This is a genomic window from Marinobacter sp. 3-2 (genome assembly GCF_003751355.1).
Classification (GTDB): Bacteria; Pseudomonadota; Gammaproteobacteria; order Pseudomonadales; family Oleiphilaceae; genus Marinobacter; species Marinobacter adhaerens.
The window spans coordinates 1-57,517 of record NZ_RJUQ01000001.1 but is presented as its reverse complement, the minus strand read 5'-3'; the positions used below and the strand labels follow the sequence as shown (position 1 = coordinate 57,517).

Annotated in this window: 51 protein-coding genes and 1 tRNA gene (1 of these 52 cut by a window edge); 21 read left to right on the top strand and 31 right to left on the bottom strand. The window is 58.0% G+C overall.

Annotated features, from left to right (window positions below; all coding sequences use genetic code 11):
• Positions 1-2,118 carry the 3' portion of an EAL domain-containing protein gene (locus EDB94_RS00260; protein WP_108019519.1) on the top strand. Its footprint begins 327 nt before the window's first position, so the window shows 2,118 of its 2,445 coding nt (coding positions 328-2,445); the start codon falls outside the window, past its left edge; it ends in the stop codon at positions 2,116-2,118.
• 27 nt (positions 2,119-2,145) lie between these two features.
• Here the strand turns inward: EDB94_RS00260 and argH are convergent, their stop codons facing one another.
• The gene (gene argH / locus EDB94_RS00255) at positions 2,146-3,555 is read right to left on the bottom strand and encodes an argininosuccinate lyase (RefSeq protein ID WP_108019517.1); all 1,410 of its coding nucleotides are present in this window, start codon (positions 3,553-3,555) and stop codon (positions 2,146-2,148) included.
• A 119-nt stretch (positions 3,556-3,674) separates the two neighbouring features.
• Here argH and EDB94_RS00250 point away from each other — a divergent pair, with 119 nt between their 5' ends.
• From EDB94_RS00250 to EDB94_RS00225, 6 genes are all read left to right on the top strand, one after another.
• Positions 3,675-4,715: a sensor histidine kinase gene (locus EDB94_RS00250; RefSeq protein ID WP_108019515.1), complete on the top strand. Its 1,041-nt coding sequence runs from the start codon at positions 3,675-3,677 to the stop codon at positions 4,713-4,715.
• Between the two features lie 29 nt (positions 4,716-4,744).
• Entirely contained in the window at positions 4,745-5,494 is a 750-nt protein-coding gene (locus EDB94_RS00245) for a LytTR family DNA-binding domain-containing protein (protein WP_014575852.1), read from the top strand.
• A gap of 92 nt (positions 5,495-5,586) precedes the next feature.
• Positions 5,587-6,528 (top strand): hydroxymethylbilane synthase, encoded by a 942-nt coding sequence (gene hemC, locus EDB94_RS00240; RefSeq protein ID WP_108019513.1) that lies wholly within the window; start codon positions 5,587-5,589, stop codon positions 6,526-6,528.
• Positions 6,509-7,318: a uroporphyrinogen-III synthase gene (locus EDB94_RS00235; RefSeq protein WP_062782875.1), complete on the top strand. Its 810-nt coding sequence runs from the start codon at positions 6,509-6,511 to the stop codon at positions 7,316-7,318. The genes hemC and EDB94_RS00235 overlap by 20 nt, the downstream gene beginning before the upstream one ends.
• 8 nt (positions 7,319-7,326) lie before the next feature.
• Entirely contained in the window at positions 7,327-8,451 is a 1,125-nt protein-coding gene (locus tag EDB94_RS00230; protein ID WP_108019511.1) for a uroporphyrinogen-III C-methyltransferase, read from the top strand.
• A complete protein-coding gene (locus EDB94_RS00225) occupies positions 8,448-9,689 on the top strand; it encodes a heme biosynthesis HemY N-terminal domain-containing protein (RefSeq protein ID WP_014575848.1) in 1,242 nt (413 codons plus the stop codon). Before EDB94_RS00230 ends, EDB94_RS00225 begins: the two co-directional genes overlap by 4 nt.
• A 73-nt stretch (positions 9,690-9,762) precedes the next feature.
• On the opposite strand, the gene EDB94_RS00220 is transcribed toward EDB94_RS00225, so the two are convergent.
• The 3 genes from EDB94_RS00220 to rho all read right to left on the bottom strand — a co-directional run bounded on the left by EDB94_RS00220 (position 9,763) and on the right by rho (position 13,743).
• The gene (locus tag EDB94_RS00220) at positions 9,763-10,767 is read right to left on the bottom strand and encodes a 2Fe-2S iron-sulfur cluster-binding protein (protein ID WP_108019509.1); all 1,005 of its coding nucleotides are present in this window, start codon (positions 10,765-10,767) and stop codon (positions 9,763-9,765) included.
• A gap of 1 nt (position 10,768) precedes the next feature.
• Positions 10,769-12,256, bottom strand: coding sequence for a 4-hydroxy-3-polyprenylbenzoate decarboxylase (gene ubiD / locus EDB94_RS00215; RefSeq protein ID WP_008169889.1), 1,488 nt, complete (start codon positions 12,254-12,256; stop codon positions 10,769-10,771).
• Positions 12,257-12,480: 224 nt separating this feature from the next.
• Positions 12,481-13,743 (bottom strand): transcription termination factor Rho, encoded by a 1,263-nt coding sequence (gene rho / locus EDB94_RS00210; RefSeq protein WP_008169890.1) that lies wholly within the window; start codon positions 13,741-13,743, stop codon positions 12,481-12,483.
• A gap of 364 nt (positions 13,744-14,107) precedes the next feature.
• Between rho and moaB the strand changes: the two genes are divergently transcribed.
• The 4 genes from moaB to EDB94_RS00190 are packed head-to-tail and all read left to right on the top strand — an operon-like array spanning position 14,108 to position 16,639.
• Positions 14,108-14,680 carry a molybdenum cofactor biosynthesis protein B gene (moaB, locus tag EDB94_RS00205; RefSeq protein WP_053114150.1) on the top strand — a complete coding sequence of 191 codons (573 nt, stop codon included), beginning with the start codon at positions 14,108-14,110 and terminating at the stop codon, positions 14,678-14,680.
• A 33-nt stretch (positions 14,681-14,713) separates the two neighbouring features.
• A complete protein-coding gene (gene glp / locus EDB94_RS00200; protein WP_108019507.1) occupies positions 14,714-15,928 on the top strand; it encodes a gephyrin-like molybdotransferase Glp in 1,215 nt (404 codons plus the stop codon).
• A 2-nt stretch (positions 15,929-15,930) separates the two neighbouring features.
• Positions 15,931-16,191 (top strand): MoaD/ThiS family protein, encoded by a 261-nt coding sequence (locus tag EDB94_RS00195; RefSeq protein ID WP_041644897.1) that lies wholly within the window; start codon positions 15,931-15,933, stop codon positions 16,189-16,191.
• Position 16,192: 1 nt separating this feature from the next.
• The gene (locus tag EDB94_RS00190; protein WP_014575841.1) at positions 16,193-16,639 is read left to right on the top strand and encodes a molybdenum cofactor biosynthesis protein MoaE; all 447 of its coding nucleotides are present in this window, start codon (positions 16,193-16,195) and stop codon (positions 16,637-16,639) included.
• Between the two features lie 64 nt (positions 16,640-16,703).
• Here the strand turns inward: EDB94_RS00190 and trxA are convergent, their stop codons facing one another.
• Positions 16,704-17,030, bottom strand: coding sequence for a thioredoxin TrxA (trxA, locus tag EDB94_RS00185; RefSeq protein ID WP_008169901.1), 327 nt, complete (start codon positions 17,028-17,030; stop codon positions 16,704-16,706).
• A 293-nt stretch (positions 17,031-17,323) separates the two neighbouring features.
• Here trxA and ppx point away from each other — a divergent pair, with 293 nt between their 5' ends.
• The gene (gene ppx, locus EDB94_RS00180; RefSeq protein WP_053114142.1) at positions 17,324-18,850 is read left to right on the top strand and encodes an exopolyphosphatase; all 1,527 of its coding nucleotides are present in this window, start codon (positions 17,324-17,326) and stop codon (positions 18,848-18,850) included.
• A 6-nt stretch (positions 18,851-18,856) separates the two neighbouring features.
• On the opposite strand, the gene EDB94_RS00175 is transcribed toward ppx, so the two are convergent.
• Entirely contained in the window at positions 18,857-20,800 is a 1,944-nt protein-coding gene (locus EDB94_RS00175; protein WP_108019504.1) for an ATP-binding cassette domain-containing protein, read from the bottom strand.
• A gap of 46 nt (positions 20,801-20,846) precedes the next feature.
• On the opposite strand from EDB94_RS00175, the gene EDB94_RS00170 reads away from it, so the two are divergent.
• The 3 genes from EDB94_RS00170 to EDB94_RS00160 all read left to right on the top strand — a co-directional run bounded on the left by EDB94_RS00170 (position 20,847) and on the right by EDB94_RS00160 (position 22,628).
• The gene (locus EDB94_RS00170; RefSeq protein ID WP_108019502.1) at positions 20,847-21,404 is read left to right on the top strand and encodes a TIGR02444 family protein; all 558 of its coding nucleotides are present in this window, start codon (positions 20,847-20,849) and stop codon (positions 21,402-21,404) included.
• A complete protein-coding gene (locus tag EDB94_RS00165) occupies positions 21,401-21,787 on the top strand; it encodes a DUF4124 domain-containing protein (RefSeq protein ID WP_014575835.1) in 387 nt (128 codons plus the stop codon). Before EDB94_RS00170 ends, EDB94_RS00165 begins: the two co-directional genes overlap by 4 nt.
• A 124-nt stretch (positions 21,788-21,911) precedes the next feature.
• A complete protein-coding gene (locus tag EDB94_RS00160; RefSeq protein WP_008169914.1) occupies positions 21,912-22,628 on the top strand; it encodes an FKBP-type peptidyl-prolyl cis-trans isomerase in 717 nt (238 codons plus the stop codon).
• A gap of 95 nt (positions 22,629-22,723) precedes the next feature.
• Here EDB94_RS00160 and EDB94_RS00155 read toward each other — a convergent pair whose 3' ends face one another.
• Positions 22,724-23,203 carry an Rsd/AlgQ family anti-sigma factor gene (locus EDB94_RS00155; RefSeq protein WP_008169916.1) on the bottom strand — a complete coding sequence of 160 codons (480 nt, stop codon included), beginning with the start codon at positions 23,201-23,203 and terminating at the stop codon, positions 22,724-22,726.
• A 100-nt stretch (positions 23,204-23,303) separates the two neighbouring features.
• Positions 23,304-23,810, bottom strand: coding sequence for a disulfide bond formation protein B (locus EDB94_RS00150; protein ID WP_175497417.1), 507 nt, complete (start codon positions 23,808-23,810; stop codon positions 23,304-23,306).
• A gap of 93 nt (positions 23,811-23,903) precedes the next feature.
• Here EDB94_RS00150 and EDB94_RS00145 point away from each other — a divergent pair, with 93 nt between their 5' ends.
• Complete coding sequence (locus EDB94_RS00145; protein WP_062782906.1) at positions 23,904-24,353, top strand: flagellar basal body-associated FliL family protein; 450 nt, start codon at positions 23,904-23,906, stop codon at positions 24,351-24,353.
• Positions 24,354-24,373: 20 nt separating this feature from the next.
• On the opposite strand, the gene rmf is transcribed toward EDB94_RS00145, so the two are convergent.
• The 4 genes from rmf to EDB94_RS00125 all read right to left on the bottom strand — a co-directional run bounded on the left by rmf (position 24,374) and on the right by EDB94_RS00125 (position 30,456).
• Complete coding sequence (gene rmf / locus EDB94_RS00140; RefSeq protein WP_108019500.1) at positions 24,374-24,589, bottom strand: ribosome modulation factor; 216 nt, start codon at positions 24,587-24,589, stop codon at positions 24,374-24,376.
• 121 nt (positions 24,590-24,710) lie between these two features.
• Positions 24,711-26,264 (bottom strand): glutamate--cysteine ligase, encoded by a 1,554-nt coding sequence (gshA, locus tag EDB94_RS00135; protein ID WP_108019498.1) that lies wholly within the window; start codon positions 26,262-26,264, stop codon positions 24,711-24,713.
• Positions 26,265-26,330: 66 nt separating this feature from the next.
• Entirely contained in the window at positions 26,331-28,670 is a 2,340-nt protein-coding gene (locus tag EDB94_RS00130) for a Tex family protein (protein WP_108019496.1), read from the bottom strand.
• Positions 28,671-28,719: 49 nt separating this feature from the next.
• The gene (locus tag EDB94_RS00125) at positions 28,720-30,456 is read right to left on the bottom strand and encodes a bifunctional diguanylate cyclase/phosphodiesterase (RefSeq protein ID WP_014575830.1); all 1,737 of its coding nucleotides are present in this window, start codon (positions 30,454-30,456) and stop codon (positions 28,720-28,722) included.
• Positions 30,457-30,599: 143 nt separating this feature from the next.
• On the opposite strand from EDB94_RS00125, the gene rep reads away from it, so the two are divergent.
• Positions 30,600-32,618, top strand: coding sequence for a DNA helicase Rep (rep, locus tag EDB94_RS00120; protein WP_014575829.1), 2,019 nt, complete (start codon positions 30,600-30,602; stop codon positions 32,616-32,618).
• Between the two features lie 64 nt (positions 32,619-32,682).
• Here the strand turns inward: rep and EDB94_RS00115 are convergent, their stop codons facing one another.
• Positions 32,683-33,096, bottom strand: a complete 414-nt coding sequence (locus EDB94_RS00115; RefSeq protein ID WP_041644893.1) for a cytochrome c5 family protein — start codon at positions 33,094-33,096, stop codon at positions 32,683-32,685.
• A 202-nt stretch (positions 33,097-33,298) separates the two neighbouring features.
• Between EDB94_RS00115 and EDB94_RS00110 the strand changes: the two genes are divergently transcribed.
• Both EDB94_RS00110 and EDB94_RS00105 read left to right on the top strand, forming a co-directional pair.
• On the top strand, positions 33,299-33,637 hold the full coding sequence (locus tag EDB94_RS00110; RefSeq protein ID WP_014575826.1) for a hypothetical protein: 339 nt from the start codon (positions 33,299-33,301) through the stop codon (positions 33,635-33,637).
• Positions 33,638-33,648: 11 nt separating this feature from the next.
• Positions 33,649-34,776, top strand: a complete 1,128-nt coding sequence (locus tag EDB94_RS00105; protein WP_108019494.1) for a phospholipase A — start codon at positions 33,649-33,651, stop codon at positions 34,774-34,776.
• Between the two features lie 157 nt (positions 34,777-34,933).
• Here EDB94_RS00105 and EDB94_RS00100 read toward each other — a convergent pair whose 3' ends face one another.
• The 12 genes from EDB94_RS00100 to EDB94_RS00045 all read right to left on the bottom strand — a co-directional run bounded on the left by EDB94_RS00100 (position 34,934) and on the right by EDB94_RS00045 (position 46,307).
• Positions 34,934-36,292, bottom strand: a complete 1,359-nt coding sequence (locus EDB94_RS00100) for a phosphomannomutase (RefSeq protein ID WP_108019492.1) — start codon at positions 36,290-36,292, stop codon at positions 34,934-34,936.
• 9 nt (positions 36,293-36,301) lie between these two features.
• Positions 36,302-36,778: a bacterioferritin gene (gene bfr, locus EDB94_RS00095; RefSeq protein ID WP_108019490.1), complete on the bottom strand. Its 477-nt coding sequence runs from the start codon at positions 36,776-36,778 to the stop codon at positions 36,302-36,304.
• 89 nt (positions 36,779-36,867) lie between these two features.
• Entirely contained in the window at positions 36,868-37,074 is a 207-nt protein-coding gene (locus EDB94_RS00090; RefSeq protein ID WP_012139146.1) for a bacterioferritin-associated ferredoxin, read from the bottom strand.
• Positions 37,075-37,181: 107 nt separating this feature from the next.
• Positions 37,182-38,468, bottom strand: a complete 1,287-nt coding sequence (gene pepQ, locus EDB94_RS00085) for a Xaa-Pro dipeptidase (RefSeq protein WP_108019614.1) — start codon at positions 38,466-38,468, stop codon at positions 37,182-37,184.
• Entirely contained in the window at positions 38,461-39,375 is a 915-nt protein-coding gene (locus EDB94_RS00080) for a LysR family transcriptional regulator (protein WP_108019488.1), read from the bottom strand. The genes pepQ and EDB94_RS00080 overlap by 8 nt, the downstream gene beginning before the upstream one ends.
• 75 nt (positions 39,376-39,450) lie before the next feature.
• Positions 39,451-40,461, bottom strand: coding sequence for an ABC transporter ATP-binding protein (locus EDB94_RS00075; RefSeq protein ID WP_062782921.1), 1,011 nt, complete (start codon positions 40,459-40,461; stop codon positions 39,451-39,453).
• Entirely contained in the window at positions 40,458-41,456 is a 999-nt protein-coding gene (locus EDB94_RS00070) for an ABC transporter ATP-binding protein (protein WP_014575819.1), read from the bottom strand. The genes EDB94_RS00075 and EDB94_RS00070 overlap by 4 nt, the downstream gene beginning before the upstream one ends.
• 4 nt (positions 41,457-41,460) lie before the next feature.
• Positions 41,461-42,393 carry an ABC transporter permease gene (locus EDB94_RS00065; RefSeq protein ID WP_014575818.1) on the bottom strand — a complete coding sequence of 311 codons (933 nt, stop codon included), beginning with the start codon at positions 42,391-42,393 and terminating at the stop codon, positions 41,461-41,463.
• Positions 42,390-43,439 carry an ABC transporter permease gene (locus EDB94_RS00060; protein WP_041644890.1) on the bottom strand — a complete coding sequence of 350 codons (1,050 nt, stop codon included), beginning with the start codon at positions 43,437-43,439 and terminating at the stop codon, positions 42,390-42,392. The genes EDB94_RS00065 and EDB94_RS00060 overlap by 4 nt, the downstream gene beginning before the upstream one ends.
• Before the next feature lie 77 nt (positions 43,440-43,516).
• Positions 43,517-45,079, bottom strand: coding sequence for an ABC transporter substrate-binding protein (locus EDB94_RS00055; RefSeq protein ID WP_108019486.1), 1,563 nt, complete (start codon positions 45,077-45,079; stop codon positions 43,517-43,519).
• A 156-nt stretch (positions 45,080-45,235) separates the two neighbouring features.
• Positions 45,236-45,958, bottom strand: coding sequence for an LrgB family protein (locus EDB94_RS00050; RefSeq protein ID WP_014575815.1), 723 nt, complete (start codon positions 45,956-45,958; stop codon positions 45,236-45,238).
• Positions 45,948-46,307: a CidA/LrgA family protein gene (locus EDB94_RS00045; protein WP_108019483.1), complete on the bottom strand. Its 360-nt coding sequence runs from the start codon at positions 46,305-46,307 to the stop codon at positions 45,948-45,950. Before EDB94_RS00045 ends, EDB94_RS00050 begins: the two co-directional genes overlap by 11 nt.
• Before the next feature lie 75 nt (positions 46,308-46,382).
• On the opposite strand from EDB94_RS00045, the gene EDB94_RS00040 reads away from it, so the two are divergent.
• Together EDB94_RS00040 and EDB94_RS00035 are read left to right on the top strand one after the other, a co-directional pair.
• Positions 46,383-46,928 carry a YaeQ family protein gene (locus EDB94_RS00040; RefSeq protein WP_108019481.1) on the top strand — a complete coding sequence of 182 codons (546 nt, stop codon included), beginning with the start codon at positions 46,383-46,385 and terminating at the stop codon, positions 46,926-46,928.
• Between the two features lie 194 nt (positions 46,929-47,122).
• Positions 47,123-47,199 (top strand) — tRNA-Arg (locus tag EDB94_RS00035).
• Between the two features lie 352 nt (positions 47,200-47,551).
• On the opposite strand, the gene EDB94_RS00030 is transcribed toward EDB94_RS00035, so the two are convergent.
• From EDB94_RS00030 to EDB94_RS00005, 6 genes are all read right to left on the bottom strand, one after another.
• Entirely contained in the window at positions 47,552-49,039 is a 1,488-nt protein-coding gene (locus EDB94_RS00030) for a class I SAM-dependent DNA methyltransferase (RefSeq protein WP_108019479.1), read from the bottom strand.
• A gap of 217 nt (positions 49,040-49,256) precedes the next feature.
• A complete protein-coding gene (locus EDB94_RS00025) occupies positions 49,257-51,755 on the bottom strand; it encodes a S8 family peptidase (RefSeq protein WP_108019477.1) in 2,499 nt (832 codons plus the stop codon).
• Between the two features lie 15 nt (positions 51,756-51,770).
• Positions 51,771-52,769 (bottom strand): AAA family ATPase, encoded by a 999-nt coding sequence (locus tag EDB94_RS00020; protein WP_108019475.1) that lies wholly within the window; start codon positions 52,767-52,769, stop codon positions 51,771-51,773.
• Positions 52,770-52,833: 64 nt separating this feature from the next.
• Positions 52,834-54,192, bottom strand: a complete 1,359-nt coding sequence (locus EDB94_RS00015; protein WP_108019474.1) for a restriction endonuclease subunit S — start codon at positions 54,190-54,192, stop codon at positions 52,834-52,836.
• Complete coding sequence (locus EDB94_RS00010; protein WP_108019472.1) at positions 54,189-56,996, bottom strand: DEAD/DEAH box helicase family protein; 2,808 nt, start codon at positions 56,994-56,996, stop codon at positions 54,189-54,191. The genes EDB94_RS00015 and EDB94_RS00010 overlap by 4 nt, the downstream gene beginning before the upstream one ends.
• Positions 56,997-57,139: 143 nt before the next feature.
• The gene (locus tag EDB94_RS00005; RefSeq protein WP_219908289.1) at positions 57,140-57,421 is read right to left on the bottom strand and encodes a restriction endonuclease; all 282 of its coding nucleotides are present in this window, start codon (positions 57,419-57,421) and stop codon (positions 57,140-57,142) included.
• Positions 57,422-57,517 lie beyond the last annotated feature (96 nt).

Genomic DNA, 57,517 nt, shown 5'->3' with positions numbered 1-57,517 from the left:
AGTGCCACGATTGCCCTGTGCGATAGGTCAAGCAGGGATTCCCGTCTGTTGCGAGCAGCGGAGAGCAGTGCCGGTTTCGGGATCTGGGAACTGGACACCCGCACGAATGAAATGACCTGGACCGAGGGAATGTTCCAGCTTCTCGAGCTGAGACCGGGCGCCGAAATCACGCCCGAACAGGCGCTTTTCTACTGCCAGACCGGCCAGACCAGGGTCCGGGCCATGTTCCGCCGCTGCCTCCGAACCGGAGACGCATTTTCCCTCAATCTCGATATCGTTACCTCGCAACAGAACCATCGGCGGGTGACGCTCAGTTGTCGGGCCCTGAAACAGGGCGGCCGGATTACCGGGCTCGGCGGCACCCTGGTAGACCGGACCGCCGATATGAAACTCGACAGGGCTCGCCAGCACGCAAACGCCATGCTTGCAGCGATCACCAGCGCCAGCTCCGATCTGGTTGTGGCGGTCGATCTCTCGTTCAACCTGCTCCACTTCAATGACGCCTGGGCAAGACAGTTTACCGAAACCTTTGGCGGGCGCCCGGAGGCAGGCGACAACCTGAGCGACCTGCTTCAGGAGTTCCCGAACGAACGCAGGCTGATGGAACGGCTCTGGCACCGGGCCTTCGAACGTGACAACTTCGTGGTCGAGATGCCCATGGCCCAGCAGTCGCGCCAGCTACCAGTGCATGAGTTCCATTACCAGCGCCTGACCAACGACCAGGGCGAAATCACCGGCGCGGTGCACGTGGCCCGTCGCATTGAGCCCAGGCTGAATCACGCCTCCAGTGAGGAATACCGGATACGTCACGATCCGGTTACCGGCCTGATGAACCGAAAGGCATTCATCGCTCGGGTATTAAGAACCCTGGAGCAGAAAACCCATCGGGAATCCTGCGACAGCCTGCTCTACCTGGATCTGGATGAATTCGAACGCTTTAACGATCTTGCTGGCAGCGGCACCTGTGACCGCTATCTCAGGGAGCTGGCCGGCAACCTCGGCGTGCGCGTCCGGCAGCGTGACGCCCTCGCCCGCCTCGCTGGCGACACCTTCGCCCTTCTGATCGAGAACTGCCCGGAAGCGCGGGCCCGCAAGATTGCCCAGGAAACCCTTGATTTGATCGGCGACTTTGTCTTCGACTGGCAGGGTCACAGCCTCCAGACCACCGCATCGGGCGGCCTGTTAATCCTGGACAACGACGTCCCCGCGGATCCGGAGCAGCTTCTGGGCCAGGCTGCGGATCTTTGCCACACCGCCAAAACCTCCGGACGCAACCGGATTCACGCGGCCAGGGCCATTGCCAACCAGACGGACGATTCAGTGGCCAGCAAACGGGTCGAGCAGATCCGCGAAGCGCTGGACAAACAGTCGCTGATTCTGGAATACCAGGCCATGAGGCCGGTGGCCAGCCCCACCTGGGGCGATCACATCGAAATCCTCTGCCGGATTCCAACAACGTCGGATGATGAGGCGACACTCCTGCCCGACGATTTCCTCCCCATTGCGGAACGGTTTGACCTGGCAAAGCGCCTGGATCGCCAGGTGATCCGGCAAACCCTGGAATGGCTCGGTAACCAGCCCTTGCTGGAACCCCGATTGAAGTACTGTGGATTTAACCTGTCACTGGCAACTGTGCTGGATGACACCTTCGCCGACTTCATGGCCGATGCCCTGAACCAATCCCCGTTTGCCCCGGACTGTTTCTGCCTGGAAATCCGTGAGGCCCACGCCACCCAGTATCCCGACGACGTGGCCGTGCTGTGCGATGCCCTGCATCGGGCAGGCTTCCGCGTCGCCCTGGACGGTGCCGGCGCATCGGTGGAAAGCTACAGCCTGGCGGCGAGATTACCCGTGGATATCATCAAACTGGACCGGAGAATGGTTCAGCAGCTGGAGGAGGACCCGGTGCAGCAGGTGATGCTGGAAGCACTGCACCGGATTGCCGAGGCCGCCGGCAAAGTGACGGTGGCCACGTTTATCGAAAGCGACGATGCCCTTCGCAAGGTACGGACTCTGGGCATTCACTACGGACAGGGCTACCGGCTATGCCGACCTGAGCCACTGGACGAACTCACGCCGGCGGCGGTAGACCTCGCTACGGGGCGAATCGGCGGTTAACCGTTTCGCCCCGCTGAGTGCGCCGGCTCAACCCAGCTGGTTGCGGGCCCGACCGACCGCCGCACGCACCTGATCCGGCGCTGTGCCACCGAGATGATCACGGGCCTGGACCGATCCTTCCAGGGTCAGCACATCGAAAACATCGGCGCCGATATGATCGGAGAACTGCTGCAGCTCTTCGAGGGTCATATCAGACAGGTCACGACCTTCAGCCACACCGAACGCCACGGACTTGCCCACGATCTCGTGGGCGTCCCGGAAAGGCACGCCTTTCTTGACCAGGTAATCCGCCAGATCGGTAGCGGTTGAGAAACCACGCTTGGCTGCCACTCTCATGTTGTCCGCTTTGGAGCGAATGGCCGGAATCATGTCGGCGTAGGCTTTCAGGCAGCCCTTGATGGTGTCGACCGTGTCGAACAGTGGTTCCTTGTCTTCCTGGTTGTCCTTGTTGTAGGCCAGCGGCTGGCTTTTCATCAGGGTTAGCAGGCTGATCAGGTGGCCATTGACACGACCGGTCTTGCCCCGGACCAGTTCCGGCACGTCGGGGTTCTTTTTCTGGGGCATGATGGACGAGCCGGTGCAGAATCGGTCCGGCAGATCAATGAAGTCGAACTGGGCGGAGGTCCAGAGCACAAGCTCCTCGCTGAACCGTGACAGATGCGTCATCAGCAGTGCCGCAAAGCTGCAGAACTCGATGGCAAAGTCTCGGTCGCTGACAGAGTCCAGGCTGTTCTCGGTGGGCCGGTCAAAACCCAGCAGTCGGGCGGTCATTGCCCGATCAATGGGATAGGTAGTGCCGGCCAGCGCAGCCGCGCCCAGAGGCATCACGTTCACCCGCTTGCGGCAATCCTGCAGGCGTTCGGCATCGCGGACCAGCATTTCGTACCAGGCCAACAAGTGGTGCCCGAAGGTGACCGGCTGGGCGGTCTGCAGATGGGTGAAACCGGGCATGATGGTATCCGCCTCACGCTCGGCCAGGTCCAGCAGACCCGTTTGCAGGCGTTTCAGTTCTTCGGCAATCACGTCGATTTCGTCCCGCAGGTACAGACGGATATCCGTTGCCACCTGATCGTTGCGGCTTCGGCCGGTGTGCAGCTTCTTGCCCGTGATACCGATACGGTCGGTGAGGCGTGCTTCAATGTTCATGTGCACGTCTTCAAGGCTGACCGACCACTGGAAGTTGCCGGTCTCGATGTCTGCCTTGACACCTTTCAGGCCCTCAATGATCTGGTCCCGTTCTTCGCTGGTAAGCACGCCAACCTCGGCCAGCATGGTGGCATGGGCAACGGAACCGGTAATGTCATGGTGGTAAAGGCGCTGGTCAAATCCCACCGATGCAGTAAATTTTTCAACAAAGGCATCGGTGGGTTCACTGAAGCGCCCGCCCCAGGGTTTTTCAGAGCTTGTGGTCTGGTCAGACTTTTTCTGATCCGTCATGGTCTATCTTTCCTGCTGACAGCCCGGCATCATCTGGCGGGAACTGGGTACATTGAACTTGGCGGGAGTATACCATTCTGACCCGGGTAAAGGAGACACCCCGTAACGGGGACAAAGGTGTGACAGAGAGCGAGTTCTTCGTTCCGGACCTGTGCCGGGTACGGGCCGTGTTCCTGTTGCTGGTCACCAGTGAACTGCTGGTTCTGGTGCTCGCCATCGTGCAGGCGGAGCGGGGCTGGATCGACTGGAATTACTTTGGGCTGTTGTCGCTGTTCGTGCAGTGGACCACCCTCACCAGTGCCGCCCTGATCTGCCTTTTACGCATCCGGCTTGCACGGATGTCCGTCTCCGGTGCGACAACCACCATCGTCGCCATTGTGCTGTTGGATGTGCTCGCCTTCAGCCTCTTTGCAGACAGCGTCCTGCACCCCCAGGACGGCGTTGCTGTCTGGCAGGGCGTGGCCAAGAAAATGTTGCTGGCGTTGCTGATCGTGCTCATGGTGCTGCGTTATTTTTACCTGCAGCACCAGTGGCAACAGCAGCGGGAAGCGGAGATGCAGGCGCATCTGGCATCACTCCAGGCCCGCATTCAGCCGCACTTCCTGTTCAACAGCATGAACACCATTGCCAGCCTGATTGCCATCAATCCGGAACGGGCCGAAGAAGCCGTTCTGGATCTTTCGGAACTGTTTCGCGCCAGCCTTCGCACCGGCGACCAACTGATCCCGCTATCGAGGGAACTGGCGTTGTGCCAGCGCTACCTCGCCATCGAGGCACTGCGCCTGGGCGACCGCCTGAAACTCGAATGGCAGATTGAAGAGGGTCTGGAGCACCAGGCCATTCCCCCGCTCACACTGCAGCCCTTGGTGGAAAATGCCATCTACCATGGTATCCAGCCGCGCCCGGACGGTGGCACCGTCAGGATTGAAGCCCAGGCCAAAGGCGAATTTGTCTACCTGCTGGTACAGAATCCAAAGCCGGACCAGAATAACCAGCAACATGACGGCAACCGAATGGCGCTGGCCAACATTCAGTCACGGCTACGGGCGCTTTTCGGTGAGCCGGCGGTGCTCAAACACAGCCACCAGCACGATGTGTACACGGTTACCCTGCGACTGCCGCGACGGAAGGCCGGCGAGCAGAGCGCCCGAAAACAATAAACCCCTGACCAACGGAAACGAGACAAGACATGACTGATACCCGCAGCGTCCTGATCGCCGATGACGAACCCCTGGCACGGGAACGCATCCGCCGGTTGGTGGAGGCGGTTCCGGGGTATCGGGTCTGTGGCGAAGCTGCAGACGGCGACAGTTGCTTGAAACAGGTGGCGGAACTGGAGCCAGACATACTGTTGCTGGATATCCGGATGCCGGGCATGGACGGCATGGAGGCCGCCAGCAGACTTAGCCAGCTGGCCAATCCACCGGCGCTGATCTTCTGCACGGCCTACGACCACTACGCTATCCAGGCATTCGACGTGCAGGCCATCGCCTACCTGCTCAAACCGGTTCGCAAAGAGGCCTTGGCGGAGGCCTTGGCCCGGGCCGGCAGGGTCAACCGGGTACAGTTGCAGGCACTCAACGGCCAGGCTGCCCACAGCCAGGAACAGTTGGCGGTGCGCACTCACCGCGGCACCGAGCTGATCGATCTGTCGGAAATCCTCTACTGCGAGGCAGATCAAAAATACGTCACCATCCATCACGCCCGGGGCGAAACCGTGTGTGACTACACGCTGAAGGAACTGGAAAACAGCTACCCGAGCACCCTGCTCAGGATCCACCGGAACACCCTGGTGGGGGTTCGCTTTATCCAGGCACTGAGACGGACGCCGGATGGCCACAACCTGGTCGCCCTGAGGGAAGGCCGGGGCGAACTGCCGGTCAGTCGCCGCCATGCCAGCAACGTCCGCCAGTGGCTTCAGGAACATCAGCCGGGCTGAATCAGCAGCGCGCCTGAGGCGGGAGCTGCGGGACTTTTCTGCCGCTACAAGGTAACCTTGGCGGACATTTTTCCGAACCGACAGTGAGTGTCATGTCCAAACGTACCCTTCGCATTGCAACCCGCAGCAGCGCCCTTGCGCTGTGGCAGGCGGAATTCATCAAGGCCGAGCTGGAAAGGCTGCAAGACAACATCACCGTGGAACTGGTCAAGATAAAGACCCAGGGCGACAAGATCCTGGACGTGCCTCTGGCCAAAATCGGCGGCAAGGGCCTGTTCGTCAAGGAACTGGAAGAAGCTATGCTGGACGGCCGCGCAGACCTGGCCGTCCACTCCATGAAAGACGTGCCCATGGAATTCCCGGAAGGACTGGGGCTGGTGGCGATCTGCGAACGGGAAGACCCGACCGATGCCTTCGTCAGCAACCACTATGACAACGTTGACGCCCTGCCCCACGGCGCCGTGGTTGGCACTGCGAGCCTGCGCCGGGAGGCCCAGCTGCGGGCCTACCGCCCGGACCTGGAGATTCGCGTGCTGCGGGGCAACGTCAACACCCGGCTGGCCAAGCTTGATGCCGGCGAATACGAAGCGATTGTACTGGCCAGCTCCGGGCTTAAGCGTCTGGGCTTTCACGAGCGCATCCGCTACTGCCTGCCCGACACGTTGTCGCTGCCGGCGGTCGGCCAGGGCGCCCTGGGCATTGAATGCCGGGTCGATGACCAGGATCTGCTGGCCATGCTCGAACCCCTGAAGCACAAAGACACCTGGGATCGCGTCACCGCCGAACGGGCTCTGAACCGTCGGCTGGAAGGTGGTTGTCAGGTGCCAATCGCGGCGTACGCGCTTCTTGAAGACGACGATACAATCTGGCTGCGGGGCCTGGTGGGCGCTGTTGATGGCACCCAGATTTTCCGGGTCGAAGGCCGCGCGCCACGTGCCGAAGGCGAGCGTCTGGGCCGGGAACTGGCCGAGGATCTGCTGGCTCTCGGAGCCGACAAGGTGCTGGCTGAAATCTATGGCCACACACCAACCTGAGCCCGACCTGAACGGCCGGCGGATTCTGATCTGCCGGCCCGAGCCCGAGGCTTCGCGCCTGGCCAGCCGGTTTCGTGCAGCCGGTGCCGATGTACATATCCTGCCACTGATTGACCGGGAACCTCTGCCGGAAACGCCCGAGCGCCGCACACTCATTCTGAGCCTGGATGAATTTTCCCATGTGATCGCGGTCAGCCCGTTTGCCGCCCGGCTGCTGCTGGAAGAGGTGGACACCTGGTGGCCCCAGGTGCCCATGGGCATCCGCTGGTATGGCGTTGGTGCAGGCACCGCAGCCGTGCTTGCGGAACACGGTCTCAGCCCGCGGCGGCCGCCCGAGGGCTGGACCAGCGAGGCACTACTGGCATTGCCGTCACTGCAAAACCTCCAGCATGAGCGGGTTCTGCTCGCTCGCGGGGAAACCGGACGCGAACTGATCCGCGAAACCCTTGAAGCCAGGGGCGCCCGCGTGACCCTGCTGCCCCTGTACCGCCGCTTTCGCCCTGACCACGCGCCGGAGCGGATCCGGGCCACCCTCGATACCTTTGCTCCGGAGGCCATCGTCGCCCTGTCGGGCGAAACCTTGAACAATCTCATCGCACTATGTGCGAATAGCGGCCATAATCTATACGATAGGTTATTGATTGTTCCCGCAGATCGGGTTGCCGAACAGGCCCGGGCAGCGGGATTCCGAAATCCGTGTATACCAGGAAGCCTTGCCGATAACGACATCGTGGCCACGGTTGCAGCGCAACTTGCCGGCCGGGACGGTGGCTCCGGAAAAGCCAAGTAAGGACGCCCGTGACAGAGACAACGAATCAACTGCCCGCAACCGTTTCCAAGGAACCGCCTGCTCGCCAGAAACTCTGGCCGGTATGGCTGGTTGCCATTCTCGCCCTGATTATCGCAATCGCCCTGGCGCTCTGGAGCTGGCAACAGTGGAACAACCACCAGGCTGTCATGCAGACACTCCAGAGTCTGAAGCAGGACACCGCCCAGCTTGAAAATCTCTATGGCGACCGCGGCAGCCAGCAAAGCCAGCGCCTGCAGTCCCTTGAAGAGAAACTGGCGAGCCAGCGGGAACTGATTGCCACCCAGCAGCGCCAGATCGACCACAATGCCCGTGAACTGCTGGAAGCCGGAAACCGCACGCGCACGGACTGGCTGCTGGCCGAGGCGGAATACCTTCTGCGCATTGCCAATCAGCGGTTGATGATCGAAAAAGACATCCGCGGAGCCATGTCGGCCCTGGAAGCGGCAGACGAAGTGCTGACTGAATCCGACGACATCGGTGTCTACCCGGTTCGCCAGCAACTGGCTCGCGAAATCCTCGCACTCAAGGGCCTGACCGGCGTTGACCGCACCGGACTCTACCTGACACTGGAAGCGGCCATCGACAGCATTCACCAGCTTACCGACCAGGCCCTGATCAGTGAGAACGCGCCCGGCTTTGTCGTCAGCGCTGCAGAAGGAGAAAGCGCTGGAACCGGCGAAGAACCCGGCGCCGTGGTACAGGCCTGGAACAAAGTGAAAGCAACACTGATGCAGGTGGTGGTTGTGCGCCGCATGGACGAGCCGGTCAAGCCCCTGCTCTCTCCCGACCAGAGCGCCTATGCCCGACTGAACCTACAGCTGATGCTGGAAGAAGCCGAGATGGCGGTGTTGCGGGGCAACCAGCCGCTGTATGAGCGCGCCCTTACCAAGGCCCGAACCACCATTGACGACTGGTACAACGCAAGCAATCCCCGGGTCACCGCCCTGAGTGAAACCCTGGCTGAGCTGGCCGGCAAGAACGTGGACCCGGAGCTGCCGGATATCAGTCAGTCCCTGGACCTGCTCAAGGAGCGGCTGGCCGGACGCCTCAATGCCAACAACGGTAATGGCGAGGACAACGCCGACGATGGTAATGGAGGCGGTGATTCATGATTCGCCTGTTACTGATCGTTCTGCTGGCGCTGCTGATTGGCACCGGCCTGTCCCTCGGATTGCAATATGATCTGGGCTACATCCGGATCAGCCTTGGCCATTACCTGATCGAAACCAACTTCTGGGTGGGGCTGGGCCTGATCGTGGCCCTGATCGTGCTGACCGTCCTGACCATCAACCTTATCCGCCGACTCAGAACCAGCACCGGCCTGGTGGCGGGCTGGATTGCCCGCGGAAATGAACGCCGGGCCCGACGCCGGACCACCCAGGGTTTGCTGGCGCTGGCCGAAGGCAACTGGCCCAGGGCCCGCAAACTGCTGACATCCTCCGCAAGCCATGCCGACACGCCCCTGATCAATTATCTTGCCGCCGCCCAGGCATCGTTCGAGACCGGTGATCACGAGGCCGTGGATGATCTGCTTCGCAAGGCCTTCGACAGCACCCCCGGCTCTGACATGGCCGTCGGTATTACCCAGGCCCAGCTGCAACTGGCAGGCAACCGCCTTGAACAGGCCCTGGCCACGCTGGTTCGCCTTCGCAAACAGTCGCCCCATCACCCCTTTGTGCTGAAACTGCTCAAAAACACCTATCTGCGCCTGGAAGACTGGCGCGAACTGTCCAGGTTATTGCCTGAACTTCGCAAACGCAGCGTGCTCTCGGAAGCGGAACTCAATGATCTGGAACGCCAGGTCTGGCATAACCTGCTGGAGCGTGCCGCGGAAGATTGCCGGCGCCAGCAGAAGCAGGATCCCGAGGCATCCCTGGAACCGCTGACCAGGCTCTGGGACGAATTGCCGGGCTTCCTGCGTCGCGACGAATACACCATAAGGGACTACGCCCGCCTGCTTGCCAGCCTTGGCGACGAGGTACAGACCGAAACCCTGTTGCGCAAGGTGCTGCGCAACCACTGGAGCGATGAGCTGATCAATCTGTACGGGCGGGTGAAGGGCCAGAAACCGGATGAACAGTTGTTACTGGCCGAACAATGGCTGAAAGACCGCCCCAACAACCCCGAGCTTCTGCTGGCCCTGGGACGGCTGAGCCTTCGCAACGAACTCTGGGGCAAGGCCCGTGAATATTTCGAGACCAGCCTGCGGCTGAAGCGGAGCCGGGAGGCACTGGCAGAGCTAAGCCGCCTGAATGCCCACATGGGCGAGGAAGAAGCCAGCGTCAAACTGTTGATGCAGGGGCTGGCCAAGGATAACGGGCTGCCGGAACTGCCGATGCCCAGGGCTTAGCGCCAGGGTGTAATGAGAAAGGGCCAGATGAACGTCTCATCTGGCCCTTTTTTATCCGACTACACAGGCTGCTTCACGAACGGGGGGCGTACTCCAGCACGTCAGAAAAGAACGCCTCTTCGGGCAGGCCCGCATCCACCAGAGCATCCATCAGTGTGTACACCATGGTGGGCGAACCGCTGGCATGAACTTCCACATTCTTCCAGTCCATACCGGATGCCAGAACCGCGCGAACCAGCTGGTCGTGATGGCCAGCCCAGTCATTATCCTCGTCATCTCCCACCACCGGCAGGAACGTGAAGCGGGGCCACTCGTCCTGCCACTGCTGTGCCAGGGCGCGAAGATACATATCCTCGTGCCGACGAACTCCCCAGTACAGCTTGACCGGTTGGTCATAGGACGTTTCCCGGAGGTAATCCACCAGGCTCTTCATCTGGGCAAAGCCGGTGCCGGCAGCCACCAGCAACAGCGGCCTGGTCGGCACTGACGCCAGACAGGCCTTGCCGTGGGGCAGCTCCACGGTCACCTCACCACCGGACGTCAGGGCATCAATCACCTTCTGCGCCGACACCCACTCGGGGGTCGCCTGGATATGCAGCTCGATATTCTGGTCCGATGGACTGCTGGCGATGGAAAAGTAACAGGGGTCAGCATCAGGCAGATTGACCGACAGATATTGCCCGGCATGAAACGACAGCTCCCGACGCCGCGGAAGCTGCAGCTCAACGCGATAGACATCGTGACTGATCGACCTTACGTCCACGACCTTTGCCTGAAACTTGCCAGGCTGATTGTTTCCAGCTGCCATAACGGCGGATATCTCCAGTTCCAGATCCGTGAGCGCGATGCTACGGCACATCATCAAGCGCTCACCGATCTTTATAGTCTGTTGGTTTCGGGTATTAAGCGCGGCGCCCTTCAGTAACCGGGCCTCGCAGATTTCACATACCCCGTTGCGACAGGCTACCGGCACCGCTACGCCAGCCCGCGCGGCAGCGCCGAGCAAGTCTGCCTCCGACGCTGCATTGAAGGCGATACCAGAGGGCAAAAGCCGCACCGCCCTGTGTTCACTGCCCATATCAGTCGGGGCGGGATGCCGGACTTTCAATACCCAGGGTATCCCACAGCTCGTCGACGCGTTTTTTCACCTCTTCGGTCATGGCGATCGGCTCACCCCACTCCCGGGTGGTCTCACCCGGCCACTTGTTGGTGGCATCCATCCCCATTTTGGAACCCAGGCCGGATACCGGCGAGGCGAAGTCCAGGTAATCGATGGGCGTATTCTCCACCAGCGTGGTATCCCGGGTTGGATCCATCCGGGTAGTGATCGCCCAGATCACGTCTTCCCAGTTACGGGCATTCACGTCGTCATCCGTGACAATCACAAACTTGGTGTACATGAACTGCCGAAGAAACGACCATACCCCCATCATCACCCGTTTGGCATGGCCGGGGTACTGTTTCTTCATGGTCACCACTGCAAGGCGATAGGAACAGCCTTCCGGTGGCAGGTAAAAATCCACGATCTCCGGGAACTGCTTCTGCAGAATCGGAATAAAGACCTCGTTCAGGGCCACCCCGAGAATCGCCGGCTCATCAGGCGGGCGACCGGTATAGGTACTGTGATAGATCGGATCCCGGCGATGAGTGACCCGTTCTACGGTGAATACCGGGAAGTGGTCCACTTCGTTGTAGTAACCGGTGTGATCACCGAACGGTCCTTCCGGCGCCATATCATCCGGGTAGATGAAACCTTCCAGCACGATTTCAGCGCTCGCCGGCACCTGAAGATCGCTCAGCCCCGCCTTGACCAGCTCGGTCCGGCTGCCGCGAAGCAGCCCGGCAAAGGCGTATTCCGACAGCGTATCCGGCACCGGCGTCACCGCCCCCAGAATGGTCGCCGGATCGGCACCGAGGGCCACAGCCACCGGATAGGGTTGGCCGGGATTGCTCTTCTGGAACTCCTGGAAATCCAGGGCACCACCGCGATGACTCAGCCAGCGCATGATCAGACGGTTGCGACCGATGACCTGCTGCCGGTAGATGCCCAGGTTCTGGCGTTCTTTATGGGGCCCACGGGTAATCACCAGTGGCCAGGTCACCAGCGGCCCGGCATCGCCAGGCCAGCAATGCTGCACCGGAATCTGATACAGGTCCACCTGATCCTTTTCGATCACGACATCCTGGCAGGGCGCGGAACGCAGTACCTTGGGGCTCATGCGCATCACCTGCCGGAACAGCGGCAGTTTTTCGATGGCATCGCGGAAACCCTTGGGGGGATCCGGTTCCTTGAGAAACGCGAGGAGCTTACCGATGTCCCGAAGCGCCGTGACGTTATCCTGCCCCATGCCCAACGCTACCCGCTTCGGTGTCCCGAACAGGTTGGCCAGCACCGGCATGTCATAGCCCTTGGGGTTTTCAAACAACAACGCAGGACCACCTGCCCGCAATGTACGGTCGCAGATTTCGGTCATTTCCAGATGGGGGTCGACTTCAACGCTGATGCGTTTCAGCTCACCCAGCTTCTCCAGCTGGTCAATGAAGTCTCGCAGGTCGTTGTATTTCATCGGTTACTCCGTTCAGATATGCCAGTACTACGGAGATCGGTGGTCGCTGGACTGCTTTTTTCGGAGTCAGAACAAGGTGAGGACCTGCTTTCCCAGACACGCCGTGAACCCATCCCTGGGGGCTTGGTCTTGCCATCCATGGCAAGACACAGTCTGTGAAAGCAGGTCCCCACCTCGTTCTTCAGATCACCAGTTATTCGCGAGGCGCTCTACCCGGGAAGAGATCAACGACGCTTCATGGACTGGAAGAACTCGTCGTTGGTCTTGGTGTCCTTGAGCTTGTCCAGCAGGAACTCGATGGCGGCGGTATCGTCGTCCATGGAGTGCAGGAGCTTGCGCAGGATCCAGACCCGCTGGATGTCGGCTTCACTCATCAGCAGATCCTCACGACGGGTGCCGGAGCTTCGGATATTGATCGCCGGATAGGTCCGCTTCTCGGCAATCTTGCGATCCAGGTGGATTTCCATGTTGCCGGTGCCCTTGAACTCCTCGTAGATAACCTCGTCCATCTTGGAACCGGTGTTGACCAGCGCCGTGGCAAGGATGGTCAGGCTTCCACCTTCTTCCACGTTACGGGCGGCACCGAAGAAGCGCTTGGGTTTTTCCAGGGCATGGGCGTCAACACCACCGGTCAGGACCTTGCCGGAGGACGGGATCACCGTGTTGTAGGCACGAGCCAGACGGGTGATGGAATCCAGCAGGATGACCACGTCCTTCTTGTGCTCTACCAGACGCTTGGCCTTTTCAATCACCATTTCAGCAACCTGCACGTGGCGGGCCGGCGGCTCGTCAAACGTGGAGGCGATGACCTCGCCGCGCACGGTGCGCTGCATCTCGGTCACTTCCTCTGGCCGCTCGTCAATCAGCAGTACCATGACATGGCACTCTGGATTGTTGCGGGTGATGGACTGGGCGATGCTCTGCATCAGCAGTGTCTTACCGGCCTTGGGCGGGGAAACGATAAGCCCGCGCTGGCCTTTACCGATGGGCGCAACCAGGTCCAGGACCCGGGAGGAGAGATCCTCGGTACTGCCGTTACCGGCCTCGAGCATCAGGCGCTCGTCCGGGAACAGCGGCGTGAGGTTCTCGAAGAGAATCTTGTTTCGGGCGTTATCCGGCTTGTCGAAATTGATCTCGCTGACCTTCAACAAGGCAAAGTAGCGCTCACCATCTTTGGGCGGGCGAATCTTGCCTGCGACCGTGTCGCCCGTGCGCAGGTTAAACCGGCGGATCTGACTCGGAGAGACATAGATGTCGTCAGGCCCTGCCAGGTAGGAGGCGTCAGCGGAACGGAGGAAGCCGAAGCCGTCCTGCAGAATTTCCAGTACGCCGTCGCCGTAGATGTCTTCGCCGCTTTTTGCGTGCTTCTTCAGGATTGTGAAGATCACATCCTGTTTGCGCGAACGAGCCAGGTTATCGAGGCCCATCTCTTGCGCAATATCGAGCAATTCGGGCACGGATTTCTGCTTGAGTTCAGTAAGATTCATAGTTTGTTGGATTTTCAGGAATGGAAGTAAACGAGTATTGGAATGACAGGGGTGCCCCTGAACGTATTGATCGTAAAAAAACGCTGAACTTGGTGCTGGCCAGTTGGAGCAACCGGTGTAGATGGAGTCCGGAATTAAGGTACTGAAGCCAGAGAGTGGGAACAACCGTTCGCCGGGCAAGAGCGATCATCGGCCACCTGACTGGCGAATGTCAAGTGCACTGCACAAATTAACAGCAATTTCACGCCAAACCGGCCACAACCGGCCGCTGGCGCCTCCCCCTGATGGGTTACTCCCTTCCATTAAAAGCCCGTGATGGCGATACTGGCGTATAACAACTTTTCAACGATTATGGAGCCCATCCATGAGCAGTGTACCCAGTACCGAAATGAAACCCCTGAACGTTGCCCTGCTGACCGTCTCCGATACCCGTGGGCCTGAACAGGACACGTCCGGGCAATTTCTGGAGGACAGCGTGGTCGAAGCCGGCCACAACCTGGTCGCCCGCCGGATCCTGCCGGACGACGTCTATCTGGTGCGGGCCTTGTTGTCCGGCTGGATTGCCGATTCACAGGTGCACGCAGTGATCATTACCGGTGGCACCGGCCTGCTTGAACGAGATAGCACACCGGAGGCGGTAAGGCCTTTGCTCGACAAAACCATCGAAGGCTTTGGTGAGGAATTCCGCCGCCTGTCAGCCGCCGAAATCGGATCATCAACCGTGCAGTCACGGGCGATGGCGGGAATGGCAAACCACACGGTGATCTTCTGCCTGCCCGGCTCGACCGGCGCCTGCCGCACCGGCTGGGAAGGCATTCTCCTCAGTCAGCTGGACAGCCGTCACACACCATGCAATTTCTCGGGGCTGGTCTTGCGCAAACCCGAGAAGCCAATGTCGCGGCTCAACGAAGTCATTGGACAGCGCGCCAAGCGCTGAGGCAGAAGACATCCCGATCGGAGTTAAGACTTGATGGCCAAGCCAAACCTCACGCCCCTGGAAGATGCCCTGGACCACTTGTTGTCGGAAGCACCGGTGGTTGCGCAGATTGAAACCGTCGCACTGGCCGACTCCCTGGGCCGGGTACTTGCCGAAAACCACTATGTGCCGGCCGACGTGCCGCCGGCTGACAACAGTGCGGTGGACGGATACGCCCTGCGCAAACAGGATCTGCATGGAGACCGGCCAATACCGGTCTCGGCCCGGATTCCGGCCGGTGAAGCACCGAAGCCCCTGGAACCCGGCACCGCTGCGCGCATTTTTACCGGCTCAGAGATTCCCGAGGGCGCCGACTCGGTGGTCATGCAGGAGCGGATTGAGGTGACGGAATCCGGCATTCTTGTACAGGCGGAAGTAGACGAAGGGCAGAATATTCGCCGCCGGGGGCAGGATCTCACCCGGGGCGATCTTGCTCTGGCAAAAGGTACACAGGTACGTCCCAATGAGATGGGACTACTGGCCTCCATGGGCGTTGCCCGGGTCGCCGTCCTGGCGCGGTTGAAAGTCGCGATCCTGTCAACGGGAGATGAGCTGGTGGACCCTGGCTTGCCGCTCGGCCCGGGCCAGATCTACAACAGCAACCGCTTCACCCTGATGGGGCTGCTCACCGAAGCCGGTTGCGAGGTCGTTCTGTGCGAAACGCTCAGGGACAAGCGCGAGGCGACCCGCGAAACACTGCGGCGTGCGGCCGAGGCCGCTGACCTGGTTATCACCAGCGGTGGCGTATCCGTGGGCGAAGAGGACCACGTGCGTGCAGTGCTGGAGGAGTCAGGCAGTCTGTCGCTCTGGAAGATGGCCATCAAGCCCGGGAAACCGGTGGCTTTTGGTGCCATCGGGGGGACCCCGGTGCTGGGACTGCCCGGCAACCCGGGGTCTGTGCTGGTCACTTTCCTGATGGTGGGCATACCCTATATCCGGAAACGCCAGGGGCGCAACCCGAAACCTCTCTCGGGCGAGCGGATACCGGCAGACTTTACCATTGACTCGCCGTCGATACGCCGGGAGTTCGTCCGGGCCCGCAAGGAATCCCGGGGATCCGGGCCGGTGGTGGCCGCCTATCCCAACCAGAGCTCCGGCATCCTGAGCTCTACCTGTTGGGCCGACGGCCTGGCCGTGGTGCCTGAAAACAGCACCGTCAGCCCCGGCGACCTGCTAACCTACTACTCGTTTGCGGAACTGTTGAGCTGACCATGAGTGATAACACGATTACAGTGCGCTTCTTCGCCCGTCTGCGCGAAGACCTGAAAACCGACCAGCTGGCTATCGACGCCAGGCCTGGCCTCACAGCGGGCGATGTACTCGCAGAGCTGGCCAGCCAGGGCGGCCCCTGGGATCAGTTGCAGGGCGACCAGCCGGTTATGATTGCGATCAACCAGGCCATGGCGAAACCGGGCTCTGAGGTGAAAGCCGGCGACGAGCTTGCCTTTTTCCCGCCGGTCACCGGAGGTTAAGATGATTTCGGTCCAGTCTGACGATTTTGATGTGGCCGCTGAATACGCGGCGCTGCGTGACAGTGGCGCCGGCACCGGCGCCATTGCAACGTTTACCGGCCTGGTGCGGGACAGCGGTGACTTGCAGGGCGTTACCGGGCTTTACCTGGAACACTACCCCGGAATGACCGAACAGGTGATCCAGGGGCTCATTGATGACGCCTCGAAGCGCTGGGATGTGCGCAAGGCCCGGGTGATTCACCGGGTAGGCAGGCTGGCGCTGTGCGACCAGATTGTCTTCGTCGGGGTGTGCAGCGCCCACCGTGGGGACGCGTTCGCGGCCTGCGAGTTCATCATGGACGCCCTGAAGACATCCGCTCCGTTCTGGAAAAAGGAAATCACCTCAGACGGAGAGCACTGGGTGGAACAGAAAGAATCCGATCGGGCGCGCTCCGAGGACTGGAAGTAACTGGCCATAAAAAAACCGCCCGTGAGCCTGGGCTCAGGGGCGGTTTCTGGTGACCTGCCTGCAATCAGAGATTGCTGTCCAGGAAAGCCGCCAGCTGGGATTTGGAGAGTGCGCCGACTTTCGTGGCGTCCACGTTGCCGTTCTTGAACAGCATCAGGGTGGGGATACCGCGGATGTTGAACTTCGGCGGGGTCTGCTCGTTCTCGTCAATGTTGAGCTTGCAGACTTTCAGTTTGCCGTCGTATTCGTCGGCAATCTCTTCAAGCACCGGGGCAATCATCTTGCAGGGGCCGCACCACTCTGCCCAGTAGTCCACCAGAACGGGGACGTCGGACTGCAGTACATCCTGCTCAAAAGAAGCGTCGGTTACATTTACGATATTTCCGCTCATTACCTTTTCCTGATTCATGCACTACTGCTGCACATCGACATGTCCCTTTCAGGGAATAACCTGCCGGGCACAGGTGCTGTTGACTGTCGCTGAAGGCTGTCCGGGTTATACGGACAACCTTTCACCCAAATCACGGTAAGACATACTTTACGCGATTGATCAGCCGGATGTGAAGCGGTAAGAACCGATCCAGGCCTGACCCTCGTCAAATGCGCGGTTTTCCGGTTACTGACAGGCCTGAGGGATTTCGCTTATAGTACCCCGCACGTTCATCTCAAAAGGATTCCGACCACGTGACGGCCGCATCCACCGCCGAAAACGCTGCCGCCTCATCCGAGGTACTCGCAGCCATCGACATGGGCTCGAACAGCTTCCACATGGTGGTTGCCCGACTAGTGCATGGGGAAATCCGGACCCTCGAGAAGATGGGAGAAAAGGTTCAGCTCGGCGCCGGGCTGGACCAATACAACCGGCTCACTGAAGACGCCCAGGAGCGGGCCCTCGCCTGCCTGGGACGCTTCGCTCAACGGCTAAAGGGCATGCCGCCAGAGGCGGTGCAGATTGTCGGCACCAACGCGCTTCGCGTGGCCCGCAATGCCCATCAGTTCATGGCCCGGGCCGAAGAAGCGCTGGGCTACCCGGTAGAGATTATTGCCGGCCGCGAGGAAGCACGCCTGATCTATCTGGGGGTTTCCCATACCCTCTCCGACGACATCGGGCGTCGACTGGTTATTGATATTGGCGGTGGCAGCACCGAATTCATCATCGGCCAGCGGTTTGAACCCCAGGAGCTTGAAAGCCTGCACATGGGCTGCGTGTCGTTCCGTAACCGGTATTTCCCGGACGGCAAGATAACCAGGCGGCAGATGGACAAGGCAGTGACCCACGCAGAACAGGAACTGCTCAACATCCGCCAGCATTACCGCTCCGTGGGGTGGCAAAGTGCGGTGGGCTCATCCGGCTCGATCAAAGCCATTGCCAGCGTATTGGCGACCCTGAAGATCACCGACGGCACCATTACCCTCGCCGCCATGCAGGAACTTCGCAAGCGGCTGGTGGACATGGGTAAAACAGAAAAACTGGGAGATCTGGGCGTACGCTCGGACCGCCAGAGCATATTCCCGGCCGGATTTGCCATCCTGATGGGGGCATTCCAGTCCCTTGGTATCAAGGACATGGCGTTCGCCGATGGGGCTCTGCGGGAAGGTCTGCTTTACGACATCGTAGGGCGAATCCAGCACGAGGATGTCCGTGAGCGAACCATTTCTGCGCTTCAGGAGCGTTACCACGTTGACCAGGCACATGGCGCTGCCGTTGAGGAGACTGCCGTGGCAGCATGGCGGCAGGTTGCCGACGCCTGGGCCCTGAACACCCCGGCAGATGAAGAAGTACTGCGCTGGGCCTGCCGACTGCATGAGATCGGCCTGACCATTTCCCATAGCCAGTACCATAAACACGGCGCCTACCTGTTGCGCTACTCGGATCTGCCCGGCTTCACCCAGCAGTTCCAGCGCGACCTGGCAACTCTCGTGCGCGGCCACCGGCGAAAATTCGCCTCGGCAATCTTCGAGGGCCTGGACCCGGAAGACATTGCCAGGCTGCGTTACCTCTGCGTGCTGGTGCGCCTGGCGGTTCTAATTCAACACCCACGCAACATGGAGCCGCCTCCGGCCTTCACCCTGACGGCACACAAGGACAAGCTGGTGCTGGAGTTTCCGTCAGGTTGGCTGGATGACAGGCCACTGACCCTGGCCGACCTGGAAAACGAACGGGACTATCTCGCCAAACAGGACTTTGTTCTGGAACTGAACGGCGGCTGAGCGCGCTCAGCCAGCCAACTCGGCCTCCAGGGACTCCACCTCTTCGCTAACTTCAAGCCACTGCGCCTCCACCTCTTCCAGGCGGGCGGTTGCGGTGGCCTGCTCCGCCAACAACTCTTTCAGACGGGTCTTGCCGCTGTCGTCGTAAAGGTCAGGGTCGGATAGCTGCTCTTCCAGAGCTGACAGCTTCTGCTGAAGCTGGTTCATTTCCTTTTCCAGTGCACTCTGTTTTTTACGGTAGGGGCTGAGTTTCTGGCGAAGTGCCGCCTCTGCCCGCTTGCGCGCCTTCCGATCTTCGGCACTCTCGCCCACCGCTTCAGCGGCCTCGGGCGCCCCCTCCTGGCCGACCGGCACTCTCCTAGGTGCCTCGGTTTCGTCTTTCCGGCGGTCCGCCAGCCAACGCTCATAGTCTTCCAGATCGCCCTGGTACTCCGTTACCCGACCATCATTGACCAGCCAGAACTCGTCTACGGTGTTCCTGAGCAAGTGCCGGTCGTGAGAAACCACCACAATAGCGCCTTCAAAGTTCTGCAGCGCCATGGTCAGAGCCTGGCGCATTTCCAGATCCAGGTGGTTCGTGGGCTCGTCCAGCAGGAGCAGGTTGGGTCTCTGCCATGCGATCACGGCCAGCGCCACGCGGGCCTTTTCGCCACCGGAAAACGACCGGATGGCACTCAGGGCTTCATCGCCATGAAAATCAAAGCCACCAAGGAAATTCCGTATACTCTGCTCTGACGCCTTCGGGGAAAGCCGCTGAAGATGCAGGAAAGGGCTGGCATCCAGATCCAGGGATTCCAGCTGATGCTGGGCAAAGTAGCCGATGGCCAGATGCTCGCCACAGGTACGATCACCAGACATCAACGTGCCCTCACCCCGGAGTGCATCCATCAGGGTGGACTTGCCCGCACCATTGGGACCCAGCAGCCCGACCCTGCTGCCCGGCAACAGGGTCAGGTTAATGCCGTTGAGGATTGCAGTACTGCCGTGCCCGGCCTTGCCATTGCGTATCGACAACAGCGGATTGGAAACCTTCTCGGCCACCGGAAACTCGAAGCTGAACGGCGAATCGATATGGGCCGGGGCAATGCGCTCCATCCGCTCCAGAGCCTTGACGCGGCTCTGGGCCTGACGGGCCTTCGTGGCCTTGGCCTTGAACCGATCGATGAACCGCTGGATTTCGGCGATCCTGGCCTGCTGGCGTTCAAAACCGGCCTGCTGCTGGGCCAGACGCTCACTGCGCTGGCCCTCAAAGGCTGAGTAATTACCCGTATACAGTTCCAGGTTACGGCGATCGAAATGCACGACATGGGTAGCGACCCGATCCATGAAATCGCGGTCGTGGGAGATAAACAGCAGGGTCCCGGGATAGCGCCGCAGCCAATTCTCAAGCCACAGACAGGCATCCAGATCCAGGTGGTTGGTGGGCTCGTCCAGAAGCAGCAGATCGGACGGTCGCATCAAGGCCTGGGCCAGGTTCAGGCGGATTCGCCAACCACCGGAAAACGCCGATACCGGCCGGTTCGCGTCCTCGTCCGAGAATCCCAGCCCGCGCAGCAAAGCCTCGGCCCGGCGGCCGGCGGACCAGGCCTCGTGCACATCCAGCTCGCCGTGTATGCGGGCAATGGCATGATCGTCACCTGCGGCCTCGGCCCTGGCAAGTTCACCTTCCAGGCGGCGCAAATCCAGGTCGCCATCTAGAACAAAATCCCTCGCGCTGCGCTCGGTGGCTTCGACCTCCTGCGCCATGTGGGCAATCCGGCAACCACCCGGAAGAGAGACGGCGCCCTGCTCTGGCGCCAACTGGCCCAGCAAGAGCTGGAAAAGACTGGATTTGCCGGCACCATTGGCACCGACGATCGCGACACGCTGGCCGGGTTGCACCGTCAGGCTGACGGATTCTAGCAACCAGACGCCGCCCCGTTGTAAACTGAGATCGGTTATCGTTAACATGCTTTCATTTTATCAACGTAAAGTGTTCAGGGAAGGCACAGCGCCTATGTCGGTCCGCTCGGCGACCACCCCGGATTTTTCGACACCGCCGCTGGAACTTCCGGCAGATCTGGAACCGGACAACCCGCTCTGGCGTTTTGCCCTGGCGTTCTGGAAACGTCCGGATGTCCAGAACAGCTGCCTGGCGCTTCAGAATCAGGGCTGGAGCGTAACGCGGATTCTCGGTGCGGCCTGGCTTGCACTCTCCGGCAGGGTCTTCGCCGGGGTCGAGGACGCTACGGTAACAGAGTGGCGCGATCGTGTAACCGTTGCCCTCCGGAGCGCGCGGAAATCGCTGCCCGACAGCGCCGACAACTGTCAGAAGCTTCGCGCCGGCATCGCCGGCCTGGAGCTTGAAGCCGAACAGATTGAACTGGCCCTGAGCTGGCGAACGCTAATGACCATTAACCCGGAACACGCAGACATGCAGGGACGCGACGCACTGATCATCAACAATCTGTTTGCGGCAGCACCGACCTTACCCGTTGAGGAGGATGCAAGGCCCTTGCTGAATACACTGGCCGATACTCTGGCCCACTTTCCCAAGGGAGACCATCAGCCATGATGATGAAATGGCTCATACGGCTCTCGTTCCCGGCTCTCGGGTTATTGCTGTTGCTGATTTTCTTCGGTCTGAACGACCCGGAGCAGGTCTCCGAACCTGTGGCAGAGCACGAGCAGCCCGAGATTCCCGCGTTTGAAGGTCTGGTTCCGTCCCCGATTCCCACCGAGGGCCCCGAAATCGTGTTCAAATGGCAGGATACCGACGGCAACTGGCACTACGCAGACCAGCCGCCCGAACAGGGCCGCTGGAATACTCTCGCTATCGAGCGGCGTGACAAGGCCTTCCCCCGGATTCAGCCGCAGGAGCCGGAAACAGACTGGCAATCTCCCTACAGCGCACCTTTCTCCCTGGGTCCCTCCGCTGCCGGTACCAACGGCAGCTGAGCTGACACGTCCGGTTTCTTAACACATGTTCAGTGGCATCTGATGCCGGAACCCGTTACCTTCTGCGTTCTGACAAACACAACGCGGGGCCCTGCCCCAAGCACCGACGTTAAAGGATAATGCAATGAAGAAAACGCTCCTTGCACTGGCAGTGACCGGCCTCGTGGCCGGCTGTTCCACACCCCCCGAAGCCCCGGAACAACCGAAACTGGATTCCACCGATCAGAAAGTGAGCTATGGCATGGGCCTGGTTCTCGGTGAGCGCATGGGTAACGACCTGCCGAATCTGCAGATGGACCAGTTCCTCCAGGGCATCCAGCACGGCCACGCCGGCGATGAAGAAGCCAAGCGCATGAGCCGCGAGGAAATCCAGCAGGCTCTGATGACCTACCAGCAGCAGCTGCAGGAAGAGCAGGGCAAGCAGATGGAAGAATTGGCCCAGAAGAACCTGGATGCCGGCGAAGCCTTCCTTGCCGAGAACGCAGAGCGTGAAGGTGTGGAAACCACTGAATCCGGCCTGCAATACGAAGTACTTGAGCAGGGTGACGGCGAAAAGCCGGCAGCAACAGACACCGTTCAGGTGCATTACACCGGTGAACTGCTGTCCGGTGAAGTATTTGACAGTTCCCGCGAGCGCGGTGAGCCGGTTACCTTCGCCCTGAACCAGGTGATTCCCGGCTGGACCGAGGGCCTGCAGCTGATGAGCGAGGGTGCCCGTTACAAGCTCTACATTCCGTCCGATCTGGCCTACGGCCCCGGCGGCAACAGGGCGATCGGCCCCAACGAGACCCTCGTGTTTGATGTCGAGCTACTCGAGATCAACCCTGGCTCCGGAGACTAAGCGCCAGAACAGGCAGCTGTCAGTTCTGAGGCTGCCACACGAAAAAGCCCCAGCCGGCGATGCCGGACTGGGGCTTTTTTTGATTCAGGGATTTCTCAGGCAGAGGCTACTTTGCCGGCATGGGCATTGTGCAGATGCTCGATCAGGAAATCCTCCATCTCGAACCGGGTCTCCAGAGTTTCACCCAGCTTCGACAATTCACCGAACAGTTCTTTGACATCCTCTTCGGACAAATCCCGGCCATCCAGCCGGTCATTGAAGTTAAGGGCAACCTCGGTGGTTTGCTCAATACGGGGATAAACCTTGGCAGCCAGCTCCAGCCCGCCATCGTTAAATTCCCGGGCCTCTCGCACCAACTGCTCGTAGATCTCGAAATGACCGGTAGACACGTAATCCACCAGAACTTCACACAGGCGTACGAATTTTTCTCTCAATGCTTCGGTCTGCGAGAAGTCGCTTTCTCCGGACAGGTCGCAGTAATGCACCAGAAGCTCCTGACGCTCCTTGAGCCAGCGATCAATCAGCTCGCTGACGCCGCCCCAGCGCTCCCTGGCATTTCGGCAATTTTCCAACATGACGCCTGTTCTCCGCTTGTCTTGACTACTTCTGTTTCGGTTTTGATTTTTATTAGGTTTGGATCAACTTACCCCATGGCTGCGGTTCCCCGCAACCGTTTCAGCCTCGAATCCATTCCCGGGGTTTTTGCCGGCGAAACATCAAAACCAGACCGGTGATGACAAGCAGCGAGAAAAAGACAGCAGTCCAGCCGGGAATGCTCAAACCCAGGAACCGCCAGACCACTTCAGCGCAGTCCCCGGTTCCCTGGAGCGCGGTAGACAGAACCTCGAACCACGGCAGAACGTCCAGCATGTAGTCCACCGAAGGCCCGCATGCCGGCACCTGGTCCGCCGGCAGGCTCTGCAGCCACAACTGCCGCCCGGCGACACCCAGCCCTGCTCCGGCGGTCAGCACCAGCAGGAACCCATAGATCCGAACGCCGAATCCGGTGGGGCCATGGAGAAAGGCCAGGAAACTGACCAGACCGGCACCCATGAAGCCGAAGCGCTGTAACCAGCAAAGCGGGCAGGGCTCGAGCCCCATCACATGCTCCATATAAAAAGCCACACCAAGGAGTGCGGCACATACAAGGAAAATAAGCCCGAAAACCCATCTGCTGGTCAAAAGAACACCTCGAATCGTGAATTGAAACTGCAAGCGGCCACAGGGCCTGCTATTCTCGTCACTTAACCCTAAACCACGATCAACTTCAAGCCTATGACACGCCAGCCAAAATCTGTTCTGACGCTTCTTTTTCTATTGTTTGCAACGATCTCTTTGCCGGCCGTTTCCCAGGAAGAGGAAAATGCCGACGAGGAGGTGGCTGAAGAAGAAAACAGCTTTACCGACTACATCAGCATGGATCCACCGTTCGTGACCCACGTGGGTACGCCCGGCAACAAGCCAACCTATCTGAAAGCCGCGGTCAGTCTACGGGCAAACAGCGCGAGCGCACGGCCTGCCGTGGATGCCCACATGCCCCGATTGCGACACGAACTGGTCATGCTGTTTGGTGAGCAAACGGATACCGATCGCCTCACCTCAATGGAAGGCCAGGAGGCGCTGCGCGAAGAAGCCAAACAGCGAATCAATGCGGTACTGGAAGAGCAGCAGACCGGCGAAAGCATAGCCGGCGTGCTGTTTACGGAGTTTGTCGTGCAGAAGTGAAGCTGGAACCGGCCAGTGGTTCAGGCGATCCGCGAGAACAGATCATCTGACTGGTCGCGGTCATCACGGGCCACCTGATCGGCATCATCCCAACCGGCTTCCCAGGCCGCAATAACGACGTCACCACGATAGGGGCAGCGGGATTTGTCCATGCCCATGTTGGCAGACATATAGCCCTGACGGTAAGCCTTGTTCAGGGCTTCCACGTCCCAGCCGAGTTTGATATCCCTTGCCATAGCGGTCTCTCCCGATCCTGATGTTACAAAAATTAACAGCCGGACCGGAGGGAGACAAATCTTTGTTCAGTTTCTGTGCGTCAGGTCCGCAGACTCCTGCGACACCTCCCGAACCCAACGCTCAAGAGCTCAGGTACTGTTCCAGAAACTCGCTGAACGACAGGGTATCGGCGCTTTCCATGTCGGCCTGCTCGGTCAGGGATTCTGACGTCATGGCCTCAAACGCGCGGCGCACATCATCACCAAGACCTTCCTGCCTAAGGCTCTGCTGATGCTGCCGCGCCATTTCCATGCCCCACTCCCGGTGACCCAGGCCAGAGGAACGCATGGCATCGAGAACCCGGGCAGACGGCACGGTCCATTCACCGGTCAACACTTCGCGCTGGGCGGCAAGGGCGTTGCGGTAGGTGTCATCACCCCGCCAACTATCGAGCAGTTCCGCAAGGGGCTCCAGCTGCGACAGAATGTCGTTCGCAGCGTCGGATACCGGGGTACGATGCCCACCACGGCAAAGCGCCAACTCTCGATAACGCCCATTGGCGACCACATCCTTGTAGTTGTCATCCAGGCGCTCACACTCGGCATCGCCAATTCGGGGAGAGTCTGCTAACAGGCAGTCCAGCAGGAACAGATCCAGAAAATCGATCTGGGCCTCGTTCACGCCAACCGGCGAGAAGGGATCAAGGTCCAGACATCGCACCTCAATGTACTCCACACCCCGGGCTTCGAGGGCCTGGATGGGCTTTTCCTCACGCTGCGTCGTGCGTTTTGGGCGCACCGCGCTGTAATACTCGTTCTCGATCTGCAGTACGCTGGTGTTGATCTGGATGAACTTGTCGCCCCGGCGGGTGCCGATCGACTCATACGCCGGCCAGGTGGTGTGAATGGCCCGATCCAGAGTCTGGGTGTAGGTGCTCAGCTCGTTGAAACAGATATTCAGGGATGCCTGTGCGTTGTTGTGGTACCCAAGATCGCCCATCCGCAACGAGGTTGCGTACTCACCGAACCAGGTGCGTTCATCAAATCGCGAGAGATCATGGTTCACGCCGGCTACAAAGCTGGCATCCAGGGCGGGCGAAGCACCGAACAACAACATCAGCAGCCAGCTGCGGCGGCGGAAATTGCGAATCAGCCAGAAATACTGGTCCGACTTGAAGTCCTTCAGGCTTTGCTCGTTGCCCAGCAATTCCTGCCACTTGTGCCAGAAACTGTCGGGCAGGGACAGATTGTAGTGGGCGCCCGCGATGCTCTGCATCATGCGGCCGTAGCGCACGGCCAGTCCCTGCCGGTAAACATGCTTGAGCTGACCAATATTGGAGCTGCCATACTCGGCGATGGGGATACTCGGGTCACCATCCAGCTCACAGGGCATGCTTGTCGCCCAGAACACTTCGTCACCCAGGTTCTGCTGCACAAACGTGTGGATATCCCGCAGCGATTTCAGCATGCCTGCCGTGCTGTCGAACACCGGCGTAATCAGCTCCAGCAAGGCCTCTGAATAGTCGGTGGTAATCCTCGGATGGGTCAGCGCCGACCCCAGGGCTTCGGGGTGCGGAGTCTGGGCGATGAAGCCGTTGCGATCCACCCGCAGCCCTTCTTTTTCGACACCCTTGAGGAAACCATCCCAGTCGCTGGCAGCGAACTGACGAAATACGGAATGGCGGGATTCAGCCATGGTCGACTCCTGCTGCGGCCGGCTTGCTCTTTTGCATAACCGGCCGGTGAAAAGATTGTAAACCCGTCAGCTGTCCTTGCGCGCCGAGGCAAGTGCCTGGGCCAGCGCACCAGCCATGGCGCCCTGTGGGGATTTCTGACCGGAACCGGCATTACCGGCATTCCGGTTTCCGCCCTTGCGGCTGGCTCCGGAGCGGTTGGCAGCCATTGGCTTGCCTTCGTTTTTCTCGCCAGGCTGATCGTCCATACGCATGGTCAGGGCAATTCGCTTGCGCGGGATATCCACGTCCATCACCTTGACCTTGACGATATCCCCGGCCTTGACCACTTCCCGGGGATCCTTGACGAAGGTGTGGGACAGCGCGGAAATGTGCACCAGGCCATCCTGATGCACACCAATATCCACAAACGCGCCAAAGTTGGTCACGTTGGTCACCGAGCCTTCCAGCACCATGCCGGGTTTGAGATCGCTCAGGGTTTCGACCCCTTCCTCAAAACTTGCGAACCTGAATTCCGGTCGCGGATCCCGCCCCGGTTTCTCCAGTTCCGAGATGATGTCCTTGATAGTCGGCAAACCGAACTGTTCTGTTACGTAATCCTGGGGATTCAGACCACGCAGGAACGAGGAATCGCCGATGATATCGCCCACTTCGCGATTATTTTTCCGGGCGATGGCCTCGACCACGCCATAGGCTTCCGGGTGCACGGAGGACCGGTCCAGGGGGTTCTCACCGCCGGCAATACGCAGAAAACCCGCCGCCTGCTCGAACGTGCGGTCCCCGAGACGGGTGACCTTGAGCAGCTGTTTCCGGTTGCGGAACATGCCGTTCTGGTTGCGGAACTCAATGATGTTCTGGGCGATGGTCTGGTTCAGGCCCGAGACCCTTGCCAGCAGTGGCGCTGACGCCGTGTTCAGATCCACACCCACGCCGTTTACGCAGTCTTCCACTACGGCATCCAGGCTTCGTGACAGCTGCACCTGGGAAACGTCGTGCTGGTACTGCCCCACCCCGATGGATTTCGGCTCGATTTTCACCAGTTCGGCCAGCGGATCCTGCAGTCGGCGGGCAATGGACACCGCGCCGCGAATGGTGACATCCAGATCGGGCAGTTCTTTTGAGGCGAACTCGGAGGCTGAATAGACCGAAGCACCGGACTCACTGACCACGATCCGGGCCAGCTTCAATTCGGGGTAACGCTTGCTGAGGTCGCCGACCAGCTTCTCCGTTTCCCGGGAAGCGGTGCCATTGCCGATGGCCACCAGTTCAATCTTGTACTCCCGACACCAGGCCGCCAGTTGCTCGATGGAACGGTCCCATTGGTTCTGGGGCGCATGGGGAAAGATGGCACCGTGGCCGGCCACCTGGCCAGTGCCATCGATTACAGCCACTTTCACCCCGGTGCGTAGCCCTGGATCCAGGCCCAGGGTCGGACGTGGACCGGCCGGCGCAAGCAGCAGAAGATCCTTGAGGTTGGCGGCGAACACGTTGATGGCCTCGGTTTCTGCCGCTTCGCGGACCTGTGCCATGAGATCGGTTTCAATCTGGGTGGAGAGTTTCACCCGCCAGGTCCAGCGAACCACCTCCGAGAGCCATTTGTCGGCAGCACGACCATTGTCCCGGATATTCCAGCGAGCGGCGATGCGCTGCTCGGCCGGGTGGGGCGCACGGCGGTCATCCTCGGCATCACCAACAACAATCGTGTAGCCAAGAACGCCCTCGTTCCTGCCCCGCAGGATGGCCAGGGCACGGTGGGACGGAACTTTCTTAAGCGGCTCAACGTGGTCGAAATAATCACGGAACTTGGCCCCCTCGTTTTCCTTGCCTTCCACCACGGTGACTTTCAGCTGGCCTTCCTGCCAGATAAAGTCCCGCAGGCTGCCCAGCAGCTCGGCATCCTCGGCAAAACGCTCCATCAGAATGTAGCGGGCGCCATCCAGGGCAGCCTTGGTATCTTCCACGCCGGCGTCTTTGTTCAGGTAGCCCTGGGCAGTGGTTTCAGGATCGAGAGTCGGATCATCATAGAGGGCGTCAGCCAGCGGCTCCAGACCCGCCTCGCGGGCAATCTGGGCCTTGGTCCGGCGCTTGGGCTTGTAGGGCAGGTAAAGATCTTCCAGACGGTTCTTGGTGTCGGCGTCCTGGATGGTGGCCTTGAGCTCGTCGGTCAGCTTGCCCTGCTCCTCAATGCTCTTGAGGATAGTGGCACGACGGTCTTCCAGTTCCCGCAAATAGCGCAGACGTTCTTCCAGGCTCCTCAGCTGGCTGTCATCCAGTGAGCCTGTGATCTCTTTCCGGTAGCGGGCGATAAACGGAACGGTCGCGCCTTCGTCGAGCAGTTCGACGGTGGCATTAACCTGTTGCTCGCGGACACCGAGTTCCTCGGCGATACGCCTGGAGATACTGTTCATGCAACCTCTGTCTGATGCTTTGCCAATAAACCAGCAAAGGTACAGCGGCTTACTGCTGCAGGCAAGCGGCCTGTCCCCGCTTGTTCAGGAATTGCACAAGATCCGCCCAGGGCATGGGCCGGGCGTAGTAATAGCCCTGGATTTCATCGCAATGCTGCTGGCGCAGAAACTCCAGTTGCCCTTCGGTTTCCACTCCTTCGGCGACGACGCTGATCTGCAAGCTGTGGGCCAGACTGATAATGGCCCGGATAATATGTTCGGCGTCTGCCGAATTGCCCAGTTCCTGAACGAACGACTTGTCGATTTTCACCAGCGAGATCGGCAGATGCTGGAGATTACTCAGTGAGGAAAAGCCGGTTCCAAAGTCGTCCAGCGCGAAGCTGATACCCAGCTGGTTTAACTCCCGCAGGCAGCGCTGGGCGTACTCCGGGTCGTGCATCATGGCACTCTCGGTCAGCTCCAGCTCCAGCAGACTGGTATCCACGTTGGCGTTAAAGATGATGCGGAAAATGGTTTCGGTCATCTTGCGATCGTGAAACTGCCTGAACGACAGGTTGACCGCGAACACCAGCCCGGGGAAACCGAGCTCGGCGGATTCCTGCAGGCGTTTGCAGGCCTGCTCGATGACCCAGTAACCAATGGGCACGATCAACCCGCTGCGCTCGGCAACCGGAATGAATTCGTCCGGCCCCACCAGCCCGCGCTCCGGGTGATTCCAGCGCAACAGGCATTCGACACCCCGTACTTCTTCCGTGGCCAGATCAATCCGGGGCTGATAGTAAAGCTCCAGTTCCTTGCCTCGAAGGGCGTTGCGGAGGTCTGCCTCCAGACGAAGCTGGTAACCGGCGGAAATGTGCAGCTGGCGGTCGTAAAAACGGTAGCTGGTGCCCGGATCCCGTTTTGCTTCGAACATGGCGCGGTTGGCCCGGCGCAACAGATTCTCGGCGCTGTCTCCGGCTTCCGGGTAGGTTGCGACACCGAGGCTGGCACTGACCACGACCGTCTGGCCATCGATCGTAACCGGCTCATCAAGGGCGTTGACCACCTTGCGGATAATCTGGGTGATATCGAGGGAGTCCTCGACCTTTTCAACAATAATGGCCAGTTCGTCACCCCCGATACGCATCAGCGAATCGACGCGCCGGAGAGAATGACGAAGCCGCTCTGCCAGCTTCATCATCAACTGGTCGCTTTTCTGGTAACCGAAAGATTCGTTAATGCTGCGGAAGTCATCGATATTGAGGTGCAACAAGGCCAGCCGATGGCCTGCACGCTCGGCCCGCAGCAGGGCCTGCTGGAGACGATCGAAGAAAAGGTCCCGGTTGATAAAACCGGTGGCGACTTCGCGGCCCAGCTGACCATGGGCGGACTCGGACAACTGGTCCCGATACCACAGGCACTTCACGGCCCGACGGAACGTCCAGTGGTCCAGGGTTTGACGACAAAGGTAATCGGCAGCGCCGGCAGCCAGCAACTCTGGCGCGCGCTCCATCGGCGGCTCGGCACTGAGGGCCAGAACGGGTTTTTCATTGCTGGCGACCGCCAGATATTGCAGGAAAGACGCCTCTGAGCCACCATGGAACACGCAGTCCCAGACGATGACATCAAAACTGGCGTTACGGATCAGATCATCACAATCCACCAGATCCGGGCACCAGGTCGCGTCCGCACTGATGTCGACGTCACCCGCCAGAAGAGCATTCAGCCAGAGAAAATCAGCGTAGTCTGGTGTAAGAACCAAAAGGCGCAACTGTCCGGGCCTCATGGTTTCCAGTGGCAGTGTCATCAAGCAGGATCCATTTATGCGTGAACAACCGAGTCCGTTCTGTTAATCATAGTCTATAGATCCCCAAGGTACAGTAACTCTGTCTGGTGTAGAATAAGCCCACGTCTGTTATCCCCATTTCGTTCCATTCTGGCCATTTATTTGTGAACAAGCTCAACCCGAGACAAAGCGAAGCAGTCCGCTATGCCGATGGCCCGATGCTGGTGCTTGCCGGGGCAGGCAGTGGCAAGACCAGCGTGATTACCCGCAAGATTGCCTACCTGATCGAGCAACTCGGAATACCGGGGCGTCATATTGCCGCGGTCACCTTCACCAACAAGGCTGCCCGTGAAATGAAAGAGCGGGTTGGCAGGATCGTTGACCGGAAGCTGACCCGGGGCCTGATTGTATCTACTTTTCACAATCTTGGCCTCAATATGATCCGTGAGGAGCACACGCATCTTGGCTACCACCCCGGCTTCTCGATCTTTGATGCCGAGGATGCCAAGGCCCTGTTACAGGATCTGATGCTCCGGGAAGCCAGCGCCGAGGCCGGGGACGAACTCAACGACATCCAGATGACCATCTCCTCCTGGAAAAACGCCATGCGGGGGCCGGCCGAGGCCCTGAGCAAGGCTGCCGATGAGCGCGAACAGCGTATTGCCATCATCTACAAGAAATACAACGAGTACCTGAAAGCCTACAACGCGGTCGATTTTGATGATTTGATCCTGCTTCCCGTGATGCTCTTCCGCTCGAATCCGGACGTGCTCGCGAAATGGCGGCGTAAGATTCGCTACATGCTGGTGGATGAATACCAGGACACCAACGTGTGCCAGTATGAACTGGTCAAGCAGCTGGTGGCCGAGCGAGCCGCGTTTACCGTGGTTGGAGACGACGACCAGTCCATCTATGCCTGGCGCGGTGCCCGGCCCGAAAACCTGGCCCAGCTCAAGGAAGACTTCCCAAGCCTGAAAATCGTCAAGCTTGAGCAGAATTACCGTTCCACTGCCCGGATCCTGCGCAGTGCCAACACAGTGATTGCCAATAATCCCCACGTGTTCGAGAAGGCGCTGTGGAGTGATCACACCATCGGCGAGGAAATACGGATTGTCCGATGCCGCAACGAAGACGCGGAAACCGACCGCGTTGCCACCGAGATCCTCGACCAGAAGCTAAAAAAAGGACTCGATTTCCGGGACTTTGCCGTGCTGTATCGGGGTAACCACCAGGCACGACTGCTGGAAATGAAGCTGCAGGCCTACCAGATCCCCTACCGCATCTCCGGCGGCCAGTCGTTTTTCTCGAAGAACGAGATCAAGGACGCCATGTCCTACCTGCGGCTGTTGATCAATCCGGACGACGACGCCGCGTTTCTGCGGGTGGTCAATGTGCCACGCCGGGAGATCGGTCCGCGCACGCTGGAGCAGCTCAGTCACTACGCCCGGTCCCGCAACGTCAGCCTGTTCAAGGCCCTGGGTGACATGGGCGCAGAGACCCACGTGACCGAGAAGGGGCTGGATCGCCTGCGGCGTTTTGCCCACTGGGTGGATGCCACCTGCGAGCGATTGCACAGCGAGAACCCGATACCCGTGATCAAACAGCTGTTCACGGACATCGAATACGAGGAGTGGCTGCACCAGCACTCCGGCACCCCCAAACAGGCCGAGCGGCGGATGGAGAACATCTGGTACCTGGTGGAGTCCATCCAGCGAATGCTCGACGATGGCAAGGGCACGGCCGATGAGCTCGGCATCGAAGATGCCATCACCAAACTGATCCTGCGGGACATGATGGAACAGCGGGAAGAGGACGATGACAGCGACAAGGTTCAGCTGCTCACCCTGCACGCGTCGAAGGGCCTGGAGTTTCCCCACGTATTCATCATGGGGCTTGAAGAAGAAATCCTGCCCCACCGCAGCAGTATTGAAGAAGGTAATATCGAGGAAGAACGGCGACTGATGTACGTGGGTATTACCCGCGCCCGGGAAACGCTGACCCTGACCTATGCGGCGACCCGAAAACAGTACGGCGAGAAACTCGAAACCATCCCGAGCCGCTTCCTTGATGAGCTGCCCGAGGAAGACCTGAAATGGGAAGGGACTGGCGACCTGGATGTGGAAGCCAATCAGAAAAAGGGAAAGGCCACGCTCAGCGCCCTGCTGGGAGACCTTGGCCTTTAGCTGATCGTGCAGCTACAAAAAAAGCCCCGTTGTGGGGCTTTTTTCAGCAAGCAAAACCTTCGGCTTACTGGCTTTGCTCTACAAGATACTCAACGCCGGCCTGGATCTCTTCATCCGGGCAGTTTGCGCAGCCGCCTTTGGCAGGCATGGCGTTAAAGCCATTGATCGCATGGCTGACCAGCGTCTCGAGACCCTTGTCGATACGGGGAGCCCAGGCAGCAGTATCGCCAATCTTGGGTGCGCCAGCAGCGCCCGTGGTGTGGCATGCCATACACACAGCATCATAAACCTCACTGCCAGAACGAGGACCAGAGCTGGCGGTCTCGGTCGGAGCGGCGGCACTGCCACATTCGTCACCCTGCAGGCACACTTCGCCAACCGGCTGGATACGTGCACGGATTTCATCTTCGACGCTTGCCATTACGGCGCTAGCTGTCAGGCCTGCAACGACCAATACAGCAGCCAGGACTCTCTTCATCTTCACAATGCACCTCGCATTTGAGCGTTATAATCTTCGGTCGCCGCATTATAGCGACTGAAACCTGGCAAAAAAACCAAAGAGCAAAATCATAAATTGATTTCAACCATTTTAATTGCGATTTCGTAAGTCAGAGGGTGTTTCGCGAACAATCCGGTTACCATGGTGTTCGCCGACGTTTCATCATTCAGGACCTGTTTCCATGACCAATTCGGAACCGACTTCACCCCACCCGTTGCGCAAACCGCTGCTGATTGCCGAATTTACAGCGCTTGCCGTTTTGCTGGCTTCCATGGGGTGGTTTTCCAGCCAGACCAGCGACGGTCAGACCATCAGCGCCGGCTGGCTGCTGATTCCAGCCTTCGCCAGCCTCGGGGTCTTCATCAGTTTTATCGGCCTCATGTACCTGCGCTGGGTAGCCTCGGCGGAAAGTGGCAACCGGTTCAAGCACAAGGTTATTTTCTCACTTCTGGCCGTCACCCTGATCGGCGTCTGGATCTATGGCATTGCCAACACCTGGTTCAGTCTGACCGCCAGCTAGGAGAGCACCTGATGACATCCCCACACCTGTTGGCGCCGCCCACGGCCATCACTACCCTCTCGCTGATGCTGGCGGTGCCTGTAAACGTGGCGGCACAGACTGAGGAAGCGCCCTCCATTGATTCACCCGAACAGTGCGCCCTGATTGACGATGGCATCAAGCGACTGGCCTGTTTTGACAGCCTCTACAAACCCACAGAGAGCCAGGCCCAGGCATCGGAAAGCGCCAAGGAACAGGCCGAGAAGAGCGCGGAGCAACTGGCGCCCAATGGTAAAGATCTCGATGCCGTTGCCGGCAATGCCCTGGAAGGCGATTCCGACGCCGGCGTTATGTCCGCCTTGGTGGACCGCTATGTGGCCGCCGAGAAAGCCGTATTCTCCTTTTCCGGCAGCTTTGTGGGACACCGGCCCACCTACATCCTGCCGGTGAGCTGGGTAAAAGACCCGAACGAATCGCCATCCAGTCCCCGGCTAGGGTCCATCGGTTATGACTACGACCTGGAACGGGAAGAAGCCAAGTACCAGATCAGTTTCAAGGTCCCACTGCTGACGGGAATTCTGGACGACCGCACAACACTCTGGTTTGGCTATACCCAGACCTCGTTCTGGCAGGTGTACAACCAGGACGACTCCGCGCCTTTCCGGGAGACCAACTACGAGCCGGAGATATTCGCCCGATACCAGACCGACTGGGATATCGGACCGGGCCGACTCAATGGCGTGACCCTCGGATTCAATCACCAGTCCAACGGGCAGTCAGAACCGAGGTCCCGGAGCTGGAATCGCATCATGGGATCAGCGGCCTACAGTTATGATCGCTGGCTCTTTATGGTCCAGCCCTGGTATCGGATTCCGGAGAACAATGACGATGATAATGCGGACATCCAGCGCTACCTGGGGTATGCCAATTACCATGCGGTATACAAGCTGACCGAGGATCGGACGTTTTCGTTGCGGCTGATGAATAACCTGCGGTCGGATGATAACAAGACGTCGGTGGAGTTCGGGTACAGTTTCCCAATGGGGGATACGGTTAAGGGGTTTTTCCAGTACTACAACGGGTATGGGGAGAGTCTGATCGACTATAACCACCGGATTCAGCGGTTCGGTATCGGGATTATGCTGAACGACTGGCTCTGACTTTGCCTTGACGCTTCGGTGCAAGACCGCTCGTCACGGTTCCCCTTCCTGAAACACGCTCCTTGCGGCACATCCCTGTGGCGCTTGGGCTCCGCCATCCATGGCTCCGCACAGTTTCAGGAAGGGGAACCGCGCCGATCGGCCCCAAGCTGCAGCGCTAACCCTCTTCGTTCAATCTCTGCATTTCAGCCAGCAACTCTTCCGTCTTTTCTTCCATCAACGGAATATTCGCCCTTGATTCTACATTGAGGCGCACAACCGGCTCGGTGTTGGACATCCGCAGGTTGAAGCGCCAGTCGTCGAATTCGATGCTCACGCCGTCCACGTGGCTGACGTTCTTGGCGCCAACGCTGTACTTGGCTTCAATCGCGGCGATGACCTTGGGGGGATCATCGATGGTGCGGTTGATTTCGCCGCTGGCGGGGTAGGCTTCGATTCGAGCGTCAATGAGCGACGACAGGGTCTGACCGGACTGGCAGAGGCGCTCGGCGACCAGCAGCCAGGGGATCATGCCGCTGTCGCAATAGGCGAAGTCGCGGAAGTAGTGGTGGGCGCTCATTTCGCCACCGTACACGGCGTCTTCGTCACGCATTCTCTGTTTGATGAAGGCGTGGCCGGTCTTGCTCTCGATAGCTTCGCCACCGGCGGCTTTCACCAGATCAAGGGTGTTCCAGGTCAGGCGGGGGTCGTGGATGACTTTGCCGCCGCCGGTTTTGCGCAGGAACTGGTCTGCAAGCAAACCAACAATGTAGTACCCCTCGATGAAACGGCCGTTTTCGTCGAAGAAGAAGCAGCGGTCGTAGTCGCCGTCCCAGGCGATGCCCATGGCGGCGCCTTCCGCGATAACGGCGTCGGCCGTCGCCGCCCGGTTTTCCGGGAGGATCGGGTTCGGTGCGCCGTTGGGAAAATGGCCGTCTGGCTGGTGGTGCACTTTCACGAATTCAAAGGGCAGGTGCTGTTCGAGTTCATCGATCACCAGGCCGGCGCCGCCGTTACCGGCGTTGCAGACAATGGTCAGCGGGCTAAGCGAACCGGCATCGATATACCCCAGGAGATGGTCCACGTAGGCGCTCATCACCTCAAGCGGTTCGTAGCGGCCCTGCTGGGGCGCATCACCGAATGGCTCCAGCACCCGGTCGCGGATCTCGTTCAGACCGTTATCGGAGCTGATCGGCCGGGACTCAGGGCCGACCATTTTCATGCCGTTGTGATCTTTGGGATTGTGGCTGGCAGTTACCATTATGCCGCCGTCCATCTTGTAATGGCTGGTGGCAAAATACACCTGCTCGGTGCCGCACAGGCCGATATCAAACACATCCGCGCCGGCGGCCATGAGGCCGGAGCTGAGTGCCTCGGCAATGTCGGGACTGGACAGCCGGATGTCGTAGCCCACGATGACTTTTTTCGCGCCGGTAATTTCCACGTAGGCGCGCCCGATTTTTTCGGCCAGGACCGGATTCAGTTGATCCGGCACCCGGCCCCGCAGGTCGTAGGCTTTAAAACAGGACAAGTCCATTGTCTGGAGTTACTCCGCGGAGGATGACTGAAGCTGGATGTAGTTCTGAATGCCCATCTGGGAAATCATTTCCAGCTGGGTTTCCAGCCAGTCGATGTGCTCTTCTTCACTATCGAGAATGCTGCGGAACAGTTCACGGCTGGTGAAATCCTGCACTTCCTCGCAGTAGAGGATCGCTTCTTTCAGGTCGGTGTGGGCAATTTCTTCCAGTTTGAGATCGCACGAGATCATTTCCTCGACGTTTTCGCCGATCAGCAATTTGTTCAGATCCTGGAGATTGGGCAGCCCTTCGAGGAACAGGATCCGCTCGATAAGCTGGTCTGCATGCTTCATCTCGTCGATGGATTCTTCGTATTCCTTGGCGGCCAGCTTGGTAATACCCCAATCCTTGTACATGCGGGAATGGAGAAAGTACTGGTTGATCGCGGTCAGCTCGTTGCCGAGGATCTTGTTCAAGTGCTGGATGACCTTTTTATCGCCTTTCATGGTCGGGCTCCCTGATGGCCGAATGAATCAGTGTCTTAGGATAGCCCCTTATGGCGCAGGAGAAAAACAGAACCGGACAATCGTGCCGGTCAGGCAGGCTGGGCGAGCATGTTGGCCATGGCCAGGTAATCGGGCGTGCGGCTCTCGCGCAGGATTTCGCGGGCGGTGCAGGCACAGCGTCCACACTGGGTGCCCACACCCAGCTCTTTGCCAAGCTGGCGCATGGATGACACGCCGTTATCGGCAGCTTCGCGAATTTCCCGGTCGGTTACGCCGTGGCAAAGGCAAACGTACATAGCAGTGACTCACCAATGACAATAAAAGTTAGTGATAATTATTGTCATTGGCATCTCGAAATGCAAGCCTTCTGGCTTAAATTTGTGCAACTTTTGTGTTGCGAGACTCACAAACCCCGGGTCAGATTCCGCGAACCTGCGTCGGTAACCACCACGTTGTCCTCGATACGGATTCCGCCGCAGCCTCTCAGCCGGCCAATCAGCTCCCGGTTTAAATATTGCCCCAGCTCGCCTTCCAGCAGTGGATCCAGCAGCGACGGAATGAAATAGAGACCCGGCTCAATGGTTACCACCATACCGGGTTCAAGCCGGCGGGTGAGGCGAAGAAACGGCGCGTCGTCCGGAGGTGGCGTTGGTTTTCCAGCCACGTCGTGAACCTGGACGCCCAGGAAGTGACCGATGCCATGGGGGAAGAACACACGGGTGATGCCCTTTTCGACGATGTCCTCGTCATCCAGGCCGGTAACCAGACCGGTAGCCGACAGCAGGGCGGCAAGCCCCTGATGCGCCTTGCGATGGATGTCGATGTAGTCCACCCCGGGCGCGACCATGTCGCAGAGCCTGACCTGAAGCCGGTCGAGACCGTGGATCAGCGCTGCGAAGTGCGACTCTTCCGGACCTGCCGTGGTACGGGTGATATCGGAGCAGTAGCCCCGAAAACGGACCCCGGCATCGATCAGCAGGCTGCGGGTCTGCCCCGGCGGCTGCGTATCGTAATACTGGTAGTGCAACGTCCCGGCGTGCTCGTTCAGACCAATAATGCTGTGATAAGGCGCTTCGGCTTCCCGCTGACCGGTTGCCTGCTGGTAGGCCAGGTTGATGCCAAACTCGCTCTCACCGACCAGGAACGCCTCCCGGGCCGCCGCATGGCCTGCCAGAGCCAGTCTATTCGCCTGTGCGAGACACTCGATTTCGTAGGGCGTTTTGCACACTCGGGTCTCGTCCAGATCCCTCAGCAGGGCCTCCGGATTTTTCTCACCCGGAAAATTCGATATCAGGGCAGGATCCCCGATCACCGCAAGGCTTTCCGGATCATCCAGCAACGGGGCCTCGGGTGAGGCACTGCTGCGAACCTCGATGAATTGCTGCCACGGCTCTTCCGCCAGTGGCGAATTGGCGTGCCAGAAGTCGACCGGTTCGAACAGCCAGAGCACGGGCTTGTGCCCGGCCCGGATCCAGAGCCAGCAGTGTTCGCGACCGGCCAGCCCGGTCCAGTGCAGAAACGGACCATAACCCTGGAAATGCCAGGCCTGGTCATCTCCATAACGGTAAGGCGCGGCGCCGGAAGCAATCAGCAGGCTGTCGTAGCCATGCTCTGCCAGGGCCGATTCGTATCGGGCCTGCAGTTCTTTCAGGTGATCGGTCTGCAGCGACAACAGCGCATCATCAGGCATGGCCATCTTCCAGTGTTTTCCAGAGCGTTAAAAGATCGTCCGAGCGGGTGTCACGGAGACGGATCAGGCGAATTTCCAGGGGGACATCCCAGCCTTCGTCACCGGCTCGCACCAGACTGCCGAACTGTTCGCTTTTTTCTGTCATGCGCCGGGGCAACCACCCCATGCCGAAACCCTGCTTCACCAGCGCCTTGATGCTGGCGGACTGGGTGTTCTCGTTCAGGGGTAACAGATTGGCCGTCAACCTGTTGCGGGCAAGATGGCCTTCAATCGCCGATTGCAGGAAACCACGACTGTGATAGGCGATCAGCGGTACCGGCTGTTCCGGGCTGCCCGGCAAGGCAAACCGCGGATGCCCCTGATCGTCAGCAACACTGACCGGAACCAGGGATTCGCGAGCCAGCACCAGCCAGTCGTAACTATCGGCAGTCAGCCTCCCGCCCCAGGGCAGATCGGGATGCCAATAGCACAGCACCAGATCACACTCGCCACTGTCGAGCGCCTCCAGAAACTGCTCCCCCACCCAACTGGTGGCACTCAGGTTCAGTTGCAAACGCTCGGCAATGCCCGCGTCTTTCGCCCAGCCCTGGTAAAAGTGCGAAAACAGACCCTGCGTGGAACCCACACTGATCCTGGCAGACACCTCGGCTTCAAGGGCGCTGATTCGATCACGGGTATCCCGGACATCCCGGGTGATCCGCTCGCACAGCTCCCGGAATATCTCGCCAGCGGGCGTCAGCGAGAGCGGCAGCGTCTGGCGGTTGACCAGCGTGCTGCCCATGGCTTCTTCCAATAATTTGATCCGGCGGCTGAACGTAGGCTGGCTCACGTGCTGCAACTCGGCAGCACGTGAGAAATGGCGCGTTCGGGCCAGCGCCAGAAAATCTTCCAACCAGCGTACTTCCATGGAGTCCCCTGAGGGTATGTCGTTGTATCGATGCGAGTTCTGCTGCTGGCATCATAGCCTATCGCAGCGGCGCCGTTACAACCTGCCCTCTTCCACCGCGTGGCACGCAACCTGGGTTCCGCCATCCGTGGTGATCAGCTGGGGCACTTCCTGCCGGCATCGCTCGTTGGCATAAGGGCACCGCCCATGGAATACGCAGCCCGACGGCAGGTTCACCGGCGTGGGCACCTCTCCTTTCAGGCGGATGTGGTTGGGGCGATCGTCCTCCAGTTTCGGAATAGCCGACAACAGCGCCTGGGTGTAGGGATGTCGGGGCGCGGAAAACAGCGTTTTGGTATCCGCCAGCTCACAAACCCGCCCAAGGTACATGACGGCAACCCGGGTGCCGAAATGCTCAACCACCGCCAGATCGTGGGTAATAAACAGGTAGGTCAAGCCCCGGCTTTCCTGGGCGTCCATCAGAAGGTTCAGCACCTGGGCCTGGATCGACACGTCCAGGGCCGAGATCGGCTCGTCGGCCACGATGAACTCCGGATCGACTGCCAGGGCCCGGGCAATGGCTATCCGCTGGCGCTGGCCACCGGAGAATTCGTGGCCGAAACGGTTGCCCCAGTCCTGATCGATGCCCACCGAATGCATCACCTCGTGGATCTTGTCCCGCACCTGCACCGGGGACCAGTCCGGGTGATGGAACCGGATCGGCTCCTCCAGGGTCTGCTGGATGGTCATGCGCGGGTTCAGGGACGCATAGGGATTCTGGAAGATCATCTGCATCTTGCGCCGGTACGGCAGTGAATCCTTGCGCTCCAAATTGTCGATGCGCTGGCCGTCGTAGTGAATCTCGCCAGCGCTGGGCGAGAGCAACCCCATCACGGTTCGGGCCACGGTCGACTTGCCACAGCCGGATTCGCCCACCACGCACAGGGCCTCGCCCTTCTGCACTTCCAGGTCCACGCCGTTGATGGCATGGACTGCCTCCTGTTTGCGGCGGAAACGCCCGCCTTCGAAGGTGATCTGCTCCAGCAGGCTGCCGGACAGGTCAAAGCGTTTCTCGAGACCGCGGATACTTACCAGAGGGGAGGTCATGATTCGGCCTCCTGCATGCGTTTCTCCTGTTCAATCAGGTTGGCAACTTCGTAACAGGCCACATTCACATTGCCCGAGCGCACATACTCCGGCATGGCCTGCTTGCACTGCTCGGTGGCGAAGTTGCAGCGGGGATGGAACGGACAGCCGGAGGGCACGTTCTTCAACGATGGCATGGAGCCAGGAATCTGGAATAGCCGCTCGCCGGGCTCGCCCATCTGGGGCAGCGCGTTGATCAGCCCCTGGGTGTAGGGGTGCTGGGCATCATTGATAATTTCCCGGGTTGGCCCCTGCTCGATAATCCGACCGGAGTACATGACCAGCATTCGCTGGGTCACCTGGGAAACCACGCCCAGATCGTGGGTAATCAGCATCAGCGCCACGTTCTCCTGTTCGCACAGGTTCAGCAGCAGATCCATGATTTCCGCCTGAATGGTGACATCCAGAGCCGTCGTGGGCTCATCCGCGATGATGATTTCCGGATCCAGCAGCAGGGCGATGGCAATGATCACCCGCTGGCGCATGCCCCCGGACAGCTCATGGGGGTATTGATCGAGACGCTTCTCCGGAGAAGGAATCTGCACCTTCTGCAGCCGGTCCAGAGCAATGGCACGGGCTTCTTTTTTACTGATTTTCCGATGGGCAAGGATAGCCTCCACCATCTGGGTTCCGATGGTGAGGACCGGGTTCAGGGTCATCATCGGATCCTGGAAGATCATGGCGATACGGTTACCACGGATTCGGCGCAGCTCGCGCTCGCTCATGGCGGCCAGGTCCCTGCCCTCGAACAGGATCTGCCCGCCGGCGATGTAGCCCGGTTTGGCAATCAGGTTCAGGATGGAAAAGGCAGCCACCGACTTGCCGGCACCAGACTCCCCCACCAGGCCCAGGCGCTCGCCCTTGTCCAGGCTGAAGCTGATGCCGCGCAGCGCTGTCAGGTCGCCACCACGCACGGCAAAACGTACATCAAGATCTTTTACTTCCAACAGTGCCATGGTGTTACCCCTTGTACAGCCGTGGGTTCATCACATCCCGCAACCAGTCACCCAACAGGTTGATGACCAGCACGAGCACCACCAGCACCAGGCCCGGGATCAGGGTGATCCACCAGGAACCGCTCTGGATGTAGTCAAAGCCGGATTTGATCAGCGACCCCAGCGACGGCTGGGTCTCCGGCATACCGAGCCCCAGGAACGACAGCGCCGCCTCGGAAATAATGGCGTTGGCAATCTGGACCGTGGCGATAACGAAAATCGGCGACAGGGTATTGGGCAAGATATGCCGGAACATGATCCGTCGGGTCCCGAAGCCCATCACTTTGGCGGCGTCGACGTATTCCTTCTTTTTCTCCGCCAGCACCGAAGCACGAACGGTCCGGGCAATCTGGGGCCACTCGGCGACACCGATGATGAAGATCAGCATGTAAATGGCGATCTCGCCAAACATCAGGTTACCGAAGCTCGCCTTGAACACTGCGCCCACGATGATGGCAACCATCAGGGTGGAAAACGACAGCTGAACATCGGCAATGCGCATCAGCACCGCATCCACCTTGCCACCCAGGTAGCCGGCGAGGAGGCCGAACAGAATGCCTAGAAACGCCTGCAGGACCACCGCCCCGAAACCGATCATCAGGGACACCCGGGTACCGTAAAGAATGGTGGACAGCAGATCCCGGCCCTGAGCGTCGGTGCCCAGGGGGAATGCCGGATCGGCACCGCTCATGCCCACCGGGGGCAGCTCGGAATTCATAATATTGATCTGCGCCAGATCGTAGGGATCGGCGGGCGCCAGCAAGGGCGCAAACACCGCCGCCAGCACCATCAGCAGCAGCACGGCAAAGCTGACAATCGCCACCTTGTCGCGCTTGAAGCTGTACCAGAAGAAGGACTCGCGGAAGCGGTCCCAGCGGGAAACCGTTGCCGTTGTCATGCTTTCTTTCCTGTCAGTTTGACGGTGGGATTCACCAGACCGTAGATCAGATCCACCAGGGTATTGGTAACCACGAAAATCAGGCCTACCACCATCAGGTAAGCCACGATCAGCGGAATGTCACTGCGGGTAATGGCCTCCAGGAACATCAGGCCCACGCCCGGCCACTGGAACACGGTTTCGGTGAGGATCGTGTACGCCACCATTATGCCGATCTGCACGCCGCCCACGGTGATCACCGGAAGCATGGTGTTCTTGAGTGCGTGCAGGAAGTTAATGCGGCCGGCGCTCAGGCCCTTAGCCCGGGCGTAACGCACATAGTCGCTTTGCAGCACTTCCATCATCTCGGCCCGGATCAGCCGGATAAACAGCGGCAGCATGATCGAGGCCAGCGACACCGACGGCAGGACCAGATGCATTAGCCCGGTACCGGTGAAGAAACCGGACTCCCAGGTGCCGAAAAGGTGAGTCAGCTCATCACCACGGCCGTAGGAAGGCAGCCCGCCTTCGGTGCTGAAGAAATCATTGAGCCACTGACCCCAGCCGGTATCCGATGGGAACCAGTTCACCGTCACACCAATGGAGAACAGCTGAATCAGCACAATGGCCGTCAGGAACACCGGTATGGAAATACCCACGGTACTGACGCCCATAAAGAATTTGGATAACCATGCCTGGGGCCGGATAGCGGCATAAACACCGATCGGCACGGAAAGAAACACAATAATCAGACTGGCACCGATGACCAGCTCCAGCGTCGCCGGCAGGTGTTCGGCGATCACTTCCAGGGTCGGCTTGCTGTAGAAATAGGAGTTACCCAGATCGCCCTGGAGCGCATTGCCTGCAAACCGCAGGTACTGCACCACCATCGGGTCGTTCAGGCCAAGCTCCTCTCGAATGGCTTCCCTCTCCTCTTCGGAGACGGACATACCCACCATTTCCTGAAGCGGGTCCCCGAGGCCATCCTGAATGGCAAAGGCAATCACGCTGATCACAAACATGACCAGAAACGCCTGGGAAATCCGCTGAACCAAAAACGCTAACATGGAAAGCTTCCGGATAAGGCTTGCAAACAAAAGGCCGGCGCCGGATCACTCCAGCGCCGGCCGGCCATCAAAGGCAGTTACTCAACAACCAGATCACCCAGGTACGGGAAGTTCATGACATTGAGCACCGGCTCAATGTTCACGTTCTTCTTGGAGGCCCAGGCCAGATCCTGCCAGTGCAGCGGAACAAAGGCGGCATCGTCGTACAGACGCTGTTCCACTTCCTGTAGCATGGCGGCACGCTTGTCCAGGTCAGTTTCGACGTTGGCTTTCTGAACCAGGGCGTCGATTTCCGGGTTGCAGTAGTTACCGGCGTTGTACTGGCCAGCGCCAGTGTCGGCATCCGGGCAGAAGGTCAGGAACTCGTAGAAGTTGGCGGAGTCTTCGGTATCCGCGTGCCAGCCGATCATCATCATGTCCGCGGCGCGGTTGTCATACTCCGGCCAGTACTGGGCCTTAGGCAGGGTTTTCAGATCCACCTTGATGTTGATACGCGCCAGCATGGCAGCCACTGCCTGAGCGATCTTGTCGTCGTTCACGTAGCGGTTGTTCGGCGCCATCATGGTGATGGTGAAACCGTCCTCGTAGCCGGCTTCCTTCATCAGCTCCTGGGCCTTGGCCACATCGAAGCGCGGTGTCAGGGACTCGTTATAGCCCTGGTAGCCTTCAGGCGACATCTGGGCGGCAGGGGTGGCGAAGCCTTTCATGATCTTGGCGGCAATGCCTTCCTGGTTGATGGCATAGGCAATCGCCTGGCGAACCTTCGGGTTCTTGAAGGCTTCCACTCGCTCCTGGTTCATGTGGAACAGGATGATGCGGGTGCCACTCATGGTGACCAGGTTGGCGTTCTTGTCGTTGCGGATCCGCTCCAGATCATTGGGCGGAACCGGGGCGATAAAGTCGACACCACCGGACAGCAGCGCAGACACACGGGTGTTGTTCTCTTTGATCGGAGTCAGCACGATCTTGCCGACGTTGCCCGGAGACTCGGTATCCCAGTAGTCGTCAAAGCGCTCGAACTCGACGCGGACACCCTGCTTGCGTTCGGTCACGGTGTAAGGGCCGGTGCCCGACAGATTCTCGGATGCGAAGGAGTTGCCATGCTTGAGGATGGCGCTCTTGTCTTTGCCGTCTTCGGTCTGGCCGCTGTAGAACTCGCTGTCGAACGGAAAGATATAGGTGGCGGTGTTCAGCAGCAGCGGATAGGGCTCGCTGGTGACAAGCTCGAAGGTGTAATCATCGATGATGTTGATGCCGCTGAAAGGCTTGAAGATGGCCTTGAAATCCTGGCTCTGCTTCAGGCGGTCGAAGGTGAACTTCACATCCGCGGTCGTCAGCTCGTTGCCGGAATGGAACTTCACGCCCTCACGGAGTTTGAAGCGCATGGTGTTTTCATCAACTCGGGTCCAGCTCTCTGCCAGGCGCGGCTCGAAACCAAGATCCTTGGTCCAGCGCAACAGCGGATCAAAGGTCATATGGGACAGCTGGAGAATGCCACCAGACAGCTGCTCATGAATGTCGAGGGTCACGGGGTCGGCGTCGTACGCCATCTTCAGTTCCTTGGTCGCCTCGGCAGACAGGGCTACCGGCGCCGCCGCCAGGGCCATGGAACCGACAAATGCTGCAATCAGTTTTTTCATCGCGTTTTCCGTCGCTGTTTTAGGAATTTTCACGGAACATCGGCGCAGAACGGCGCCGAATGCCTGGCCAACAAGCTAGTCTCGGAAAACACTTAGGGCAATCGAAATTGCGACATGGGGCTATACGCCAGGTGAATGACCTGATTTGGCGCAGACTTACAGCCGGAAAACCAGAGGCAGGATCAGGGCAGTAAACACACCGGTAAGTCCCATTCCCAGAGACGCAAACGCGCCGGCGCTATGGCTGATTTCAAACGCCCTGGCGGTTCCGATGGCATGGCCATTCAGCCCCAGGGCAAAGCCCAGAATCCGTTCGTCTTCAACAGGCAAAAGCCGCGCGAGCAGGTCAACGAAGAGGGTTGCCACCACGCCCGTGATCAGGAGCCCGCCCATCATCAGGGGCACAGAACCGCCCAACTGCTCGGTAATACCGATGGCGATAGGCGCAGTAACCGACTTGGGCGCCAGCGATGCCAGGACCTCCGGTGTGGCCCCCAGAGCCCAGCCAATCACCACGGCATAAACCGCCGCCATGGTGGCGGCAATCGGCAGCGTGACCACAATCGGGCGCCACATGGCACGGATATGGTGCATCTGCTGGTACAAGGGAATGCCGAGTGCGACGGTGGCAGGCCCCAGCAACACCGTCAGCCAGCGCGCGCCCTGTTGGTAATCCTGGTAATCCACCGCCAATGCGATGAAGCCAGATAAAAGACACGCAGACAAAACAACCGGCGGCAGCCAGATAGGCCGGCCAATGCGGGAGAACAGCCAGTTGCCGGCAAAGAAGGCACCGAGGGTCAAACCGATCGCAAGAATCGGGGTGGCGGCAAGCGACTCCGGCAGGGCCTGGAAGCGCGCAAGGAGCTCACTCACCATCGCTAACGCCTCTTTTCGTCACCGCTTTCATCAACAACAAGGTGGTCAGCACACTGAGAAAAGTGCCCACCAGCAATGCCGCCGCAACCGCCAGCCACTGCCCGGAGAACTGGTTCGCCGTGAAAAACACACCCACCACCCCCGGCATGATCAAGAGCACCAGCACCGATATCAGCCCCTGGCTGGCCTGAGCAAGATCATCACTCACGTTGCCTTTAAGCATCAGCGTGAAAGTAATGACCACCATCCCCAGCACGCCACCACTCACTGGCAGCGCCAGCAGCAGGCGCACGGACTCGCCAAGAATAAAAAACAGCACCAGAACCAGAAAACCACGCAACATCGGCATGCGCTTACACTCACCCGGGAAAGAATTGCATTACACTAGCCCAAACCCCTATCCCGATACCAATGCAGGAAGCCCATGGCGCTCAAAGCAACCATTCTCAAGGCGACCCTCAATATCGCCGACATGGACCGCCACTACTACGCGGATCATCAATTGACCATCGCCCAGCATCCGTCGGAAACGGACCTGCGCGTGATGATCCGGCTGCTTGCCTTTGCCCTGAACGCCAGCGATACCCTCGAATTTACCAAAGGCCTGAGCACCGATGATGAGCCAGAGCTGTGGCAGAAAGACCTGACCGGCGAAATTGAATTATGGATTGAGCTTGGCCTGCCAGAAGAAGACCGAATAAGGAAGGCCTGCAACCGCGCCGGGAAAGTAATCCTCTATACCTATGGCGATCGCGCATTCCCAGTCTGGTGGGACAAACACCACGGCAAGCTGGAACGTTTCGACAACCTCACCATTGTTCACCTGCCGGGCGACAGCACTGAGGCCCTGGCAGCGCTCGCGGACCGGTCCATGAGCTTCCAGGTGACCATCCAGGATGGCGAGGTCACCTTCAGCAATGACAACAATCTGGTATCGATTACCCCCGAGCAGCGACTACCCCAAAACTGAGGGCAGGACTTGCCGCCGGGGGCTGGACAGACACCCGCTACGCACGTAAGATTGCGCACTCGAAATCGGCGAGTCATCGTCGAGCTCGAAGCGCCCGTAGCTCAGCTGGATAGAGCGTTGCCCTCCGGAGGCAAGGGTCAGAGAAAAAATCCGGAACCGAAGGCAACGGTCAAACATGCCAAACTTGTTGAAATCCGCCCGTAGCTCAGCTGGATAGAGCGTCGCCCTCCGGAGGCGAAGGTCTCAGGTTCGAATCCTGACGGGCGGGCCATTTTCTTGGCAATTCAATACGTTACGCCCCTCAATCCTACCTGCTATAGTTGTTTCGCGAAAATGCAATCGCTCAAGCTTCGAACCGGGTAATGACCTCTGCCCTGCTTTTGAAATTGCTCTGTCTGGCACAAGAAATTGAGCCTGTGTCCAAATTGTGTCCACGGTGTGTCCACAGCTTTTGGCACATTTTTCGAAGCTTAAGAATTCTGACCTTTGCACTGAATCCGAAAAATACTGACTTGGACACAGAGAACAGTCGAAAGCAATCTTTCTCTCGCGGCTTCAGGGGTCTCGTGCAATCACCATGAGCTAACAGCCCCTTGGTACCCACCAGCCCCACTCCTTAATGCTCATGCTTTCGAAAGCCCGCTGAGAACCTCTCTAAAGCTGTTCAATCCAGCCTCCAGATTTTCAATAATCTCCTCCGCAAGGTCATCCGGTTCCGGCAGGTTATCCAGGTCGGTCAGACTTTTGTCCTTCAACCAGAAAACATCCAGGCTGGTTTTATCCCGCGCGACCAACTCCTCATAATCGTATTTGCGCCAGCGACCGTCGGGATTGTTTTCCGGATGCCAGGCTTCCACTCGCTTGCTGGGATTCTGGGGGTTGTAGCATTTAATAAAGTCAGCCAAATGCTCATATCGCATGGGCTTTTTCTTGAGGGTGTGGTGGATGTTGGTGCGGTAATCATAGAACCAGACTTCTTTCGTCCAGGCATTGGGACTAGCGGGCTTGTTGTCGAAAAACAAAATGTTTGCTTTCACGCCCTGAGCGTAGAAGATCCCCGTGGGCAAACGCAGAATGGTATGCAGCGTGGTGTTTTCCAAAAGTTTCCTGCGAATGGTTTCACCGGCACCGCCCTCAAACAGTACGTTATCGGGCACAACTACAGCCGCCTTGCCTGTGGTTTTCAGCATACTGCGGATGTGTTGAACAAAGTTGAGCTGTTTATTTGACGTGGTGGCCCAGAAGTCCTGACGGTTATAGGTCAGCTCATCGGTTTCTTGCTCGCCTTCCTCATTGGTAAAACTCATGGAGCTTTTCTTCCCGAAAGGCGGATTCGCTAGCACGTAGTCCACATTGATGGGGCTCGCGGCGACCAGCGCATCGTTCGGGGAAACCAAGCTATCGCCGTCGATCTCCCCGATGTTGTGCAGAAACATATTCATCAGGCACAGACGACGGGTATTTGCGACGATTTCATTGCCAAAAAACGTACTGTGTTTTAGAAACTGCTTCTGATCTTTATCGAGCTGGAAGTTTTCCGGATCGGTAAGAAAGTCGTAGGCTGCCAAGAAAAAGCCTCCGGTGCCACAGGAAGGGTCAGCAATGGTTTTACCCGGCTCCGGCCGTAAACACTCAACCATGGCGCGAATCAGTGGTCGTGGCGTGAAATACTGGCCCGCGCCGGATTTCGTGTCTTCCGCATTGCGCTCCAACAGCCCCTCGTAGATATCCCCTTTTATATCGGACCCCATCATCACCCATTGGGTGCTATCGATCATATCGATCAGCCGATAAAGCTTGGCAGGGTCCTGAATCTTGTTTTGAGCCTTGGTAAAAATCTGCCCCAGCATACCGCTATGCTTCCCCAGCTCTCGTAGCAGCTCAACATAGAGAACCTCCAGCTCTGCCCCCTTCTTACTGGTAAGAACCGGCCAGCTGTATTTCTGCGGAATGCCAACATCACGGTTATAGGGCGGTTTGCTGTACTCGTCCGCCATTTTCAGAAAGATCAGATAAGTCAGCTGTTCCAGATAGTCGCCGTAACCCACACCGTCGTCACGCAAGGTGGTACAGAAGCTCCAGACACGGGAAACAATGGACGAAGTATTCATTAATGACGTTCCTTGAGGGCAAGCAATTACCTGCCTGATTCAGTGATACGGTACTTTTAGGTTCGGTTTCGAAGGTCACCAACCAGTTGAGCTCAAGTGAGTAAGCGTCAACCACAATTGCCGGATTCTTACTTGGACTCTGCTTGAAACCGACGTGGTCCATTTAATTGTTCGCTGAGTCGACGGACCATGTGTGTGATCAACCGCTGGGTGATTACTATACAACCACCGGCACACCAATCTGATTGGCAATTGGGGTATACAAATCAACATCAACTTCCGGAGCCCTGATGGATACCACCAGTGAGTACTTCACTGCCTGATTGTAGCGGCCCAAAGCAGGCCTGGTTTTCCACCAGCCAAGGGCTGGATAGACGGCAATAACACCCCGGCTGGCCAGCTCAGCGGCACTGCCTCTCCATTTATCAGAATGAAGCGAGCCCCTATGGCGATTACTCTTGCCAAGCAACCAGGCAGAATCGCTTTGGCCAGAACTTGAATATTCCTCGGCTTCCCTCGCGGCCACGTTGATTCGTGCCCTGAAATCGTCATCGCTCTCCAGCGGACGCTTCACATCAAAACGCAGGCCGTGGGACTCATACCGATAACGAGAAGTCACGCCACGCGCGGAAGGGTTGGGCTCTATGAAGTATGAAAGAGTTACCCTCATTTCAACCTCCGTTTCGCCCAAAGCCTCAAGCTCCGCAAGCGGCCAAGGCAGGCGATGCAAATTCATATCCTTGAGTTGAGGGTCGCTCCCTTTTTTCCGCTTGAATGGGTGAAGCTTCTCCTCGCATACCATCGTTAAAGAGTTATCAACACTCCACAACGCTCTGGCCAAATCAGGTTCGCCAAATCCGCAATGTCTCACCAGACTGGCCACCTGTGTTTTGGTCGGCTTACCACGAACCGGCAGAAACATTCGTTTCATGCCACCTGTCCATTCGGCAGAATGCACAATCAGACCGCGAATCGTCTCAGGGCGAAGCTCCGGGTATTCAGCCATTAGCTGCGCCGCCATCCTGGCCGCCAAAGCTGAGGCGGCGCTTGTTGCATTGGTTGTGGTAAAGATCCGTTCATTGACCTGAGCGTTCGTGGTCAGCAAACTCAGGCTTGGCATCCATGCCGCACCAAGCCCATCCGTTGCGGCGTTTCCACCTTCAAAAACGACGTCGGGTTTCAGCGGCCAGTGCGGCTGCCAAGTTTGAGACGTGGTACTAAACGGACTGAGGGCGCCCAACTCAGCAATCGGCTCGTAGTCGCTGGCATCCCCCTCGGTAATGTTAACAAGGTGGGTCATAGCGCCAACAGTGAGCACATTCCATGCTTGTGCCGGATCATGAATCGCATCGGTCGAATTACTATTTGGGTATTCCATCCAGGCGTTTGGATCTTGAATATTTCCGGCAGAGACAACGAACAACCTTGGTGTCTCGCCTTGCTCATCGGCATCGCAGGCCAGCCGATCTAGCGTCGCAGACCAAGCCGACGGGCGACCACGATCCCGGTTATCTTCAGCGGTAATGGCCATACTAAAAACACGTTTACGCCTCGCTGCGCTGATGGTCGGGCGCGCAACTGCTTCTGCTGTCAGATAGCCATGATGCTCCGGGTCTCCGCCATTGGCCCCGTCTGCCGGAATCAACTTCACAGATTCAAGCCTGTGTTTGACAGCAAGAGGTTGATTACTCTCCAAGGCATCCGTGAGATTGCCCATCAAGGCAATCCCGGCCATGCCTGTCCCGTGCCCATCGTGATCGTTTAAGCCCCAGCCGGGTTCTACACTGTGCGTGTCAGCGTTTGATAGTGCCCTGGCAAGCAGCGGATGACCATTGTTCACTCCGGTATCAAACAGACAAATGTGAGGAGCCTCCGTATCCTCACCCGGCAAAGTTAACCTCTCATTCAACTCATTCACCCACTCCACTTGTTCAGGTGGCGGCAATGAATCAAAAAAGTCGGCAGTTTCCTTGGCCCGTCTCAACTCGGCGATCATATTGAGGGTCATAACCGAGCGTTTCATTTGTTCCACTGAGCCAAAGACCAGCAAAATAGTTCTCTCGGGGAAGTAGAGTTCTCCCGATGCAACTTTAAAGCGCAGCCCAGCAGCCATTTCTCGGAACTGCCTGATTACGGCCTGACGATTTTTACGCACGGGAAGCCAGACTTCCCACCAAAGATACTCGTCATCAGATGTCGGCATGGACTCAGGCGTATCGGTCCATAACGCCTGCAAAGTAGCCGCTCGGATCTCCGCAACTGTGTTGAGCAAATTACTGCTTTTTGGTCCATTTTTAGTATCTTTCGATTCGTCCAGATAACCAGCGATAAGCTTTTCAAAAACTTCCAGCTTACCCTCCGGAACGAAGACAGTGGCGAACACCCTATCTTCTTCATATCTGACATTTCGTAATTCAATGCCTGACCTTTCACGCGCCAAAGACTCGAAAGCCAGCTCAACATCAGGAAAACCCTCGAACTCGATCTGTAAACCGACACCTTCCTCTATACCAGCACGGTGTTGTTGTTCAACGGCGTCTGCGAGGGTTGGGTGAAGACTCTGAAGTTTACCCAGCAAGACATTGCCATGAGCCTGACGGTCACGACTCGGTACGGGTACTCCGCCCCCTCCCTGACCCGGTGAAGTAAAGCTTTCTGACTTACCATTATTCTGAAAAATGAAATGTGGACGGTTATTTCCCTCGTTTACCGGCATGCAACATCCTTATTTTTAGCAGTTTTCGCCACTCAATCGATTCGATAGGCTCCTACGCTCTTCGAGAGACAGGCCAACATCTTTTTCAGAAATCTGGTCTTTACGTTCAATCAACGCGGTCTTCAATACTTCATCCGCCGCCCTGGTGAGCTCCGCATAACTCAAGCCAAGAGCCTTTGACGCCAGCCTTTTCCAAGAAATGTGTTTAACGGCCTTATGCTGTAGCCGGGCTTTTAAGACACCGGAGATATGCTTTTCATCGGGCAGTTCGTAGTGCAATAAATCATCAAACCGGCGAAAAAGCGCGTTATCCAGAATTTCAGGATGGTTTGTGGCCCCAAGAATCAGGCTATGGGATTGATCCTGCTCGATCATTTGAAGAAAGCTGTTCAGTATTCGCCGAACTTCACCCACATCATTGGTCAGCCCACGCTGTGAGCCGATGGCATCAAACTCATCGAAGAAGTAAACACCTCGCGCCTGCTGGGTTGCCTCAAAAATCTGCCGGAGCTTTGCTGCGGTTTCACCCATAAACTTAGTCATCAAACCATCCAGGCGTACTTCAAACAACGGCAGGCCCAACTCGCCGGCCAGCATTGATGCTGTCATGGTTTTACCCGTTCCCGGGGGGCCAACCAGAAGTAATTTACGCCTTGGTTGTAGACCGTGAGACAGAATTTCAGCCGCATGACGCTGTTCCCGAATAATGCGCTCAAGCTGTTGCTGCAGATCATCCGCCAACACCATGTCGACCAGACGATTTTTCGGATAGCTGACCGTTAGCAGATTGGCCAACTCACCGCGCGGCTTGCTTATGGGTACGGTCCTAGATTCTGATGACGTAACTTGGCGAGACTTCGCCTGATCAATCAGTGTGCGAAGTTCCTCGGCGAGCTTTCCGTGGCCCATCTTGGCCTCGCGGGCCGCCACCTGCATCGCAATGGAATAGAAGCGGGTGTCGTCACCCTCCAGATGGGAACGGAGTAGCGCTTTGAGTTGATCTGCACTGGCCATTAGATAGCACCTCTTATCGGAGCACTATTGTACGCAGCAGGCCAACGAACCTGAAACACTGACATTATGTCGTCTCCCGGAGATAGGAATCTAAGAAGTGCGCTGAAGTTCTAACCATCTGCTCTCCCTTTTGCTTTTCCGCACTCATTCGATCCAGTAGTTCGCTGGCCGGTTCGTCATTAGGATCCTGTGAGACCAGTTGACCGGAGAAGGCCTTTTTCAAAACAGATTGGCGGATTAATTCAACACGACGCAACTCCGTTTCGATGATCGAAGAGACGTTCTCTTCGATGGAGAGCAATTCTCTTAGCTTATTTACAATTTCATATTGTTCTTCAAGCGAAGGCAGGCTGATCTCGACTGAGCGAATATTGTCCAAGTTCAAACCCGGCTTTCCAGCTCCATAAGCAAACTTCGATAACTGCTTTCTGCCAGCTGCCTCTGACACCAAAAACCAGTACAGGAATTCTGAATCAATATCTTCTGTAGGCCTGCAAAGAGCCACATGCTGGCTTACGTACGCAGTGCCAACGTCGGCAGAAACCCGTCCTGTTTTGGTTACATTTGCACCTGTAATGGTGACAAGAACATCACCCACCTGGACTTGAGTTCTCCGCCCTTCAGCCTTTGTAGGCAAAGCAACAAAGGCTTTCTCATCTAAATCTAGCCTGTCATGCTTCAAGTTCTGAGCACGTATAAACGTGTCGCCACAGTCCGAGTAGTACTGTGCCCAACCACGAGATCCTGACGTTAACAATACGAGCAGATTACCCAGCTTTTCTAGCCGCCATGGCACAGTAGCGTTTTTTTCTCGCCATTGGGCAGTAAGCTTCCCCTCAAATGCGTGTTTAAGCGTGGCCTGTCGATAGACCTTGAGCTGTTCGCGGGCGGTTTTCAGCGCGACGATGCCGTTGTCCAATTCAGAAAAGAGTTCTTCGATTTTGGCAACGATGCGATATTGCTCAGGAAGTGGAGGTATTGCGAACGTCAAATTATGAACGAACGCTTTGGTAATCGCCTTGAAAGTAGAGCCTGTTCCCTCTCCAGACAGATTCAATTCAATGCTTCTGAACAGAAGCAGTATAAATTTTGAATCAACACCGCCAATAGGATGAATTGCCGCCAACCCCCTACCTATACAACAGCGGGACTGAGCCAAGTTTGTCGGCCCTACTGGCGCCCTTACTGAAAGCAGAATTGCCCCAGCCTCAGCAATTTTATTGGGTTCGGAGCAATACTTGTTAATCGTCGGGTAAACGGATCCAAACTCAGCTTTACCCTGAAAAAATGGCAGGCCATTACCATCAAGGTTGTACGTTTCTGAGGCCGGTGACTGTCCCATGGTGAGGTTCGTGAATTCAGGCAATTTAGCGATAGCCCAATGCTTCGGAAGCTTCTCATTGCCGAGATTTATAGCCTTCACGCCACCAACTCCTGATTCAACTCATCCATCACCCAGTCCATCTGGGCTCCAAACAACTGATACATCCGCCCCAACCCACCCTGGGCATCAAACGGAGCCATATCCAGATCATCCCGGTCAACGTGGAATGAGCTGGCAACGTGGTCGCGGATCAGGTGCAGCCAGGCCATTTGCTGTTCGTTGAATTTGTCGCTACCACCAGCGTGGTATTTCATGATCCAGTCCTGAAAGTTCTTTCTGACGGTGCTACCGAAGGTTCTGATTCCCGGGTCGATGCCGCATACGCGGCGTATCAGTGCCACCAGGGCGGTGAGCTCACTCAATGGGTTCTCACCTTTGTAATTGTCCAGGTGGGCATAAGCCTGCCAGACGCGCAATGGTGCGAGCTTTGGCCGTTCCTGCCTAAGCTGTTCCAGCAGGGCTTTGATTTGGGGGTAAGTCACTTCGCTGCGCCTGGCAGGGGTATGAAAGTAGATGCTCAAAGCGTCAATGTTGTCTGCGTGCCCCTGAAGGTAGTCGGCAAACTCCTCCACCAGGGCTTTGGCATTGTCCGTGGTTTCACCAGCCCATTCGGCGGTGATTATATTATCCAGGTCGTCGTGGACAATGGTTTGTTCCTTATCTCGGCGGATGCTATCGATCAGGTCGATCAAATCGCCGTTGAATACATTGGCAACCTGGCTTACCAGTTCTTTCTGGGCCTGATCACGGGCGCTCTCGCCAGGGTCTGTTCCCGCTGGCTGGCTGACAATTTCCAAAGCTTTTTGTTCCACCCGGTCGCCATCAATGGCATTGAACAGTTCACCTACAATCGTCAACAGGGGTATACCGCCCGCTTTCCCGACGATGCGGGCACGCTCTTTATCGTCCAACTGTTTATCAAGTCTTGCCAAGCGTCCAGCCAGGGAAGATACAGTATCCGTATCGCTGGCGCCCATCATTACGCCCATGGCTAGGTCTTTCATGGGCACGCTAGGTTTAGTGATCAGTGGTTGGCTAGCGGTTTTCAGGGATTTAGTCACGCCGATGGCGTCCACAATCACGTAGTGGGTTTTGGCGCCTTGCGCAGATGGCGTGACCTTTTTCAAACTGTCTTTATCCAGAGTTCGAGTGCCCCGACCTTTCATTTGTTCGAAGTAGTTCTTGCTCTTCACATCCCGCATGAACAGCAGGCATTCTAGCGCTTTCACATCTGTACCAGTGGCGATCATATCCACGGTCACGGCGATCCGCGGGTAGTAGTCATTACGAAACTGGGCGAGTACGGATTTAGGGTCTTCGCCTTTTTCGATCACTTTGCCGTCAGCATCCAGTTTGTCGTTGGCCACCCGATAGGTGACCTTTCTGCAGAACTGATTGCTCTCACCAAATTCCTCTCGCACCGTCTGAATAATGTCGTCGGCGTGGCTGTCGGTTTTGGCGAAAATCAGGGTTTTCGGGACTTCCTCTCGCCCTGGAAAAATGCTGGGCAAGGCATCCCTGAAGGCACGAAGCACCGTCCGGATCTGGTCGGGATTAACAATATTCCGGTCCAGTTGCTTGGCGGTGTAGGTTTCGTCTTCATCCTGGGTTTCCCAGCGCTTGCGACGGGTGCTACGTTCGCGCCTTTCCACCTGCTGTTTGGCGGTAATCTCGCCGCCTTTCCGAGTTTTCTCGGTTTCAATCACATAAACTTCGTTGCCAACGTTAACGCCATCCGCCACGGCTTTTTCGTGGTCGTATTCGCTAACCACGTTTTTGCGGAAGAAACCAAAGGTGCGGTTATCGGGTGTGGCGGTCAGCCCTACCAGATAGGCATCGAAATATTCCAGCACCTGACGCCACAGGTTGTAGATGGAGCGGTGACATTCATCAATGATGATAACGTCGAAAAACTCGGGAGGGATCTTGTCGTTATAGACCACCGGCAAGGGCTCTTTAGGCCGCGTGAATTGTTCTGCCGGGTTGTGTTCTTCAAATGATTCGTCCAAAGGTTCGCCCCTGAGGATGGAGTACATTCGCTGAATGGTACTGATACACACCTGGGCATCTTTGGCCACAAACTGATTTTTCAGGCGCTGGACGGTGTAGAGCTCGGTGAACTTCCGGTTATCGTCGTTCGGCAAAAAGCTCATGAATTCCTGTTCGGCCTGTTCTCCCAGGTTTTTGGTATCTACCAAAAACAGGATCCGGTTGGCACTGACCGGCTCTCTCAATAAACGGTAGCTGGAAGTAATAGCGGTAAAGGTTTTTCCCGAGCCCGTCGCCATCTGTACCAGAGCGCGGGGTTTATCCTGTTTTAAAGATTCTTCCAGATTGGTGATAGCGGTAATCTGGCAGTCCCGCAGACCGGTGGTGTTCAGCGGCGGAAAATCCTGTAATCGAGCGCGAAGGCTTTTTGGTTCATGTACCCATTTTGCCAATGTTTCGGGGCGATGAAAGTTGAACACTTCCCGTGAGCGGGGGTGTGGGTCGTTGCCATCGGTAAAACGGGTAATCACGCCCGTGCTTTCATACACAAAACGCAGAGGTTGGCTGTTGTTGACCCACTTCAGCGTGGCGTTAGCGTAGCCCTGAGACTGGTCTTCGACGATGGTGATTTTCTCACCCCAGGACTCCGGCTTGGCTTCGATTACACCAACGGCTTGTTTATCCACGAAGAGAACATAGTCGGCCGGACCAACATCAGTTTGGTACTCGCGCACCGCCACACCAAGTGAGGCAGAAAAATCGATCTTTTTCTTGTCCTGAACCGCCCAGCCAGCGATTGCGAGGAGCTGATCTATCTCGTCTCGGGCTTTTTGTTCCGGATTTTGATTGACCATGCGTACTTCCTTATTTACGTGCCCATGCCGAGTCTAGCCAACATGATCGCGGCTCGCGCGTTATCCTAGCTGCGCTTATATGAGTGAATCATCCGCAATTTTCTAACCGACTAGCTTCGAACAGAATCCCTGAAGACACAGCATCACTCTTCAATGAAATAGTCGGTATCGACCTGTTTGACTTCGTAAACGTCTTTGACGTTGACACCCAAGCTGTTCTCGATCATGAGCTGAGCCAGCTCACGCCCATCGATAAGTACAACCTTCATATCGAGTCCAGCGGCTGCATCGCGAGCACCGGATGAAAAATCCGATGTGGTTAGAAAAACACCTTTTCGGGCACGTTGCCGTGTGAGTGCACCGATAAACTTGTCTATTTCTGGGCGGTGGACCGTATTTGTCCAACGTTTGGCTTGAAGGTATATGTGTAGTTGCCCCCGCTAAACCGGACACCACCTCATTCGTTTGATGCCAGTTCCGCCCGGTACTCCCAGGGCGATTTCATTTTCAGCCCCTTGTGC

Excerpts from the sequence above, each read along its gene's own strand:
- EDB94_RS00225 (WP_014575848.1), top strand. The coding sequence starts at position 8,448 with ATGATTCGCCTGTTACTGATCGTTCTGCTGGCGCTGCTGATTGGCACC.
- EDB94_RS00055 (WP_108019486.1), bottom strand. The coding sequence starts at position 45,079 with ATGAAAAAACTGATTGCAGCATTTGTCGGTTCCATGGCCCTGGCGGCG.
- EDB94_RS00065 (WP_014575818.1), bottom strand. The coding sequence starts at position 42,393 with ATGACAACGGCAACGGTTTCCCGCTGGGACCGCTTCCGCGAGTCCTTC.
- EDB94_RS00245 (WP_014575852.1), top strand. The coding sequence starts at position 4,745 with ATGACTGATACCCGCAGCGTCCTGATCGCCGATGACGAACCCCTGGCA.
- pepQ (WP_108019614.1), bottom strand. The coding sequence starts at position 38,468 with ATGCCTGATGATGCGCTGTTGTCGCTGCAGACCGATCACCTGAAAGAA.
- EDB94_RS00105 (WP_108019494.1), top strand. The coding sequence starts at position 33,649 with ATGACATCCCCACACCTGTTGGCGCCGCCCACGGCCATCACTACCCTC.
- EDB94_RS00110 (WP_014575826.1), top strand. The coding sequence starts at position 33,299 with ATGACCAATTCGGAACCGACTTCACCCCACCCGTTGCGCAAACCGCTG.
- bfr (WP_108019490.1), bottom strand. The coding sequence starts at position 36,778 with ATGAAAGGCGATAAAAAGGTCATCCAGCACTTGAACAAGATCCTCGGC.
- EDB94_RS00060 (WP_041644890.1), bottom strand. The coding sequence starts at position 43,439 with ATGTTAGCGTTTTTGGTTCAGCGGATTTCCCAGGCGTTTCTGGTCATG.
- EDB94_RS00050 (WP_014575815.1), bottom strand. The coding sequence starts at position 45,958 with ATGGTGAGTGAGCTCCTTGCGCGCTTCCAGGCCCTGCCGGAGTCGCTT.
- EDB94_RS00160 (WP_008169914.1), top strand. The coding sequence starts at position 21,912 with ATGAAGAAAACGCTCCTTGCACTGGCAGTGACCGGCCTCGTGGCCGGC.
- EDB94_RS00175 (WP_108019504.1), bottom strand. The coding sequence starts at position 20,800 with ATGTTAACGATAACCGATCTCAGTTTACAACGGGGCGGCGTCTGGTTG.
- argH (WP_108019517.1), bottom strand. The coding sequence starts at position 3,555 with ATGACGGATCAGAAAAAGTCTGACCAGACCACAAGCTCTGAAAAACCC.
- EDB94_RS00115 (WP_041644893.1), bottom strand. The coding sequence starts at position 33,096 with ATGAAGAGAGTCCTGGCTGCTGTATTGGTCGTTGCAGGCCTGACAGCT.
- gshA (WP_108019498.1), bottom strand. The coding sequence starts at position 26,264 with ATGGCTGAATCCCGCCATTCCGTATTTCGTCAGTTCGCTGCCAGCGAC.
- glp (WP_108019507.1), top strand. The coding sequence starts at position 14,714 with ATGGCCAAGCCAAACCTCACGCCCCTGGAAGATGCCCTGGACCACTTG.
- EDB94_RS00075 (WP_062782921.1), bottom strand. The coding sequence starts at position 40,461 with ATGACCTCCCCTCTGGTAAGTATCCGCGGTCTCGAGAAACGCTTTGAC.
- moaB (WP_053114150.1), top strand. The coding sequence starts at position 14,108 with ATGAGCAGTGTACCCAGTACCGAAATGAAACCCCTGAACGTTGCCCTG.
- EDB94_RS00010 (WP_108019472.1), bottom strand. The coding sequence starts at position 56,996 with ATGGTCAATCAAAATCCGGAACAAAAAGCCCGAGACGAGATAGATCAG.
- EDB94_RS00130 (WP_108019496.1), bottom strand. The coding sequence starts at position 28,670 with ATGAACAGTATCTCCAGGCGTATCGCCGAGGAACTCGGTGTCCGCGAG.
- EDB94_RS00025 (WP_108019477.1), bottom strand. The coding sequence starts at position 51,755 with ATGCCGGTAAACGAGGGAAATAACCGTCCACATTTCATTTTTCAGAAT.
- ubiD (WP_008169889.1), bottom strand. The coding sequence starts at position 12,256 with ATGAAATACAACGACCTGCGAGACTTCATTGACCAGCTGGAGAAGCTG.
- EDB94_RS00125 (WP_014575830.1), bottom strand. The coding sequence starts at position 30,456 with ATGACACTGCCACTGGAAACCATGAGGCCCGGACAGTTGCGCCTTTTG.
- EDB94_RS00170 (WP_108019502.1), top strand. The coding sequence starts at position 20,847 with ATGTCGGTCCGCTCGGCGACCACCCCGGATTTTTCGACACCGCCGCTG.
- trxA (WP_008169901.1), bottom strand. The coding sequence starts at position 17,030 with ATGAGCGGAAATATCGTAAATGTAACCGACGCTTCTTTTGAGCAGGAT.
- EDB94_RS00020 (WP_108019475.1), bottom strand. The coding sequence starts at position 52,769 with ATGGCCAGTGCAGATCAACTCAAAGCGCTACTCCGTTCCCATCTGGAG.
- rmf (WP_108019500.1), bottom strand. The coding sequence starts at position 24,589 with ATGGCAAGGGATATCAAACTCGGCTGGGACGTGGAAGCCCTGAACAAG.
- EDB94_RS00080 (WP_108019488.1), bottom strand. The coding sequence starts at position 39,375 with ATGGAAGTACGCTGGTTGGAAGATTTTCTGGCGCTGGCCCGAACGCGC.
- EDB94_RS00220 (WP_108019509.1), bottom strand. The coding sequence starts at position 10,767 with ATGGGCAGTGAACACAGGGCGGTGCGGCTTTTGCCCTCTGGTATCGCC.
- EDB94_RS00045 (WP_108019483.1), bottom strand. The coding sequence starts at position 46,307 with ATGCCGATGTTGCGTGGTTTTCTGGTTCTGGTGCTGTTTTTTATTCTT.
- hemC (WP_108019513.1), top strand. The coding sequence starts at position 5,587 with ATGTCCAAACGTACCCTTCGCATTGCAACCCGCAGCAGCGCCCTTGCG.
- EDB94_RS00235 (WP_062782875.1), top strand. The coding sequence starts at position 6,509 with ATGGCCACACACCAACCTGAGCCCGACCTGAACGGCCGGCGGATTCTG.
- EDB94_RS00195 (WP_041644897.1), top strand. The coding sequence starts at position 15,931 with ATGAGTGATAACACGATTACAGTGCGCTTCTTCGCCCGTCTGCGCGAA.
- EDB94_RS00165 (WP_014575835.1), top strand. The coding sequence starts at position 21,401 with ATGATGATGAAATGGCTCATACGGCTCTCGTTCCCGGCTCTCGGGTTA.
- EDB94_RS00100 (WP_108019492.1), bottom strand. The coding sequence starts at position 36,292 with ATGGACTTGTCCTGTTTTAAAGCCTACGACCTGCGGGGCCGGGTGCCG.
- EDB94_RS00030 (WP_108019479.1), bottom strand. The coding sequence starts at position 49,039 with ATGAATACTTCGTCCATTGTTTCCCGTGTCTGGAGCTTCTGTACCACC.
- rho (WP_008169890.1), bottom strand. The coding sequence starts at position 13,743 with ATGAATCTTACTGAACTCAAGCAGAAATCCGTGCCCGAATTGCTCGAT.
- EDB94_RS00040 (WP_108019481.1), top strand. The coding sequence starts at position 46,383 with ATGGCGCTCAAAGCAACCATTCTCAAGGCGACCCTCAATATCGCCGAC.
- EDB94_RS00090 (WP_012139146.1), bottom strand. The coding sequence starts at position 37,074 with ATGTACGTTTGCCTTTGCCACGGCGTAACCGACCGGGAAATTCGCGAA.
- EDB94_RS00070 (WP_014575819.1), bottom strand. The coding sequence starts at position 41,456 with ATGGCACTGTTGGAAGTAAAAGATCTTGATGTACGTTTTGCCGTGCGT.
- EDB94_RS00145 (WP_062782906.1), top strand. The coding sequence starts at position 23,904 with ATGACACGCCAGCCAAAATCTGTTCTGACGCTTCTTTTTCTATTGTTT.
- EDB94_RS00155 (WP_008169916.1), bottom strand. The coding sequence starts at position 23,203 with ATGTTGGAAAATTGCCGAAATGCCAGGGAGCGCTGGGGCGGCGTCAGC.
- EDB94_RS00190 (WP_014575841.1), top strand. The coding sequence starts at position 16,193 with ATGATTTCGGTCCAGTCTGACGATTTTGATGTGGCCGCTGAATACGCG.